The following is a 41,285-nucleotide window of genomic DNA, read 5'->3' on the forward strand; positions in this document are numbered from 1 at the left end:
GGACGACATACTCGGACATATTCCGGCGCTCCGGGCCTATTCGCGCGCCTTGTGCAGATCGACCCCGGATGCCGAGGATCTGGTCCAGGAGACCCTGCTGCGCGCCATCGAGAACGCCCATCGCTACCGGCCCGGCACCAATATGCGGGCCTGGCTGTTCACCATCATGCGCAACCGTTTCTTCACCCATTGCCGGAAGGCCGCGCGCGAGCGCACCGGGGCGGCGGATTGCGCCTCGCTGGTGCCGCAGGTCCGGCCCGCCCAGGAATGGCACATGCAGACCAGCGAGTTGCAGGCCGCGCTGCGCGTGATGCCGCGGCATTACCGCGAGGCGATCGTCCTGGTCGGCGCGCTCGGCGAGAGCTATCTCGACGCGGCCAGGCTCCTCGATTGCGACATCGGCACCGTCAAGAGCCGGGTGAACCGCGCCCGCACCATGCTGCGCCGGGCGCTGGAGCCGGCATTCTGAGCCGCGCGCCGCGCGCCATCCGGGGCAGCGCCTTCAGGATCCGGCGCTCGGCATGGGAGATGTCCTTCAGCGTGTCGTGGAACAGATCGTCAAGAACCTTGTGGGCCATGCGGATGTCTCCTTCCTTGCCAGGCTGGCCTTGAAAACGGCCCGGCGGTTTCGCGGGGGCCTGAACCGGCAACCCCGGAAAATGCTCCCGGGAACATTTGCGCCCGCAGGCAGTTCGCCATCCAGGAGATAAGGAGGAAGCGATGACCCGTCCGATCGCCATGGCGCGGTTCGACCTGGCCTGGCCGCTGGCCGGAGCTCTTGCGGCGCTGCTCTCGGCCCTGGTGCTGGGTGCGACGGCCGCGGCACGCGGCCTGCCGGTCTGGATGCCGCTGAACGCCACCACCCATGCGCTGCACGGCCCCGCCGCCGCCGGCACCACCGCGCTGGACCTCGGCCATACCGGCCTGGGCACCGCGATCCATGTCGCCTCCTGCTTCTTCTGGGCGGCGGTCGCGGTGCTGCTGGTCCGCCGCCTGCCCCAGGATCGCGCCTGGCTGGGCTGGACCGCCGGGCTCGCCACCGCCCTGATGGCCGGGCTGGTCGATTACGGCCTGATGCCCGCGCGCCTGCGGCCGGGATGGGAGCTGGTGGTGCCGCCCTGGGGCGTCGCGGCCGGGCTTGCGGCGCTGGGGGTCGGCCTGTCGCTGGGCCTGATCGCGGCGCAGGCCATTGGGCGCCCCGCAGCGGGAACATCGGTCGGGCAGGATCGTTATCCCCCGGTCCCCGGCGGTGCCAGACCGGCCGAGCCGCCGCTTTCGAGGCTCGAGCGGCTGCGGCAGCCCGCGCCGCATGTGCTCGACCAGCGCCAGCAGCGCGTGGACCCGGCCGGCGCCGTCACCGAGGATCCGAACCGCCATGGCGATGGCGGCACGCATCCCGGCGCCCCCACCCTGACGAAAGGCCCGACCGATGCGTGATTATCCCAAGCCGCCCTTCCCCGAGCAGCAGCAATCCCTGCCCGGCAGCTTTCGCAAGATGGACCCGCGCCCCGACCATGGCGAGGACAGCTGGCAAGGCAGCGGCCGACTGAAGGGCAAGGTGGCGCTGATCACCGGCGGCGACAGTGGTATCGGCCGCGCCGTCGCCATCGCCTATGCCCGCGAGGGCGCCGACATCGCGCTGTCCTGGCTCAACGAGACCGAGGATGCCGCGAGCACGGCCGATCTGGTGCGCGAAGCCGGCCGCGACTGCCTGTCGATCCCCGGCGACATTGCCGATCCCGCCCATTGCCGCCGGATCGTTGCCGAGGTGGTGGAGCGCTTCGGCCGCATCGACATCCTGGTGAACAATGCCGCGCATCAGGCGCTGTTCGACAGCATCGAGGAGATCCCGGAGGAGGAATGGCGCCGAACCTTCGCGGTCAATATCGACGCGATCTTCCACCTGACCAAGGCGGCGGTGCCGCATATGCCCAATGGGTCGGCGATCATCAACACCGCCTCGATCAATGCCGACAAGCCCAATCCCCAGCTCTTGGCCTATGCCACGACCAAGGGCGCGATCCAGAATTTCACCACCGGACTTGCGCAGATGCTGGCCGGGCGCGGCATCCGGGTGAACGCGGTGGCGCCTGGCCCGGTCTGGACGCCGCTGATCCCGGCCAGCATGTCGCCCGAGCAGGTGGCGGGATTCGGCGCCAACTATCCGATGAAGCGCCCGGCGCAGCCGGTCGAGCTGGCCTCGGCCTATGTGATGCTGGCCGAGCCGATGTCGAGCTATGTCTCGGGCGCGACCATCGCCGCCACCGGCGGCATGCCGATGATCTGAAAAAGGAGTCGAGACATGAACAATCGCAATCTCGCGTTTTTCTGCGGCCTTGCGGCCGGCTTCGCGCTCAAAGGGGCCTGCGATGCGCTGGCGCGGCCGGCCCCGGGACGCGGGCCGCGCCAGGACCTCCCACGCCAGAACATCCGCCCGGCCGGCCGGCGCCGGATGGAAAATCCGCCGCGCGACTGGGACATCGTCGACGAACAAAGCGACGAATCCTTCCCGGCAAGCGACCCGCCGGGGAATTACTGAAGAAAACGGGCGCGGGCCGGCAGCCTCCGCCCGCAGGCGCCTTCAGCCCTTGTGCTCGGGCTTGCCCTTGCGCTTGGTGCTGGCGAGCTCCTCGAGCTCCTTCTCGGTCATCGATTCATACATTTGCTTAGAAGGCTCGCGCAGTTCGCTCTTGCTGGTCTCGCCGCGTTTGGCGGCCAGCGCCGCGCCGGCCGCCTTCTGCTGTGCCTTGGACTTGGCTGGCATATCCTGATCCTCCAGAGAAGGGCGGAAGCGAGACCGCCGGAGCCTCATTCCCCGCCATTGGTGGCGCGGTCGTTCTGCCGGGCCTTGCGGTCGCCCGCCTCGCGGTTCTGGCCGCCGGCATTGGGTTCGTTCGACCGCTGCATCTGCTTGGGGTTCAGCACCGGATCGGCATTGCCCATCTTCAGCTGCTGTGCCCGTTTCTGGACGTTGAACTTTTCGTTTTCCGTTTTCGGATCGAATTCCTCGCCCATGGTGAAATCCTCCTAGTCAGCGCAGCCGGCCCTGCGCAGGCCGGCCCGACGGTGTCAGGTGTCAATCGCGATGCTCGGGCATCTGCTTCAGCTCCTCCTTGGTCCAGCGCGAGACGGCATGGATGCTGTTGCTGCCATCGCGCATGAAGTCCAGCTCGCGGGCCGGAACGGCGACCGGCTTCGAGCCGATTCCCAGGAAACCGCCGACATCGATCACCACCACGGCTTCGCTGCCAACGCCATGGACATGCGAGACATGGCCGATCCTCTCATCGCCCGGGCCATAGATGGTGGCGCCGGTCAGCGCGGCCTCGGTCAGTTCGTCCTCGTTCAGGCGGGTATGCGTGGCATGGTCCATTCCAGGTCCTCCTCTGCTTGTCCGGTCGAGGTCCCCCCAACCGTCGAAAGGTCCGGATGTTCCATAACGCCACCGTGAAGGCCGTTTGCGGGAACATTTGCCGCCCCGGACGGTTCAACGGCCCTGAGCAATCCCCGCATCCAGAGGAGGAAACAAGATGAAACATCTGTTTGCCACCACCGCCCTTGCCGCCGCGCTGAGCGTGGCCGCCGCCCAGGCCCAGGAGACCGAGACCCAGCCGCCGGTGCCGATGGGCGAGGAGACCACCCCCGCCATCGAAGCGCCGCCTGACGCCGCCACCCCGCCCGCCATCACCCCGCCCGAAGGCTATGTGGAAGACGACGCGGCGCTGACGACCGAGAGCCTGGAGGGCGCCACGGTCTATGACGCCAACGGCGACGCGATCGGCGAGGTGCATGGGCTGGTCTTTGCCGATGGCACCACCTCGCTGCAAGGCAGCGACACGGACGCCACCGCGCCGGCGACGGGCGCCGCCCCTGAAACCCTTCCGGCTGGCGAACCCGCCACGGCGCCGGCGACAGACCCCGGGACCGGCGCAGGCGATGCGGCCGGCACCACCCCGGACGCAGCCGGCACGGCCGACGGCGAGACGGCCGGCCCCGAGACCGCGGCCCCGGATTCCGGCGCGGATGCCTCCGAGGTGACCGGTGGCACCGACAGCGACCGGATGGAGAATATCGGCTCGGACACCAGCACCGTCACGCCCACCGACGCCACCACCCCGCCGGTGCAAACCGCACCCGACGACGCTCCGCAGCCGATGGACACGGCCGAGATCAGCCAGGCCATCATCGACGTAGGCGGCTTTCTGGGCATAGGAGCGCATCGTGTCGCGGTGCCCATCGAAGACCTGGTGGTCTATCGCAGCGACACCGACCTGCGCATCTATCTGCCCTGGACGCGCGAACAGTTGGAGGCCTTGCCCGAGTTCGATGAGGAGAGCCCCGCCCCAGCCATGCAGTGATCGCCTGGGCTCCCATGCGTGATCCCATCATCCGCGGCCTCTCTCGCCGCCGAGGGAAGATCGCTCGTCATGTCCGATAATCTGCCCGTTCCGCCCCTGCGCGGCGACGGGTTGCAAAGCGAGGCAAATCGCGCCTTCCACCGCCTGTTCAGGTAGTTTGGCGCGATTTGCCGGCACGCATCCGATCCCGGGGATCGCCTCGACTATTCGTCGGTATCTGCGGAGCGCATGCGCGATGGTACTTCCCGGATCGGAGATGTCTTGCCGGGAATGGCGGGCCGATGCGCGGCCTGCGAAGAATGCCCTGCCTACACCGCCTGTATAGCGGTTATTGCGGCTGCGTTGACGATGTCGTTGACGGAGCATGCTCTTGAGAGGTCGTTTGCGGGTTTTGCGAGGCCCTGGAGGATGGGGCCGATGGCGGTGAGGCCGCCCAGGCGCTCGGCGATCTTGTAGCCGATATTGCCCGAAGCAAGGTCGGGGAAGATGAACACGTTCGGGCGGCCGTTCAGGCGGCTGCCGGGCGCCTTGCGCGCCCGGATCGCCTCGTCCAGCGCCGCGTCGAACTGCATCTCGCCATCCACCTCCAGCCCCGGCGCGGCGGCGCGGATCAGGGCCAGCGCCTCGCGCAGGCGCCCGAGGCTCGGGTGATCGGCCGAGCCGGCGGTCGAGAAGGACAAAAGCGCCACCCGCGGCTCCTCGGCCAGCAGCCGCCGGCAGCTCTCGGCCGCCGACAGCGCGATGGCGGCAAGCTCTCCCGCGTCGGGCTGGATCACCAGCCCGCAATCGGCGAAGATCATGCCGCCCTTGATCGGCGCCTCCGGCCCGCAGGACAGCATCAGGAAGAAGCTCGACACGATGCCGGCATCGGGCGCCCGGCCGATGATCTGCAGTGCCGCCCGCACCGTGTCGGCGGTGGTGGCGACCGCACCGCCCACCGTGCCGTCGGCCTGACCCAGCCGCACCCGCATCGCCGCCTGGCGGACCCCATCGCGCATCTCGTCGAGCGCGCGTTCGGCGGTCATGCCCCGGGCCGCGCGCAGCCGGTGCCAGTGATCGGCCAGCTCCGCCAGGTCCGGCGCGCCGGCCGGGTCGATGCGGCCCACGCCCGGGATCTCGGGCCCGCCCATCAGGGTGACGCGCGCCAGGCCCTCGGCCACCAGGCGGCGGGCGGCCTCGGCCACGCGGGGATCCTCGCCCTCGGGCAGGATGATGTGGCGGTTCAGCGCCTTCGCGGTCTCGTGGATGCGGTCGAGCGGTTTCATCTCATCACCCCAGGAAATGCAGGCCGGCGACGACGAAGACGCCCAGGAACACGGTTTCGGCCACGATCAGCGCGATGGCGCCGCCGCCGACCTCGAGCATCTTGCCGAGCGAGGTCTTGATCCCCACCGCGGCGATGGCGATCAGCAGCGCCCAGCGGGACAGCTGCCCGGCGAAGTCCGAAACCGCCTGCGGGATCAGGCCCAGGCTGTTCAGCGCCGCCAGCGCCAGGAAGCCGATGACGAAGCCCGGCAGCAGCGGCGGCGCCTTGCCGCCGTCTCGGCCCGCCAGCCCGCGCGCCCGGATCGCCAGCGAGAAGCACAAGACCACCGGCGCCAGCATCGAGACCCGGATCAGCTTGACCAGCGTCGCGGTCTCGCCGGCCTCGGGGCCGATCGAGAAGCCGGCGCCGACCACCTGCGCCACGTCGTGGATGGTGCCGCCCAGGAAGACGCCGCTGTCGCGCGCCGTGAAGCCGAAGACCGCCGCCAGCATCGGATAAAGCACCATGGCCAGGGTCGAGAGCACGGTGACCGAGAGCACGGTGAAGACCAGGTCGCGCTCGGATTTCTCGTGCCGGGGCAGCACCGCGGCGATGGCCATGGCCGCCGAGGCGCCGCAGATCGCCACCGAGCCGCCGGTCAAGAGCGCAAAGCGCCAGCCGCGGCCGACGAGGCGGGTGGCGAGAAGCGCGAAGAGGATGGTCAGCACCACCCCGGCCACCACCAGCGCGATGGCGCGCGGCCCCAGCGCCGCCAGCATGTCGACCGAGATGCGCGCGCCCAGCAGCGCCACCCCCAGCCGCAGCACGGTGCGGGCGGTGAAGGCGATGCCGGGCGCGGTGCGGGTGCCGTCCTCGGCCAGGAAGTTCAGCGCCAGGCCCAGGAGCAGCGCCAGCAGCATGGCCGGGGCGCCGTAATGGTCCGACAGGAACTGCGCCGTGGCCGCGACCAGCGCCGAGACCGCGAAGCCCGGGAAGGCTTCCTCGATCAGGCCGCGCGAAGGGATCATGGTGGTCATCATCGTCGTCACCGGGATGCGGGAATGGGGCCGGCGCGGAGAGGGCCGCACCGGGCAGTGTCATGGGGCGCCGGGCCGCCGAGGGGGCTCTGCCCCCTCGCGCCTGCGCGGCCCCTCGACGGGGCCGCGCAGGCGCCCCCCGGGGTATTTCGGGCAACGGAGAAAGGCGGGGCGGGGCATTGGGGGCCTGCCCCCCTCCCTGGCTCAGGCCGCGCCCCTTTGCGGGCGCATGTCGGCCGGGTCGATGCCCGCCACCACCACCGGCTTCTTCATCGCGTCGCGGCGGAAGGGCTCGCCCAGCTCCTGGTTCAAGAGCACCTCGATGAAGGTGGTCTCGCCGTCCCGCATCTGCCGCTCGACCGCCTCGTGCAGCGCCGCGGTCAGCTCCTCCTGCGACTTCACCTGCACGCCGTTCAGCCCGCAGGCCCGGGCGATGCCGGCATAGGAGGTGTCGCGGTCGAGCTCGGTGCCGACGAAGTTGTTGTCGTACCACAGCGTCGTGTTGCGCTTTTCCGCGCCCCACTGGTAGTTGCGGAAGATCACCATGGTGATCGCCGGCCAGTCCGCGCGCCCGCAGGCGGTCATCTCGTTCATCGAGATGCCGAAGGCGCCGTCGCCGGCAAAGCCGATCACCGGCACCTCGGGATTGCCGATCTTGGCGCCCAGGATCGCCGGGAAGCCGTAGCCGCAGGGACCGAAGAGCCCCGGCGCCAGGTATTTCCGCCCGGCCTCGAAGCTCGGATAGGCATTGCCGATGGCGCAGTTGTTGCCGATGTCGCTGCTGACGATGGCCTCCTTCGGCACCGCCTGCATGATCGCCCGCCAGGCCTGGCGCGGGCTCATCAGCCCGGCGTCGCGCGCCCGCGCCTCGGCGTTCCATTCGGTGCCGGGATCGTCATCCTCGTGGTCGAGGCTCGAAAGCTCCTGCGCCCAGCGGGACTTGGTCTGCGCCACCAGGTCGCGGCGCTCGGCCCGGCCGGCGTCGCCCGCCGTCGGGGCGAGCTGCGCCAGGATGCCGCGCGCCACCTTGGCCGCGTCGCCCTGGATGCCCACCGTGACCTTCTTGGTCAGGCCGATGCGGTCGGCGTTGATGTCGACCTGGATGATCCTGGCGTCCTTGGGCCAGTAGTCGATGCCGTAGCCCGGCAGGGTCGAGAACGGATTGAGCCGCGTCCCCAGCGCCAGCACCACATCGGCCCGGGCGATCAGCTCCATCGCCGCCTTCGAGCCGTTGTAGCCCAAGGGTCCGACCGCCAGCGGGTGGCTGCCCGGGAAGCTGTCATTGTGCTGGTAGTTCGAGCAGACCGGCGCATCCAGCCGCTCGGCCAGTTTCGCGAGGTCCGGGATCGCGCCCGACAGCACCACGCCGGCGCCCGACAGGATGACCGGGAACGTCGCCTCGCTGAGCAGCCGCGCCGCCTCGGCCACCGCCGCCTCGCCGCCCGCGGGCCGCTCGAAGCTGACCACCTGCGGCAGCTCGACGTCGATGACCTGGGTCCACATGTCGCGCGGGATGTTGATCTGCGCCGGGGCCGAGTTGCGCCAGGCCTGCATGATCACCCGGTTCAGCACCTCGGGGATGCGGCTGGGGTCGCGCACCTCCTCCTGGTAGCAGACGCAATCGGCGAAGAGCCGCATCTGCTCCATCTCCTGGAAGCCGCCCTGGCCGATGGTCCTGTTCGCCGCCTGCGGCGTCACCAGCAGCAAGGGCGTGTGGTTCCAGTAGGCGGTCTTCACCGGCGTCACGAAGCCGGTCACCCCGGGGCCGTTCTGCGCGATCGCCATCGACATCTTGCCGGTCGAGCGCGTGAACCCGTCCGCCATCAGACCGGCATTCGTCTCATGCGCGCAGTCCCAGAACGTGATCCCCGCCTTCGGAAACAGATCGCTCACCGGCATCATCGCAGAACCGATGATCCCGAACGCATGCTCGATCCCGTGAAGCTGCAAAACCTTAACAAAAGACTCCTCAGTGGTCATTCTCATGGCGATGGCTCCTTATTTGCGCTCGTCGCGATAGTGGTAAAACTTGTAGAGGCCCCATTGGCCCAGCCGCCGGAACGGCGTCTTCCAGCCCTCATGCGGCAGTTCGGAGTTGAAGATCGGCAGGTCCGGCACCGCCTCGCCCGCCACCAGCTGCGCCATGCGCCGCCCGGCCATGGCGGAATACATCACGCCGTTGCCGCCATAGCCCAGGGCGTAGAAGGCGCCGGGCAGGTCCGGCAGGCCGGTGATGCGCGGCATCATGTCGTGGCTCACATCCACCCAGCCCCACCAGCTGTAATCCAGCTCGATGCCGCGCAGGGCGGGGAACTTGCGATACATCCCCTCCTTGAGTGCGTTCAGATGCGCCGGGTTCGCCGCGTCGCGGCCGGTGATCGCGGCGCGCGAGCCGATTTGCAGCCGGTTGTCCGGCAGCAGCCGGTAGTAATGTCGCAGCGTCCTTGTGTCGGTCAGCGGCGAGAGTTTCCGGATGCCGACCGCCTCCAGCTCGCCCGGGGTCAGCCCGCGGGTGACGATGCTGTTCGACATGATCGGCATCAGCCGGTCCCGGAGCCGCGGGTGCAGGCCGCGCGGCGCATAGGCCGCCGTCGCCACCGCCACCCGTTTCGCCCGCACCGTGCCGCCCGGGGTGCGCAGGTGATGCAGGCCATTTCGGCAGTCCCAGCCCTGCACCGGGCTGTCGACATGCACTTTTGCGCCCAGTTCCCGGGCAAGGCGCAGATAGCCGAAGGCCAGCTTCGCGGCATGGATGCCGACGCCGTCCGCCTCCCACAGGGCGCCATGCGCCTCGTGATCGCGCACCACCTCGGCATGCAGCTCGTCGCGCGAGATCATGCGGGCGTCATAGCCGAAGGTGTCGCGCAGAAGCGTGGCCTCGCTCTCCAGCGCCGGCATCACGCCGGCCTTGTGGGCGATGTAGTAATGCCCGCCGTCCTGGGGATCGCAGTCGATGGCATGGTCGCGGATCAGCCCGCGGAACAGGTCGAAGGCCTCGCAGACCTCGGCATGCAGGCGCTTCGCGACATCGAGGCCCCAGCGCTCGATCCACTGGCTGCGCTTGAGCCGGCCCGAACTGACCTGCGCCTGCCCGCCATTGCGGGTCGAGCAGCCATAGGCCACGCCGTTCGCCTCCAGCACCGTGGCCTTGATGCCGTGCATCTTGGCCAGGTGGATGGCGCAGGAAAGGCCGGTATAGCCCGAGCCGATCACCACCACGTCGGCATCCAGGTCGCGCGTCAGCGGCCCGTCATCCGGCGGCGGGGTGCCGGCGGTGCCGATCCAGTAGGTCGGCGCGTAATCGCTGCGCGGACCCAGATCCCGCGCGGTGATGGGATCGTAGAACGGGTCGAAGGGGAGCGAGCCCGGACGTGTCTGGCCCGCACGTTTCTCGATCACCTGCATGGCCACCCTCATTTCTCGGCAAGGGCGGGTGCGGGGGCGGGGATGGCCGGGCGCTGCTTGCGGATCGCCTGCTTCTCGACGATCCGGCCGCCCGCGATGCGGAACAGGTCCACGCCCTGCACCTCGATGCGGCTGCCGTCCGGGTTGGTGGCGCGGAAGGTCCATTGCGACACGCCGCGCGTGCCGTCCTCGGACAGGAAATGCGTGTGGTCGGCCCATTCGACGTCCGGCATCGTGGTCCAGACCGCCTCGAAGGCCCTGGCGATGGCCGCCTTGCCCTCGACCTTGTTGCCGTATTCGTGCTCGCCGGCGACGGTGTAGAACACGCAGTCCTCGGCGAAATGGGTCATCACGCCGTCGATGTCGTGGCAGTTGAAGGCGTCGAAGGTGGCCTTCAGGTCGTCGGCGGTCAGCTTGCGGGTCATCGATGGATACTCCTCTCCCGGTCGGTGGCGCGCGGGCGCGCCTCCGGGACGTTTGCGGTGAATTGCGGCGGGTCAGGTTCGGAGCGGGATCAGACCTTGCCCTTCCAGGGGATCAGCGCCCGCTCGATGCGGCGGATCAGCAGGTCGAAGGCAAAGGCCAGTACCCCGATCACGATGATCCCCATGATCACGGCGTCGCTGGCGAGATATTCGGCCGAGTTCAGCACCATGAAGCCCAGGCCCCGGTGGGCGGCGACCATTTCGGCGGCGACCAGCGTCGTCCAGCCCACGCCGATGCCGATGCGCATGCCGGTAAAGATCTCCGGCAGCGCGGCCTTGAGGATGACGTGGAAGATCACCTGCACCTTGCTGGCGCCCATCGCATAGGCGGCATGGATCTGCTCGATCGAGACCGAGCGCACGCCGGCCCGCGCCGCGATGGCCATGGGAGCAAAGATCGCCAGGAAGATCAGGAAGACCTTGGGAAACTCGCCGATGCCCAGCCAGATGATGATCAGCGGCAGATAGGCCAGGGGCGGCAGCGGGCGGTAAAATTCGATGATCGGGTCCAGAAGGCCGCGGATCACCCGGTTCACCCCCATCAGGATGCCGACCGGCACCGCGATGGCCAGCGCCAGGAAGAAGGCGCCCAGCACCCGGCCAAGGCTGGCCAGCGTGTGCTGGGCCAGGGTCGAGTTCGACACGCCCTCGGTCGCGGCCAGCACGAACTTGCCCCAGACCGCGGCCGGCGCGGGCAGGAACAGCGGCCGGACCCAGCCCATGCCGGTGACCAGGAACCACAGCGCGATCAGGGCAAGCGCGGTGACCAGGCTGATGATGGCGCTGGAGCCGTCGCCCGGGGCGCCGTAGGATACGCCGGGGCGGGCCGGGCGCGCTTTCGTCAGCCGATCAAGCATGGATCTTTTCCCGCTCGCCGGCGCGTTCGTCACCATAGATGATGCCAAGGATCTGCTCCCTCATTGCGATGAAGTCGGGACTGGACTTGATGGCGCGGGCATTGCCCTCGGCCAGGAAGCGGCGGTTGAAGTCCAGCTCGTAGGTATGGGTGATGCGGCCCGGCCGCGGCGACATGACGATCAGCCGCGAGCCGAGAAACAGCGCCTCCTCGACGCTGTGGGTGATGAAGAAATACATCTTGTCGGTCTGCTGCCAGATCTGAAGCAGCAGTTCCTGCACCGTCTCGCGGGTCAGCGCGTCCAGCGCCGCCATCGGCTCGTCCATCAAGAGCATGGCCGGGTCGCAGGTCAGGGCGCGGGCGATACCGACGCGCTGCTGCATGCCGCCCGAGAGGTGATAGATCATGTGCTTGTGGAAATCCTGAAGGCCGACCAGAGCCAGGTTCTTCACCGCGCGCTCACGCCGCGTCCTGGCGTCCACGCCCTGCAACTTCAGGCCGAACTCGACATTGTCGATGACGTTCAGCCAGGGCAAGAGCGCGTGTTTCTGGAACACCACGCCGCGCTCGGCGCCGGAGCCGGCAACCGGGCGGCCGCCCAGCGTGATCTGCCCGGAGGAAGGCGCCATGAACCCGGCCATCAGGTTCAGAAGCGTGGTCTTGCCGCAGCCCGAGGCCCCCAGCGCGACGACGAAATCGCCGCTCTTGACCTCCAGGTTCACGCCTTTCAGCGCGGTGACCGGGGCGCCCTTGTGGTGGCCGGGATAGATCAGGCTGACGTCGGAAACTTTCAGTGTCTGCATATCAGCGGTCTTTCAGAGAAAGGGAGTTACAGGCGCGCGGGACGCGGCCCCGATGGGGCCGATCGCCTATTGTGCCGCGGCCTGGGCGAAGCTCGGGTTCACGAAGGGGGCGTAATCGTCCAGCGCGCCGTCGATCTGCTTCTGCTCGACCAGGAACCTGGCGCTTTCGCTGAGCGCGCGGACCGCACCGCCGGTCAGCCAGGTCTCGGATGCCTGCTCGGCCGCGTCGGGAAAGGACAGCATGTTCAGCGCCTCGACCGTGCCGGCGGCATCGCCGCCGATCATCTTGACGATGCCGGCGACCTGCGGGGAATCCTCGGTCCAGGCCGCCCTGTCGGCATTGTAATCGGCATAGGCCCCGGCCAGCGCCTTGGTGAAGGCCGCCATGAATTCCGGGTTCTCGGCCGCAAAGGCCTTGTCCGCCACCAGCCCGTCAAAGGTCGGCACGCTGGCCGCGCCGATCTGCTCGCTGTCGGCGATCACCGCGCCTTCCTTCATCAACTCGGTCAGCACCGGCGGCCAGACATAGGCCGCGTCGATATCGCCGCGCTGCCAGGCGGCCAGGATCTGCGGCGGCTTCATGTTCAGGATGTTGACGCCACGCGGGTCGATCTTCCAGACCTGATCCATGCCGACCAGCAGGTGGAAATGCGCGGTCGAGACGAAGGGCACCGCGACCTTCTTGCCGGTCAGGTCCGCGGGCTTCCCGATGCCCGAGCCGTTGCGGGCGACCAGGGCTTCGGACTTGCCGATATTGTCGAGTATCCAGAACAGCTCGAACTCCACCCCCCGCGTCGCCGCGGCGGCGATCCCGGTCGAGCCGATCACCCCCACCGGCACGTTGCCCGAGGCGAGCGCCGTCGAGATGTCGCCCCCCGAGGAGAACTGCCGCCAGTCGATCTTGTAGCCCGCCTCCTTGGCGGCCGCGTCCAGCCGGCCATCGGCGATGGCGGCGATGAAGGGCCCGACGATCTGCTGGTAGCCGACCACCACCGTGGTCTCGGCATGGGCGGGGGCCAGGCCGAAGCCGGCGCCAAAGGTCATCGCGGCCAGGAAGGCTCCGGCCCGGGTCATGTCGGTCATTTCTGTGACTCCCTGTCTTTCGGTTGTTGGTCTTGCGACGCAGCCAAGCCCTTGGGCTCGGCCTCGTCTGTATTGGCCTTGCAGCTCTGCACGGCTGCTTCTTGCGACAAAATGTTGCAGGTGACGCGGCGTAACGATATGTCCAGTTGAAACCAAAGTTAGGTCCAGATGAGCGACCGGATTCCCGTCGAGATGTTCTTTCTGCGCGATGGCGAGGCAGGCACGCTGCAGGCGCGGCTGGCGGCAGCCATCGTGCGGGCAATCCTGGAAACGCGGGCGCGGCCGGGCACCCGGCTGCCCTCGTCGCGGGGGCTGGCCGAGTCGCTGGGACTCTCGCGGATGACCGTGACGCTGGTCTATCAGGAGCTGATCAGCCAAGGCTACCTGGAGACGCGGCCGCGGTCCGGCATCATGGTCGCCGCCACCGTGCCGCATCGGCGGCTGAAGGTGCAGGAGCCGCTGCCGCGCGAGACCGCGCTCGACTGGGACAGCTGGCTGCCCGAGCGGCCGCCGCGCCAGCGGGTGATCCGCAAGCCGGCGAACTGGCGCGATTTCCGCTATCCCTTCATCTACGGCCAAAGCGATGCGGCGCTGTTCGACCACAATGCCTGGCGCGACTGCGCCCGCCGTGCCTGGGGCACGCGCGATTTCGGCGAGCTGGCCTCGGATCTCTACGGCGCCGACGATCCGATGCTGATCGACTATATCTGCTCGCATTCCCTGCCCCGGCGCGGCATCCAGGCCGAACCGGACGAGGTGCTGGTGACGCTGGGCGCGCAGAACGCGCTGTTCATCACCATCGAGCTGCTGGCGCGCGGCGACCGGCTGGCGGTGACCGAGGACCCCGGCTATCCCGATTTCGCCGAGACCCTGCGCCGCGCGCATAGCCCGACGACCTTCCTCGATGTGGACGAGGGCGGGCTGAACCCCGAGCTGCTGCCGCAGGGTACGCGGCTGGTGATCGTCACCCCCAGCCACAACATTCCCACCGGCGCCACCATGCCGCTGGCCCGGCGCCGCGATCTGCTGGCCCGCGCCGCTGCCCATGACTTCCTGATCGTCGAGGACGATTACGATTTCGAGATGTCCTACCTGGCCCCGCCGGCGCCGGCGCTGAAATCGCTCGATCGCGCCGGGCGGGTGATCTATATCGGCAGCTTCTCCAAATCGCTGTTCCCGGGTCTGCGCATCGGCTACATGGTGGCACCGGCGCCGCTGATCGCCCGGGCGCGGGCGCTGCGCGCCATCATGCTGCGCCACCCGCCGAACCACCTGCAGAGGATCACCGCCTATTTCCTGGCGCTGGGCCATTACGACGCGCATATCGTGCGGCTGCGCGGCGCGCTGAAGCGCCGCCGGGCGCTGATGGAGCAGGCGCTGGCCACCACGGACCTGCGCATCGCCGGGGCGGCGCGTTCGGGGGGATCCAGCCTGTGGATCGAGGGGCCGGAGGGCATCGACAGCAGCGCCCTGGCCATGCGGCTGCAAGAGGACAGCGTGCTGATCGAACCGGGCGAGGTGTTCTTCGAAACCCCGCCCATGCCCTGTTCCTTCTTTCGGCTGGGCTATTCCTCGATCCGCGAGGCCGATATTGCGCCAGGCATCGAACTGATCGCCCTGCATGCGCGCGAACTGGCCGCGGAACAGACAGGCTGATTGCGCATCACATCGCCCGTGCCCTTCCGGGCAAAGCTAGCGCAATATGCGTAGCAGGCATTCGGGGGCTTTGCCCCCGCGCGTTCCGCGCTCCCCCAGGATATTTATCCACGAAAGAAGCCGGGTTCGATCCACCGGCTGGCCCGTTCTTCCGTGGACAAATATCCTGCGGGGGTCCGGGGGCGCAAAGCCCCCGGTCCACGGCGCCGATCGGGGCATGCAAGGCCGCGGCTCCCGGATCCGGCGCCTCGTCCCGCGGATCGGCCGCGGCAAGACAGTCCGCGGCACCTCCCGCCCCGGCAATGGCCGGCAACACCATGCGAAAACCCGTAAAACCTGCGCCCTTGCGCCCTGCCGGGGCGGAATGATAGACCCAAGGGCAAGTTTCGCGCGGGCCTCGCCCGGCGGCAGCCACAGCAGATAACGCAACGTCGGATCGAGGGGAAAACACGCGCATGACGATGACACGGACCAGCTTTGACAAGGAAGATCTGCTGGCCTGCGCCCGTGGCGAACTGTTCGGCCCCGGGAATGCCCAATTGCCCGAGCCGCCGATGCTGATGATGGACCGCATCACCGAGATTTCGGCCGATGCCGGGCCGCATGGCAAGGGCCATGTCGTCGCCGAATTCGACATCCATCCCGACCTTTGGTTCTTCGCCTGCCACTTCCCCGGCAATCCCATCATGCCCGGCTGCCTCGGCCTTGACGGGCTCTGGCAGTTGACCGGCTTCAATCTCGGCTGGCGCGGCTGGCAGGGGCGCGGCTATGCGCTTGGCGTGGGTGAGGTCAAGCTGACCGGCATGGTCCGCCCCGATCGCAAGCTGCTGCGCTATTTCGTGAATTTCACCAAGGCGGTGCAGACCCGCCGTCTGACCATGGGCGTCGCCGATGGCCGCGTCGAGGCCGACGGCGAAACCATCTACGAGGTCAAGGATATGAAGGTGGCCCTGTCGGCCGCCTGACACATGAACAAGGAGCACGCCATGCGCCGTGTCGTCATCACCGGGCTGGGCATCGTCTCTCCCATCGGCAACAATGCCGCAGAAGTCACCGAAAGCCTGCGCGCGGGCCGTTCGGGCATCGTCTTCGCCCCCGAATATGCCGAGCACGGCTTTCGCAGCCAGGTCCATGGCATGCCGCAGATCGTGCTCGAGGACCATATCGACAAGCGCAACCTGCGCTTCATGGGCGCGGGCGCGGCCTATAACTTCATCGCCATGCAGCAGGCGATCGAGGATGCCGGGCTTACCCCCGAGGAGGTTTCGAACGAACGCGCCGGCCTAGTCATGGGCTCGGGCGGGCCATCGACCGCCAACCTGTTCGAGGCGCATCGCACCGTGATCGAGAAAGGTGCGCCCAAGCGCATGGGCCCCTTCATGGTAACGCGCTGCATGTCCTCGACCAATTCCGCCTGCCTGGCCACGCCCTTCAAGATCAAGGGCGTGAACTATTCGATCACCTCGGCCTGCTCGACCTCGGCGCATTGCGTCGGCAACGGCACCGAGTTGATCCAGATGGGCAAGCAGGACATCGTCTTCGCCGGCGGCGGCGAGGAGCTGGACTGGACCCTCTCCTGCCTGTTCGACGCCATGGGCGCCATGTCGTCGAAATACAACGACACGCCGCAGAGTGCCTCGCGCCCCTTCGACGCCAGCCGAGACGGTTTCGTCATCGCCGGCGGCGCCGGCGTGGTGGTGCTGGAGGAGCTGAACCACGCCCTGGCCCGCGGCGCCCGGATCTATGCCGAGGTCACCGGCTACGGCGCGACCAGCGACGGATACGACATGGTGGCCCCGTCCGGCGAGGGCGGCGAACGCTCGATGCGGCTGGCGCTCTCCACCCTGCCCGAGGGCCGCAGGGTCTCCTACGTCAATGCGCATGGCACCTCGACCCCGGTGGGCGATGTGGGCGAGATCAAGGCGCTGCGCCGGGTCTTCGGCGAGGATGCGGTTCCCCCGGTTTCCTCCACCAAATCGCTGACCGGCCATTCGCTGGGCGCGACCGGCGTGCATGAGGCGATCTATTCGCTGCTGATGATGCAGAACGGCTTCATCGCGGCCTCGGCCAATATCACCACGCTCGACCCCGAGATCCGGCCCGAGGAGATCGCGCAGACGCGCGTGGACAATGTCGATTTCGATAGCGTCCTTTCCAACAGTTTCGGTTTCGGCGGCACCAACGCCACGCTGGTGCTGTCGAAATACCGCGAATAAATAAGCAAAAGGTTAAACCATGAGCGAATTGATGAAGGGGAAACGCGGCCTGGTGATGGGGGTCGCGAATGACCGTTCGATCGCTTGGGGAATTGCCCGGGCGCTGTCCGAGCAGGGCGCGGAACTGGCCTTTTCCTATCAAGGCGAGGCTTTCGGCAAGCGGGTCGAGCCCTTGGCGCAGTCGCTGGGCTCGGATTTCCTGATGGATGTCGACGTGCTGGACGACGAATCGCTCGACCGCGCCTTTGCGACGATCGAATCGCGCTGGGGCGGGCTGGATTTCCTGGTCCACGCCGTCGCCTATTCCGACAAGAACGAGCTGACCGGCCGATTCATCGATACGACCCGCGACAACTTTAAGAATTCCTTGACGATTTCCTGCTATTCGCTGATCGACCTGGCCCGGCGGGCACGGCCTCTGATGACGAAGGGCGGCTCGATCATCACGCTGACCTATGCCGGCTCGAACCGGGTCACACCGTTCTACAACGTCATGGGGGTGGCAAAGGCCGCATTGGAATCATCCGTCCGCTATCTGGCCAACGATCTGGGTCCCGAGGGGATTCGCGTCAACGCGATCAGCCCCGGCCCGATGAAGACCCTTGCCGGGGCGGCCATCGGCGGGGCGCGCAAGACCTATCGCCATACCGAGGCGAACGCGCCCCTGCGTGCCAATGCCACGCTGGAGGCGATCGGCGGCACGGCGGTCTGGCTCTGTTCGGATTGGGGCGCCTGCACCACCGGCGAGATCGTGCTGGTCGATGGCGGCTATCACGTGCTGGGCATGCCGCAGTCGGAAAACCTGTGATGCCCGTCCGCTTCTTCCAGGCCGAGGACGGCGCCCGGCTGGCCTATCGCGACGAGGGCGAGGGCTTGCCGGTCCTGGCCCTGGCGGGACTGACCCGGACGGGGCGGGATTTCGACTATCTGGCACCGCATCTGGCCGGTATGCGGCTGATCCGGCCCGACTATCGCGGCCGCGGCGATTCGGCCTGGACCGGTGCGGAGAGCTATGCCGTCCCGCAAGAGGCGCGGGACGCGCTGGCCCTACTGGATCACCTGGGCATCGCACGGGCGGCGATTCTGGGCACCTCGCGCGGGGGGCTTATCGGCATGTTGCTGGCCGCGACGGCGCGTGACCGGTTGCTGGGCCTGTGCCTGAACGATGTCGGGCCGGCATTGCAGCGCAGCGGGCTGGAACGGATCTTCGATTATGTCGGCCGCAACCCGGCCGCGAAAAGCCTGGAGGAACTGGCCCGGCGCCTGCCCGCCGCCATGCCCGGCTTTGCCAATGTGCCGGCAGGCCGATGGCTGGAGGAGGCGCGGCACCATTACGTCGAGACGCCCTCGGGCCTGCGCATCAATTACGACCCCGCGCTGCGCGAAACCTTCCTGGCCGCCTTCGACGCGCCCGAGGTCGATCTCTGGCCGCTGTTCGACACCACGCAGGGACTGCCGCTGGCGCTGATCCGCGGCGCGAATTCGGACCTGCTGTCGCAGGAGACCGCGGCCGAGATGCAGCGCCGACGCCCCGACATGATCCTGGCCGAAATCCCAGATCGGGCGCATGTCCCCTTCCTCGACGAGCCCGAATCCCTGGCCGCGATCCATGCCTGGCTGTCGATGATGCAATGAGATCCCGCTGCATTCTTGGCCGCATATCGGATGCAGCACTACAAAACCCGCCGCAAGGCATCTTACCGGCCGAGTGGGCGCTAGCCGCGGTCTGGGCCGATCCGGCAAATGGCACCCCTTCGCGGGGTCACCTCCGCTTGGATGCGGCATGGCAATCGACCGGGACTTGGAACGGTCTTCATTGCCCGCAACCAGCCACCGACAAGGCCGGGGCACTAGAAGGTGTCGATATCGGTTATCCAGCCGAATAGATCGCGGCCGAGGTCGAGTATCCGCTTCCCGAACATTGGGGAAGCAGGATAAGGCAGATCTGGGACGGGGCCGGTGCTGTCCTCCGCCGAAGGGCTGCAAGCGCACGACCGCGCCGATCTGGTTGCGGTTCACGCAGATATTGCCGACCGGCACGCGCAAGTCGATGTTGGTGTGCAGCATCATGGCCGGGAAAATCTCCGCGCTCCCCATCCGCGCCACGACAAGCGGCGTCTCGATGGAGGTTGGTGCCAGCGAAACCGGGCCGCGCCCTAGTCGAGTGCCGCCAGCCCCTCGCGCTGGAAACGCTCGATCAGCGCCAGTTCCTCGGCGTTCAGCGCGATGCCCTCGGCCTCGGATCGCGCGCGGGCGGCAAGGCGGCGCTGGCCGGGAAGGCGGGCGCCCTGCCCCAGGATGGCATCGAACAGCACCTCGGCCCGGGCCAGCGGATCGCCCGGCCGGCCGGCGGCGAAGCGTGCGGGCGAAAAGGCCAGGATCAGCTCGCCATGTTTCGGCGCCAGGCTGAGCGTGCCCAGCTCCTCAAGCGCGCCCAGGCTGGTCAGGTCGCCGATCATCACCCCGGCCAGCAACTCGACCATGGTCGAGAGGGCCGAGCCCTTGTGCCCGCCAAAGGGCAGCATGGCACCGGACAGCGCCGCCTGGGCATCGGTGGTGGGCGCGCCCGCGGCATCCAGCGCCCAGCCCTCGGGCAGCGGCTCGCCGGCCCGGGCCAGCAGCTCGATCTCGCCCCGCGCGACGCAGGAGGTGGCGAAGTCGAAGACATAGGGCGCGGCGGCCGGCCGCGGCCAGCCGAAGGCGATGGGATTGGTGCCGAGCAGCGGCCTGGTGCCGCCCGCCGGAGCGACGGTGGCATAGCTGGGGCACATGGCCAGACCGGCGAGGCCGCGCGCCGCCAAGGCCTCGACCTCGGGCCAGAGCGCCGCGTAATGCACGCAGTCGTTGATGACCAGCGCCGCGAGCCCCAGCTTTTCGGCACGGCCGGCCAGCGCCGGCAGGCCCAGCTCGAAGGCGGCGGGCGAAAAGCCGCCATCCGCCGCCACGCGGATCACGGCATTGCCCTCGTCGATCAGTTCGGGCCGCGCATCGGGCGAGACCTTGCCGGCCGCCAGCGTGCGCAGGCAGCCCTCGATGCGATAGATGCCGTGCGATTTCGCGCCGTCGCGCTCGGCGGCGGTGATGATGCGGGCGATGGCATCGGCCTGCTGCGCGGTAAAGCCCGCGCGCATGAAGATCGACTCGACCATCCGGCCAAGCTCGGCCACCGACACCATCGTCACTTCGCCCATGCGCCCATCCCTTGCTTGATGCCGGGCAGGAAACCGGATTTTCCAGCGCGGGGCAAGCGTTCAGGACCGGGTTGCGCCCCAGAGGCCGGCATCGCGGGCCAGCAGCCGCGCCTCGGCCGCATCCAGCCGGGCGCGGGCGGCCAGCGCGTCGCCGCCGGTCTCGCGCAGCGCCTTTTGCCAGAGCCGCAGCGCCGAATCGGCGCTCCAGGGCAGCGCGGCCTGCGCCAGCCAGCGCCGCAATTCCGTCGGCAGCCGGTCATAGCGCGCCATGGGCTGGCCGCGCCGGCGGCAGGGCAGCGTGGTCGCCAGGTTGCGCCCCCTCATGCGACCTGCCGCTCGCCCCAGGCCGGGAACGGGTCGGGCAGGCCGGCCCAATCCTGCGGCGCGAAGCCCGGCGCCATCACCAGCGCCTCGTCCAGCGCCGTGCGGATCGCCTCGGCCTCCATGCCGGCGCCGATGAAGACCAGTTCCTGCCGGCGATCGCCCCAGGGCTCCACCCAGCGGCTGCGCAGTTCTGCCAGCATCTCGGGGTGATCGGGCCAGCGATTGCGCGGCACGCCCGCCCACCAGCGGCCCAGCGGCGTCACGGTCGAGATCGCCCCGGCCAGGCTGAACTCGGCCACCCAGTCCGGGCGCGAGGCGATCCAGAAATGCCCCTTGGCGCGGATCACGCCGGGCAGAGCGCCATTCAGCACGGCATGGATGCGCTGCGGATGGAACGGCCGCCGGGCGCGATAGACGAAGGAGGAGATGCCGTATTCCTCGGTCTCGGGCACATGGTCGTCGAAGCCGTAAAGCTCCTTGGCCCACATCGGATGCATATGCGCGCGGTCGAAGTCGAACAGGCCGGTGTCGAAGATCGCCTCGGCCGGGACGCGGGCGAAATCCGTCTCGATCAGCCGGGCATCGGGATTGAGCGCCCGGACGATCTTACGCGCCCGATCCAGGCGCCCTGGCCCGGCATCCGTGGCCTTGTTCAGCACGATCACATCGGCAAACTCCATCTGGTCGGTCAGCAGGTCGACCAAGGTGCGCGCATCGCCCTCGCCCAGCGACTCGCCGCGGTCGGCGAGGAAGTCGTGGCTGGAAAAATCGCGCGTCAGATTCAGCGCATCGACCACGGTGACCATGCAATCCAGCCGGGCCACGTCGGACAGGCTTTGGCCGCCCTCGTCGCGAAAGGCGAAGCTGGCGGCGACCGGCAAGGGCTCGGCGATGCCGGTGGATTCGATCAGCAGATGGTCGAAGCGCCCCGCCTCGGCCAGCCGGCGCACCTCGACCAGCAGGTCGTCGCGCAAGGTGCAGCAGATGCAGCCATTGGTCATCTCGACCAGCCTTTCCTCGGCCTGCGACAGCTCGGCGCCCTGGCGCACCAGATCGGCGTCGATATTCACCTCGGACATGTCGTTGACGATGACGGCGACGCGGCGGCCCTCGCGGTTGTTCAGGACGTGGTTCAGCAGGGTGGTCTTTCCGGCGCCCAGAAAGCCCGACAGGACGGTGACGGGCAGGCGCTTCCCTTGGGTGCTGGCGGTCATGGCATTTCCTGTATGTAATGTTATTACATTTCTTATCTAGCCCCTCACCCGGCCGGCCGCAATCGTCTTTCTGTGGCGCGGCCGCAGCGCCTCGGCTAAAGCGACGGAAAAGGGGGGCGCATGGATTTCAAATGGCTCGAGGATTTCCTGGTGCTGGCCGAGACGCACAGCTTCTCGCGCTCGGCCGAGCTGCGCGGCGTCACGCAAAGCGCCTTCAGCCGCCGCATCCGCGCGCTGGAGGAATGGCTGGGCACCGACCTTCTGTCGCGCGACAGCTATCCGGTGACGCTGACCCCGGAAGGCGTGCTGTTCCGCGAGACGGCCGAGGAAGCCGTGCGCATGATCCACGCCCGCCGCGCCGAGTTCCGCGACCATGCCCGAAGCCGCGGCGGCGAGATCTCCTTCCTGGCCCTGCACAGCCTGACCGTGACCTTCCTGCCCGGCTGGCTGATGCGGCTGAAGGCGGCGGCGGGCCAGATGACCAGTCGCGTCAAGCCCGAGAATTTCGACCGCTGCATCGAGGCGCTGACCGAAGGCGGCTATGACTTCTTCCTGACCTATGCCCATCCGCAGGTGAACATCCCGCTGGACCCCTCGGGCTATCCGCATCTGGTGGTGGGCCAGGACAGCCTGGTCGCCGTCGCCCGCCCCGGCTGGCCCGAGGAATGGCTGACCGACGGCATGCCGATGCTGAAATATTCGCGCGGCTCGTTCCTGAACGCCATGGCGCGCATCGCCCTGGCCCAGCCCGGCGCGCCCAAGGTCTATGTCGCCCATACCGACGAGGCATCCATGGCCGAGGCGATGAAAAGCATGGCGGTTGCCGGTCACGGCATGGTCTGGTTGCCCCGCCTGCTGGTCGAGGCCGAGATCGAGACCGGCCGGCTGGAAATCGTCGCACCGGAACTGCCGATGGAGATCCGGCTTTACCGCAATGCCGCCCGCGGGCGCGGGATCACCGGCCGGGTCTGGCAAGCGGCGCGCGAATTGGGCGAAGGTTATGCAAAATCGGAATAACCTAGCGCGACTTGGCATTGGAAAAATCGCGCAAGCCTGCCTAAATCTTTGACACTCGGGGCAGAAACTGCCCCATCATCGCAACAGATCCGACAGAATGCGCATCGCGCGCCAGCTCTGCCCTGCCGGCGGGGCCTGCGTGCCTGCGCCCGAGGTAAACATGATCACAACCCGCATCGAACACGACCTGCTTGGCGACCGCGAGGTGCCCGCCGACGCCTATTGGGGCGTCCACACCCTGCGCGCCGTCGAGAATTTCCCGATCTCGGGCCGGCCGATCGGCGAAATTCCCGAACTGATCCGCGCCCTGGCCGCGATCAAGCAGGCCGCGGCGCTGGCCAATGCCGATCTGGGGCTGCTCTCGGTCGAGCGCCGCGACGCCATCGTCGCCGCCTGCGAGGAAATCCGGGCGGGCAAGCTGCACGACCAGTTCGTCGTCGATCAGATCCAGGGCGGTGCCGGCACCTCGACCAACATGAACGCCAACGAGGTGATCGCCAACCGGGCGCTGGAGATCATGGGCCATGCCAAGGGCGAATACCGCTATCTGCACCCCAACGAGCATGTGAACCTGAGCCAATCGACCAACGACGTCTATCCGACGGCGCTGCGCCTGGCCTCGTGGCGGGGATTGCAGAACGTGATCGCGGCACTGGCCTCGCTGCGCGGCGCCTTTGCCGAGAAGGGCGGCGAGTTCGCCGAAATCCTGAAGATGGGCCGCACCCAGCTGCAAGAGGCGGTGCCGATGACCCTGGGCCAGGAATTCAACGCCTTCGCCATCACCATCGGCGAGGACGAGATGCGGCTGGCCGAAGCCGCCGGCCTGATCTGCGAGATCAATCTGGGCGCCACCGCCATCGGCACCGGCATCACCACCCATCCCGAATATGCCGAACGGGTGCGGGCGCGGCTGGCCGAGATCACCGTGATCCCGGTCGTCACCGCCCCCGACCTGGTCGAGGCGACGCAGGATTGCGGCGCTTTCGTGCAGGTCTCGGGCGTGCTGAAGCGGGTGGCGGTGAAGCTGTCGAAGATCTGCAACGACCTGCGGCTTTTGTCCTCGGGTCCGCGCGCCGGCTTCAACGAGATCAACCTGCCCGCGAAACAGGCCGGTTCCTCGATCATGCCGGGCAAGGTGAACCCGGTCATCCCCGAGGTGGTCAACCAGGTCTGCTTCGAGGTGATCGGCAACGACATGACCATCACCATGGCCGCCGAGGGCGGGCAGTTGCAGCTGAACGCCTTCGAGCCGGTGATCGCCTACAGCATGTTCCGCTCGGTCAGCCACCTGATCGCGGCCTGCAACACGCTGGAGCATAACTGCGTGCGCGGCATCACCGCCAATCGCGACGTGCTCAAGGAATCCGTGCGCCGCTCGATCGGCATCGTCACGGCGCTGAACCCCTATATCGGCTATGCCGCCGCGACCGAGGTCGCGACCGAGGCGCATCTGACCGGCCGCGGCGTCTATGAGCTGGTGCTGGAAAAGGGCCTGTTGCCGAAAGAGCGGCTGGACGCGATCCTGCGCCCCGAAAGCCTGACCAAGCCGCAGCTTTTCGTCGCATGACATGAGGGCGGCGGGGTCTCGGCCCCGCCGCCGGGCATTTCAGCGCAGCCCTTCGCAGAAGCGTTTGATCCGGGCGCAGGCATCCGCCAGCACCGCATCCGAGGTGGCGTAAGAGATGCGGAAATGCGGCGACAGCCCGAAAGCCGCGCCAAAGACCACCGCGACCCCGGTCTCGTTCAGAAGCGCGGTGGCGAAGGCTTCATCGTCGGTGATCGCCGTCCCGCCGGCCGAGGTCTTGCCGATCAGCGCCGAAATCGAGGGATAGACATAGAAGGCGCCCTGCGGCACCGGGCAGTCGATGCCGGGACAGGCGTTCAGCCCCTCGACCACCAGGTCGCGGCGGCGCTGGAACACGGCGCGGCTTTCGACGATGTAATCCTGCGGCCCCTGCAGCGCCGCCAGCGCAGCATATTGGCTGATCGAGCAGGGATTCGAGGTCGATTGCGATTGCAGCTTGGCCATGGCGCGGATCAGCGCCTCGGGCCCGGCGCCATAGCCGATGCGCCAGCCGGTCATGGCATAGGCCTTGCTGACGCCGTTCATGGTCAGTGTGCGCGATTTCAGCCCCGGTTCGACCTGCGCCGGCGTGGCGAAGCGGAAATCGTCAAAGACCAGATGTTCATAGATATCGTCCGACAGCACCCAGACATGGGGATGGCGCATGAGCACCTCGGTCAGGCCGCGCATATGCTCGGATGCGTAGCCCGCGCCCGTCGGGTTCGAGGGCGAATTCAGGATCACCCATTTCGTCCGCGGCGTGATCGCCGATTCGAGCTGCTCGGGGGTGACGCGATAGCCGTTGGCCATGGCGCCCTCGATCATCACCGGTGTGCCGCCGGCCAGCAGCACCATATCCGGATAGCTGACCCAATAGGGCGCCGGGATGATGACCTCGTCGCCCGGGTTCAGCGTCGCCATCAGCGCGTTGTAGAGGATCTGCTTGCCGCCGGTGCCGACCGTCACCTGCGCCGGGCCGTAGTCCAGCCCGTTCTCGCGCGCGAACTTGTCGCAGATGGCGCGCTTGAGCTCGGGGATGCCGTCCACCGCGGTATAGCGGGTATGGCCGGCGTCGATGGCGGCCTTGGCGGCTTCGCGGATATGGACGGGCGTGTCGAAATCCGGCTCGCCGGCGGACAGGCTGATGATGTCCCGGCCCTCGGCGGCAAGCTCGCGGGCGCGGCCGGTGATGGCGATGGTTGGCGAGGGTTTGACGCGGGCGAGCGTCTGCGACAAAAAGCTCATCGAATTCATCCTGCGGCTGGCCGTCCCCTCATAGGGGCGGCGCCGCGGACAGGCAAGCCGGGGGCAAGCGTGGACGAGAAAGAGGCAAGGCTGAAGCGGCTGCGGATGCGCAGCTGGCGGCGGGGCACCAAGGAGATGGACCTGATCCTGGGTCCCTTCTCGGACAGCGAGCTGGAACGGCTGACCGCAGCGGAACTGGACCTTTACGAGGCGCTGCTGGCCGAGAACGACCAGGATCTCTACCCCTGGATCACCGCCCGGCTGGGCGATGCCCGCCCGGGGCCCGAAGCGCTGCTGCCCATCCTGGACCGCGTGGCATCCTTTGCCCATGCCCGGCTGATGCGAAAATAGGCGCAATTTTAGCAAACTGCGCGGGGATTAACCGAAGATTGGGAAATCTGCGGCATGGTGGCGGAAACGAGGCCACGAACGGAACCCGCACATGCAACAGCGCAGCTCTGCCAAAACGGTGCCCGCCCTGCGGCCCCTGCCGCCGCGGACCAGCCGGACCGAGGCCTATCTGGAAAGCCTGCAAGTGCTTGAACGCCTGCACCGGCTTTTGCTGGATGTGGTCAAGGACGAGTTCGAGCGGCTGGGCCGGTCCGAGCTGACGCCGGTGCAGGCCTTGCTGATCTACAATCTCGGCACATCCGAAGTGACGGCGGGCGAGTTGCGGTCGCGCGGCATGTATCAGGGCTCGAACGTCTCCTATAACCTCAAGAAACTGGTCGAACTGGGCCATGTCCATCACGAACGCTGCGAGATGGACCGCCGTGCGGTCCGGGTGCGGCTGACCCCGAAGGGGCAAGAGGTGCGCGATTGCGTGGCGCGGCTGTTTGCCCGCCATGCCGAGGGGCTGGAGCTGTCGGGCGTGCTGGACGACCCGCCGATCGAGGCGGTGAACCTGCAATGGCGCCGCGTCGAACGCTTCTGGGCCGAGCAGATCCGCTACATCTATTGAATCGCCGCCGGAAACCGGCATGGGACGGGGCTCGACCATGCCGACGCATATCAGCCATCGCCCCTCACCACCGCCACCGGTCCAGGATGCGGCCGGTTCCGGCAGGCCGGCCAGTTTCATAGGCGATCTGCCGGATCCGAGGCGCGGCCGGACCGCCATGGCCCGGCCTTTCCCGGCTCACCAATGGCCGGTATTTTCCATGCTGGCCCAAGGCTCTTGCGGCGGCAGATGCTCGCCCTCTTGCAGAAGCTCGATCGAGATATTGTCCGGGCTGCGGACAAAGGCCATATGCCCGTCGCGCGGCGGCCGGTTGATGGTCACGCCGGCATCCATCAGCTTCTGGCACATCTCGTAGATATTCTCGACCCGATAGGCGAGATGGCCGAAATGCCGGCTGTCCGAGGGCAGGCCGTCGTCGCCGTCCCAGTTCCAGGTCAGCTCGACCGGACATTCATGCTGGCCGGGCGGCGCCATGAAGACCAGGGTGAAGCGCCCCTTCTCATTGTCGATTCGCCGCATCTCCTCAAGCCCGAGCAGGCGGAAGAAGGCCATCGTCTTCTCGAGATCGAGCACGCGCACCATGGTATGCAGATAGCGGATCTTCATCATTCCCCTTTCCTGTTTCCCGGCCCGTCCAGGCCTGTTTGCGGTTTCAGACTGGCATCTCACCGGATCAACCGCAACGCGCGGCAAACGGTTGCACCCGGAAGGGCCACACCGCCGGTTGATTGAAACCCGCGCAGGTGCCACAAGATATGGCCATACCAGTCGAGGATTCCGCCATGCCCATCACCCCCGAACAACAGGCCCAGATCGACGAGCAGCGCGCCGACCCGCGCCCCACCCTGCGCGCCGTCTCCGAGGGGATGGAGCGGCACCTCTACCAGGCGCATGAAGTGCTGGACCACGGGCTGGTCCGGGTCATCGACTACATGGGCGACGATGCCGCCATCACCCAGGCCGCGCGGGTCAGCTATGGCCGCGGCACGAAATCGGTCAGCAATGACGAGGGGCTGATCCGCTATCTGATGCGGCACTGGCACTCGACCCCGTTCGAGATGTGCGAGGTCAAGTTCCACGTCAAGCTGCCGGTCTTCGTCGCCCGGCAATGGATCCGCCACCGCACTGCCAATGTGAACGAATACTCGGCGCGTTACTCGATCCTGGACCGCGAATTCTACATCCCGGCGCCCGAACACCTCGCCGCACAATCGACGGTGAACAACCAGGGCCGCGGGCAGGTGCTGGAGGGCGACGAGGCCGCCCGCGTCCTGGACCTGCTGCGCGAGGACGCGATGCGCAGCTATGACCATTACGAGCAGATGCTGAGCCAGGACGGCCAGCAGGGTCTGGCCCGTGAACTGGCGCGTATGAACCTGCCGGCCAATATCTACACGCAATGGTATTGGAAGGTGGACCTGCACAACCTGTTCCACTTCCTGCGCCTGCGCGCCGATGCCCATGCGCAATACGAGATCCGCGCCTATGCCGAGACCATGTGCGGCATCGTCCGCGACTGGGTGCCCTTCGCCTATGCCGCCTTCGAGGATTACCGGCTGGGTGGGGTGCAGCTTTCCGCCAAGGGCGTCGAGGCGCTGAAGCGCCGGCTGGCGGGCGAAACCGTCACGCAGGAAAACAGCGGCATGAGCAAGGGCGAATGGCGCGAGTTCGAGGCGGTCTGGGGCTGAACCGAAGATTTTCAATATTTTCTTGCGACACCCTTAACAGCTTGCGCGTTGACGCAACGTCATCCTGCGCTTCCCCTGTCGGAACCCACAATCCCGACAAAGGACAGTGAACAGGATGCATACCACAGTTCGGCTGGCCCTGGCCGCCTCGCTGCTGGCGGCCGGCGCAGGCCATGCGCAGGACGGCGAGCTTTCGATCGCCATGCTCATTCCGGGCAGGATCGACGACAATGGTTTCATGGAGGCCGGCTATAACGGCCTTCTGAAGATCGAGAAACAGTTCGGCGCGAAGATCGCCTATACCGATCAGGTGCAGCCGGAACCGGACAAGCTGGAAGAGGCGCTGCGCGCCCTCGCCCGGCAAACCCCGGACATGGTGATCGCCCATGGCGGCCAGAACAACGAGGCCGCCAAGACCGTCGCGGCCGAATTCCCCGACATCCCCTTCGTCGTGGTGCAAGGCGGCGTGACCGGGCCAAACCTGTCCAGCTATGAGTTGCTGCAAGAGCACAGCGCCTGGCTTGGCGGCGCGGCCGCGGGGCTGCTGACGCAATCCGGCGTGGTCGGCCATATCTCGGGCATCCGGGTGACGCCGGGCCTCAAGGGGCGCGGCGGGTTCTACCACGGGCTGATGCACACCAGGCCCGACGCAAAGTTCCTGACGATCTTTGCCGGCAACCAGGACGACACCGAACTGGCCGCACGGGTGGCGAAGACCGAAACGGACCAGGGCGCCGACATCATCTTCACCATGCTGAACGCCGGGCGCCAGGGCGCCACCGACGCCATGCGCGAGGCCGGCGCGAAACAGATCGGCAATGTCATCGACTGGACCAAGGTCGAGCCGGACGTCTTCATCGCCTCGGCCATCGCCGATGTCAGCATTCCCAGCGTACAGGCGGTGCAGGACCTGGTGGACGGCACATGGAAGCCGGAGACCGTCAAGCATATCGGGCTGGAAAACCCCGAAGCCGTCTCGCTGACCCTGTCCGACAGCGTCCCGGCCGAGATCCGCGACCGCATCGACGCCCTGCGCGAGCAGATCGTGACGGGAGAGATCGAGGTCGCGACCGAATATTCCGGCCCGGAGTTGGAGATGTGACCGGGAATCGCGCAGGAAGCGGCGGCGCCTAAAGCGCCGTCCACCCCCCGTCCACCGAGATCGTCGTGCCGGTGATCTGCTCTGCCGCCGACGAGCACAGGAAGACCGCCGTGCCGCCCATCTGCTCGACCGTGGCGAATTGCCCCGAGGGCTGGCGTTGCAGCATGACCTTGGCGATCACCTCGTCGCGGCTCATGTTGTGGGTCTTCATCTGGTCGGGGATCTGCTTTTCCACGATCGGGGTCAGCACATAGCCGGGGCAGATGGCGTTGCAGGTGATCGGCTCCTTCGCGGTCTCCAGCGCCGTCACCTTGGTCAGGCCGACGATGCCGTGCTTGGCCGCGACATAGGCCGACTTGTATTCGCTGGCCGTCAGCCCATGCGCCGAGGCGATGTTGATGACCCTGCCCCAGCCGGCCTTGCGCATCAGGGGCAGTGCCGCCGCCGTGGTGTGAAAGGCGGAGCTCAGGTTGATGGCGATGATCGCATCCCATTTCTCGGCCGGGAAATCCGGGATCGGCGCGACATGCTGGATGCCGGCATTGTTCACCAGGATGTCGCAGGCGCCGGCCTTCCCGATCAGGGCGCGGCAGTCGGCGCCCTTGGACATATCGGCCTGGATATAGCGCACCGCGACGCCATGCTCGGCGGCAAGGCTTTCGGCCAGCGCGTGATCCTCGGCCGCGTCGGTGAAGCTGTTCAGCACGAGATCCGCGCCCGCCCGCGCCAGTTCCTGCGCGATCCCGAGCCCGATCCCCGAGTTGGAGCCCGTCACCACCGCCGTCTTGCCGCTGAGGAATTTCTCGAACATCGCTGCCTCCACGCCTGCGTTGCTGTTGCAGCGGCAGCATGGGGAAAAAGCCAGGACCGCACAAGATCGGGCACCGACCCCGCCGCGGGGTGCGCGAGCCCGACGAAGCCGCGCGTTCCGTTCACATTTTCGCGTGATCGATTCCCCCGTGGGGGCTGGCATGCCCGGCGTCCCGAGCCGCCGCGGAAAGCCGCAAAACCCCCAAGAAAAAAGCGCCCGCACGAGGCGGGCGCAAGTCATGAGGCAGGTTTCATACAGGCAAGAAACCTATCGAGCAGTGCCTTATCTATACGCTTTTCCCCCCATGAGTCCAAGGCGTAAGTTTGCTTCAAGGTGAACGGGCGGTTAATCTGGGCGCAGGCAGAACCAACGACCCGGAAAACAGGGCCATCGAGCATGCGATTCTTCAAGTTTGCTAACGAATCCGCGATCTGGCGGCGAATCGCGCTGTGCCTGTGTGTTGCATCCATGCCGCTGGCAAGCCCCGCAGAACCCATGCATGCCATTGCAATGTATGGAGAACCTGCGCTGCCACCCGGCTTCTCCCACCTGCCCTACGCCAATCCCGAGGCGCCCAAGGGCGGCACGATTCGCCTGGCCGAGACGGGCAGCTTCGATTCGCTCAATCCGTGGATCCTGATGGGCAACCCGGTCTGGCCGATCTTTACCCAGCCGGGCCTGCTGACCGAGTCGCTGATGATGCGCTCGATCGATGAGCCCTTCACGCTTTACGGCCTCCTCGCCGAAAGCGTCGAGACCGATCCCGACCGGACATGGGTCGAGTTCACCCTGCGCCCCGAGGCGCGGTTCTCGGACGGCACGCCCGTCACCGTCGAGGACGTGATGTGGTCCTATGAGGTGCTGGGGACCAAGGGGCACCCGCGCTATACCGCCGTCTGGTCCAAGGTCGAGGAGATGGAACAGACCGGCCCGCGCTCGGTCCGTTTCACCTTCAACACCGCCGACCGCGAGCTGTCGATGCTGATGGGCATGCGGCCGATCCTGAAGAAGGCGCAATGGCAAGGGCGCGATTTCGGCCAGTCCAGCCTGATGGTGCCCATTGGCTCGGGCCCCTATGTGATCGACAAGGTCGATCCGGGCCGCGCGATCACCTTTCGCCGCAACCCGGATTATTGGGGCCGCGACCTGGCAGTGACGCGCGGCATGCATAATTTCGACGTGATCCGCTACGACTATTTCGGCGATGCCTCGGCCATGTTCGAGGCCTTCAAGGCCGGCGAGATCGACGTCTGGCGCGAGCTGGTCGCGGCGCGCTGGGACCGCGACTTCGATTTCCCCGCCATGCGCGACGGCCGGATGGTGAAATCCGAGATCCCGCACAGCCGCCCCTCGGGAATCATGGGGCTGGTGATGAACACCCGCAATCCGCTCTTCGCGGACTGGCGGGTGCGGCAGGCGATGATCGAGGCCTTCAACCACCGCTTCATCAACATGACGCTGACCGGCGGCAAGGACCCGCGCATCACCAGCTATTTCGCCAATTCCGAACTGGCGATGCAGCCCGGCCCGGCCAGCGGACGCGAGGCCGAGCTGCTCGCCCCCTTCGCGGACCAGCTGCCGCCCGGCACCGTTGACGGCTACGCCCTGCCCGAGGGCGGCGAGCGCGCCATCGACCGCAAGGGCATCCGCGCCGCGCTGGACCTGCTCGGCGAGGCGGGCTGGACCGTCCAGCAGGGCGAGCTGCGCGACGCCCAGGGCCGCCCCTTCAGCTTCGAGATCCTGCTGAACCAGTCCGGCAGCGCCATGCGCACCAGCGCCGAGATGCGGCAGATCGTCGACATCTTCGTGCAGTCGCTGCGCAACCTGGGCATCCGCCCCAAGGTGACGCTGCTCGATTCGGCGCAATATGTGGAACGCACCAACAACTACCAGTTCGACATGACCTGGTACGAGCGCGGGCTGTCGCTCTCGCCCGGCAACGAGCAGCGGCTCTATTGGGGTCGCGAGGGCGTGACTAAGCCGGGCAGCCGCAACTGGATGGGCATGGACAGCCCCGCCGCCGAGGCGATGATCGCCGAGATGGGCCAGGCCCGCACCCATGAAGGTTTTGTCGCAGCGGTCAGGGCTCTTGATCGGATCTTAACCGCCGGACGCTATGTCATTCCCGTCAGCTATTCACGGATTTCCCGCTTGGCCCATCGCGCCGACCTGGATTATCCTGAAAACACGCCGCTTTACGGTGACTGGCCCGGCTTCATGCCAGAAACCTGGTGGCAGGAGGAAAGAGAATGAAATTCAGTCGGATCGCAACCGTCCTGGCCCTCCTTGCGCTCGCCGCGTGCAATACCGTGGCCGGCGTGGGCGAGGACATCACCGGCGTCTCGCGCATGGTGCAGGGCGGCATTGGCGGAGGAGGCTACTGATGAAATGGGTTCACGTCCGCGACAATTGGCCCGCCTTCTTCGAGGCCATCGTCGAGAAATGGCCTTCGGCCGATGAAAGCGACCTGGAGGAGATCGATGGCGACCAGCGCGCCTTCATCGCCTATATCGCCGAGGTCACCGGGCAGGAGATCGACGAGACCAAGGATGAGATCCGCGAATGGCTGGCGGGCGAGATCCCCTCGGACATCGTCATGGATCCGATCCACGACAATCACTCGATCGCGCTGTCCGCGAAATATGTCGGCGAGGGCGAGGACGAATATGACGACGACGCCCGTTTCGGCGATGACGACGAGGTGCGGGACGACGGCGACTGAGGCGGGGGATCGAGGCGCCGGCGGCCGGGGGCTCCGCCCCGCTCGTCGCTGCGCTCCTCGCCCCCCCGGAGTATTTTTCAAACGGTGAAAGACATCAGGCGTCGAGATCGATCCAGACCGGGACATGGTCGCTGGGCTTGTCCTTGGCGCGTTCGTCGCGGTCGATGCCAAGGTCGATCAGCAGGTCGGCGGCTTGCGGCGACAGCAGCACATGGTCGATGCGGATGCCGTTGTCCCTTTGCCAGGCGCCCGCCTGATAGTCCCAGAAGGTGAAGGGGCCGCGCGTGCTGTCCGGCTGACGCAGCCGCACCGCATCAGCCCAGCCGTCGAAGATGATGCGGCGCAGCGCGGCGCGGCTTTCCGGTTGGAACAGCGCGTCGCCCAGCCATTTTTCCGGGAAGGCGGCGTCGCGGGGTTCGGGGATGACATTGTAGTCGCCCAGCATGGCCACCGGCATCTCTGTCGCCAGAAGTGCCTTGGCCCGCGCGCGCAGCCGCTCCATCCAGGCCAGCTTGTAGTCGAATTTCGGCCCCGGCTGCGGGTTGCCGTTCGGCAGGTAGAGCCCGGCGATACGCACCGCCCGATGGCCGACCACCGTCGCCTCGATGTAGCGGGCCTGCTCGTCCGTCTCGTCGCCCGGCAGGCCGCGGCTGACATCCTCCAGCGGCAGCTTCGACAGGATGGCGACGCCGTTGAAGCCCTTCTGCCCGTGGGTTTCGATATTGTAGCCCAGGTCGGCGATCGGCTCGCGCGGGAAGCCCTCGTCCTGGGTCTTGATCTCTTGCAGGACCGCGACGTCGGGCTGCGCTTCGGAAAGCCAGCCGGTCAGGGTCTCGATGCGGGCGCGGACGCCGTTGATGTTGAATGTCGCGATCTTCATGCGCGCGAGACTAGCCGTCTGCGCGCGCCGAGGCCAGATCAGATCGAGAAGGACGTGCCGCAGCCACAGGACGAACTGGCATTCGGGTTGTCGATGGTGAAGCGGGCGCCGATCAGCTCGTCGGCGAAGTCGATGGTCGCGCCGGCCAGGAAGGGCAGCGAGACCGGATCGACCACCACGCTCTGGCCGGCACCGCTGAGCACGAGGTCGTCCTCGGCCGCCTCGTCCAGGCGGATGTCATACTGGAACCCCGAGCAGCCACCGCCCGCGACCGCGACCCGCAAGGGCCGCATGGGGCCGTCGCCATTGATCTCGGCCAGGCGCGCAAAGGCGCGTTCGGTGACCCTGGGGGGCAGGTTCAGACCAGTGTTCATGGGGCGTTCCTGTTTCCGTCTTCCGGTCTGGAATATAGGCTCTGGCCCGATACCCCGCAAGGAACGCAGGAACAGATGACCGCAGCCTATGCCTGCCAGCCCGATGACAGCCGCGGCCGCCGCTGGCCCGAGCGCATGTCCACCTTTCGCAGCCCCTGGCAGCGCGACCGCGACCGCATCATCCATTCCAGCGCCTTTCGCCGGCTCAAGCACAAGACCCAGGTCTTCGTCGAGCATGAGGGGGATTATTACCGCACCCGCCTGACCCATACCATCGAGGTGGCGCAGGTCGCCCGCACCATCGCCGGGGCGCTGGGGCTGAACACCGACCTGGCCGAAACGGTGGCGCTGGCGCATGACCTGGGCCATCCGCCCTTCGGCCATACCGGCGAGGATGCGCTGGCGGCGCTGATGGCGCCCTATGGCGGCTTCGACCACAATGCCCAGGCCCTGCGCATCGTGACCCGGCTGGAGCGGCATTACGCCGATTTCGACGGGCTGAACCTGACCTGGGAGAGCCTGGAGGGGATCGCCAAGCATAACGGGCCGGTGACCGGCGAATTGTCCTATGCGCTGGCCGAGGTGAATGCGGAATGGGACCTCGAGCTGCATACCAATGCCAGCGCCGAGGCCCAGGTCGCGGCGGTGGCCGACGACGTGGCCTATAACCACCACGACCTGCATGACGGGCTGCGTGCCGGGCTGTTCACCGAGGAGGATCTGGCGCAGCTGCCGGTGGTGGGCGAGGCCTTTGCCGAGGTCGATGCGCTGCATCCGGGGCTGGAGCCGATGCGGCGGCGGCACGAGGCGCTGCGCCGGGTCTTCGGCGTCATGGTCGAGGACGTGATCGCCGTGGCGCAGAACCGCCTGGCCAGCCTCCAGCCGCAAAGCGTGCAGGAGATTCGCGCCATGGAGGGGCCGATCATCCGGTTTTCGAAGCCGCTTTATCAGAATCTCAAGGCGATCAAGCTGTTCCTGTTCCAGCGCATGTATCGCGCCCCCTCGGTGGTGGTCGAGAGGCAGCGGGTGACCGAGATGCTGAACGGGCTGTTCCCGCTGTTCCTGAACGATCCATCGAAGATGCCCGAGCATTGGTTCGAGGCCGCCGAAGCCGCCGGGGACGAGACCGGCCGGGCACGGGTGGTGCTGGATTACGTCGCCGGCATGACCGACCGCTTCGCCATCCAGGAAGCACTGCGCCTGCTGGGCTGAGCGCAAGGGGGGCTTTGCCCCCCGCCGATCCGGCCCCCTCGACGGGGGCCGGATCGGCTCCCCCAGGATATTTGACCACGGAAGAACGCAGGGGCTATTCGGCCTTGCCGTGCTCTTGCAGCCATTGCCGCATCATCTCGATCTCGGCCTCCTGGGCCTTGATGACCTCTTCGGCCAGCTTGCGGACCTCTGGATCCTTGCCATGTTCCAGCGCGACCCTGGCCATGTCGATGGCACCCTGGTGATGCGGGATCATGCCGCGCATGAAGTCGACATCGGCGTCGCCGCTGTAATCGATCATCATCTCCTCATGCATCCGCTCCATCGCCTGCTGGTAGCCGGCGGTCGAGGGGCTGTCGCCATGTCCCGCATGATCCATGGCCGCATGATCCTGGGCCGCGGCCGGCAAAGCGATCAGCGCGGCAAGGGCGAATGTGGCAAGACGCATGGCTTTCTCCTGTCGTAACGATGGATGCACTGAGAGAAGCGCGGCCGGGCACCGGCTAGCAAGTGACAAACCCGTCAGCGCAGGAAGATCAGCGCCATGCCCGCGACCGCGATCAGCGCCCCCGCCCATGAGGTCGCCGAGGGCCGCGCCCGGGTCATCGCCCAAAGCACCGGCAGGATCAGCACCGGCGACAGCGCCGAGAGCGTCGAGACGATGCCAACCTTGCCGCCTTGCAGCGCGAACATCAGCAGCGTCATGCCGGTGACCATGGCGATCAGGCCGGAAAGCGCCGTCAGGACCAGCACGCGCGGCGTGGGCCGGCCCAGCGGCTGGACCGCGCGGATCGGCAGCGCCATCAGCAGGATCAGGCAGACCACCGCCACGCCCACCCGCACCAGCGAGGCGACATAGGGATCGAAGCCCGTCGCCATCACCGGCCGCGCGATCAACGACCCCAGCGCCTGCCCCGCCGCCGCCATCAGCCCGAAGCCCGAGGCGATCCAGACCGAGCCCTGCACCGCCTCGAAACGGTGCCCGCCCGAGCGGCCGGGACGCCCCAGCACCGCCATGGCGACGCCGGCGGTCGAAAGCGCGACACCCAGCACGGCGGGCAGCGAAAGCTCCTCGCCCAAGGCCAGCCAGCCCATCAGCGCCGCCATCGGCGCGTTCAGCGCGAACAGCGCCCCCGAGCGCCTGGGCCCCAGCCGGATCAGCGCCACGTAAAGCAGCGTATCGCCCAGGAAGATGCCGATCACGCCCGAGAGCGACAGCCGCCACAGGTCCTCGACCGAGATGCCGTGCCAGCGCCCGGTGGCGATGACGATCGCCGCCAGCATGGCCGCGACCATGGCCTGGCGCAGCCGGTTGAAGCCGAAGGGCCCCAGCGCCTGCGCCGCCGATTGCGACAGGATGCCGGTGATCGCCCAGCAGGCCGCCGCGCCCAATGCGGCGAGTTCATGCACCGGCATCCGCGCCCTCTCCCCCTCGTTCCCCATGCGGGATAGGCCGGCGATTGAACCCGTGCAAGGGATCGCGCGTTCAGCCGGCAGGTCACGGCAGAAAAGGAGAACGGCGATGATCGTGAATTCCGGTTCGGCGAAATGGGAAGGCGGGCTCAAGGACGGCAAGGGGGCGCTTTCCACCAAGTCCGGGGCGCTGAGCAGCCAGCCCTATGGCTTCAACACCCGCTTCGAGGGTCTGCCCGGCACCAACCCCGAGGAGTTGATCGGCGCGGCCCATGCCGCCTGTTTCAGCATGGCGCTGTCGGCGATTCTGCAAGAGGCGGGGATCGGCAATGTCCGCATCGAGACCACGTCCGAGATCGGGCTGGCCAAGGAGGGCGACGGCTTCGCCATCAAGACGGCGCATCTGAACACCAGGATCTGGGGCGACGGCGACAAGGCGGTGATCGAGGAATGCGCCCGCAAGGCCGAAAAGGGCTGCCCGGTCAGCAGGGTGCTGAATGCCGAGGTGACGATGGACGTGACGGTGGGGTAAGAGCGGCCATGCGGCGCGGCCTTGCGCCGTGCCGCATGCGGTCCGAGGTGGCGGTCATGCGGGACAAAGCTGACCTTCGCATCTTAACGTGAAGTGCCGCTCTGCAGACCAAAGCTTCCATTGTGAGGACGGCAAGCAGCTCCGAAGACCGCACTGAGATGAACGAGGCGAGTGACCGCTTGGCTCAAATGTCCTTCACCTGTTGCTCCTGCACCACCACCCCCCACATCCAAATACAGCTGTCGCTTAACGCTTATTTTCGGCAGATAATGGGTGAGCAGCACCTGATTCGTCATTCAAGGTAGATCGATGTTCAGTTTTTTCAGAGATTTTCGTTCGAGCGATAAGTTCATGAACCGGTTGGCCTTGGAAATAGGAGTTGATCGCCGTCTCTTCAAAACAGCACTGACTGAGCTAGGGATTAACTTCGCAACTCTAGAGAAAGAATTTAAACAGCGAGCGGTGCGTGAGCGTGAGTCAGGTTTCAGCGATGAGTAGATAATCCAGCGGGCATGCATGGGGATTATCTCCTACGCCCGAATCGGAGCATCAAATCTCATTGTAAGATTTGGGGAGCAGCCTGAAATTGAAGCTTTTATGTTCGCAATGATTGATTATCAAGAGACACATATAGATGTCGTTGATGATCCAGAGGCATATCGCCGAGACAGAATGCATCAGTAAAGCGGAAATACATACCGAAATTCTCAATTTGGATAGGGCGAAGGCTACGAACGCCGCGCATAGCTGCCGTCCATAACGAGCGCAGCATCTGTCAAACTGGGCTCATCGCCGCCGTTCAGGAACCGGGGGCGACACGCGCGCCCCGCGGCCTGCCGGACAAGCCGGGCTTGTGCCGGGACCGGCGCCTATACCATCATTTCCTTCGTCGCCGTCAGCTTCAACTCGGGATGGTCGCGCTGCACGCGGTCGATGTCCCATTGCAGGCGGGTCAGGTAAACCAGATCGCCGTCATGGTCCTGCGCCATATGGCCCTTGTTTCCTTGCGCGAAGGCTTCGACCTTATCCTTCGGCCCCGAAACCCAGCGCGCCGAGGTGAATTGCGAGGACTCGAAACGCACCGGTAGGCCGTATTCCAGCTCGATGCGGCTGGCCAGCACCTCGAATTGCAGCGCGCCGACCACGCCGACGATGAAGCCCGAGCCGATCATCGGCTTGAAGACCTTGGCGGCGCCCTCCTCGGCGAATTGCATCAGCGCCTTTTCCAGGTGCTTGGCCTTCATCGGGTCGCCCGCGCGCACGGTCTGCAAAAGCTCGGGCGCAAAGCTCGGGATGCCGGTGAAGCGCAGCGCCTCGCCCTCGGTCAGCGCATCGCCGATGCGCAGTTGGCCGTGGTTCGGGATGCCGATGATATCGCCCGCCCAGGCCTCCTCGGCCAGTTCGCGGTCGGCGGCCAGGAACAGCACCGGGTTCGACACCGCCATCGGCTTTTTCGACCGCACATGCAGCAGTTTCATCCCCCGCTCGAAATGCCCCGAGGCCAGGCGGACGAAGGCCACCCGGTCGCGATGCTTGGGGTCCATGTTCGCCTGCACTTTGAAGACGAAGCCGGTCACCGGCTTTTCCTCGGGCGCGATCTGGCGCTCGGCGGCATTCTGCGGCTGCGGCTGGGGGCCGAACTCGCCGATGCCGGTCATCAGCTCCTTGACGCCGAAGCTGTTGATGGCGCTACCGAACCAGATCGGCGTCATGTGCCCTTCCAGGAAGGACTTGCGGTCGAAGGCAGGCAGCAGTTCGCGCGCCATCTCCAGCTCTTCGCGCAGCTTTTCCAGCAGATCGGCGGGGACGTGATCGGCCAGCTTCGGATCGTCCAGGCCGGAAATCTGGATCGACTCGGCCACTTTGTTGCGGTCGGCGCGGTCCATGATCTCCAGCCGGTCGTTGAGCAGGTCATAGGCACCGACGAAATCGCGGCCCATGCCGATCGGCCAGGAGGCGGGGGTCACGTCGATGGCCAGGTTTTCCTGGATCTCGTCGATGATCTCGAAGGTGTCGCGGCTTTCGCGGTCCATCTTGTTGCAGAAGGTCAGGATCGGCAGGTCGCGCAGCCGGCAGACCTCGAACAGCTTGCGGGTCTGGCTCTCGACCCCCTTGGCGCCGTCGATGACCATGATCGCCGCGTCCACGGCGGTCAGCGTGCGATAGGTGTCCTCGGAGAAATCGCTGTGGCCGGGCGTGTCGACCAGGTTGAAGCGATAGGGCCCGAAATCGAAGCTCATGGCCGAGGCGGAAACCGAGATGCCGCGGTCCTGCTCCATCTTCATGAAGTCCGAGCGCGTGCGCCGCGCCTCGCCCTTGGCGCGGACCTGGCCGGCCATCTGGATCGCGCCGCCGAACAGCAGGAATTTCTCGGTCAGCGTGGTCTTGCCCGCGTCCGGGTGCGAGATGATCGCAAAGGTGCGGCGGCGGGCGATTTCGGGCGGAAGATCGGGACGGTTCATCATGCCCGGCCCTTTAGCGCGCGCCGCGTCCGGCCTCAAATGGAATCGGGCCTCAGACGAATTGTTCGCGGATCAGTCGCTCCTCGAGCCCGTGGCCTGGGTCGAAGAGCAGGTGGTGGCGGATGGTGTTTTCCGAGCGGATCTCGACCCAGAGCACCGAATCGACGCCCCGCGAATCGGCATCGGCCATCACCGGGCGCTTGTCGGGCTCCAGGACGTCGATGCGTACCGTCGCCGACTTGGGCAGGATCGCGCCCCGCCAGCGCCGCGGCCGGAAGGGCGCGATGGCGGTCAGCGCCAGCACGTCGGAACCCAGCGGCAGGATCGGCCCGTTCGCCGAATAGTTATAGGCGGTCGATCCGGCGGGGGTCGAAACCAGCATACCGTCGCAGATCAGCTCCTCCATCCGCACCCTTCCATTCACGCTGATGCGCAGCCGCGCCGCCTGCGGACCGGCGCGCAGCATGCTGACCTCGTTGATCGCCAGCGCGCAATGCTCGTGCCCGTCGGTGGTGCCGGCGGTCATGGCCAGCGGATTGACCACGGTTTCCTCGGCCGCCAGGATGCGGCCGGGCAGGTCGTCCTCGCTATAGGCGTTCATCAGGAAGCCCACGGTGCCCCGGTTCATGCCATAGACAGGCAGGCCGCGATTCTGATGCATGACCGACAGCATCAGCCCGTCGCCCCCCAGCGCCACGATCACCTCGGCTTCGCGGATCGGCACATGGCCGTAGCGCGCGGACAGCGTCTCGGCGGCGGTCACGGCGGTTTCGGTGCTGGAGGCGATGAAATGCAGCTTCATGCGGCCATCATGGCGCGCGGCGGGGCGGGCGCAAGTCCCTTTGGCGCATGGGACAATCTACCACCAAGGCGTCGCATCCGTCCTAGCGGGGCGCGAGGAAAGGCGCTAGAAGGCCGGCAAGCCGCTTTTTGCATGAGGACCAGATGACCGACACCGGATTCTTCACCGAGACGCTGGACAGCCGCGACCCTGCCATTTTCGGCGCCATCCGTCAGGAGCTTGGGCGCCAGCGCGAGGAGATCGAGCTGATCGCCTCGGAAAACATCGTCAGCCGCGCGGTGCTGGAGGCGCAGGGCTCGGTGCTGACCAACAAATATGCCGAGGGCTACCCGGGCAAGCGCTATTACGGCGGCTGCCAATATGTCGATATCGTCGAGGACCTGGCCATCGAACGCGCCAAGGCACTCTTCGGCTGCGGATACGCCAACGTGCAGCCGAATTCGGGCTCGCAGATGAACCAGGCGGTGTTCCTGGCGCTGCTCAGCCCGGGCGACACCTTCATGGGGCTCGACCTGAACTCGGGCGGCCACCTGACGCATGGCTCGCCGGTCAACATGTCGGGCAAGTGGTTCAACGTCGTCTCCTACGGCGTGCGCCAGCAGGACCAGCTGCTGGACATGGAGGAG

The 41,285-nt window shown here is 67.0% G+C and carries 46 protein-coding genes and 1 pseudogene; 23 read left to right on the plus strand and 24 right to left on the minus strand.

From position 1 onward, the window contains the following. Positions 1 to 469: sigma-70 family RNA polymerase sigma factor (locus AQY21_RS21915; RefSeq protein WP_238986874.1), on the plus strand; the 469-nt coding region annotated here is incomplete at its 5' end. Here the strand turns inward: AQY21_RS21915 and AQY21_RS30285 are convergent. After that, positions 408 to 740, minus strand: coding sequence for a DUF892 family protein (locus AQY21_RS30285; RefSeq protein WP_369807825.1), 333 nt, complete (start codon positions 738 to 740; stop codon positions 408 to 410). The genes AQY21_RS21915 and AQY21_RS30285 overlap by 62 nt on opposite strands. Here AQY21_RS30285 and AQY21_RS21920 point away from each other — a divergent pair. From AQY21_RS21920 to AQY21_RS29100, 3 genes are read left to right on the plus strand one after another with little or no spacing between them, the layout of a single operon-like run. Next, positions 721 to 1,437, plus strand: a complete 717-nt coding sequence (locus tag AQY21_RS21920; protein ID WP_238986875.1) for a hypothetical protein — start codon at positions 721 to 723, stop codon at positions 1,435 to 1,437. The genes AQY21_RS30285 and AQY21_RS21920 overlap by 20 nt on opposite strands. Then, positions 1,430 to 2,287: a glucose 1-dehydrogenase gene (locus tag AQY21_RS21925; RefSeq protein ID WP_058099716.1), complete on the plus strand. Its 858-nt coding sequence runs from the start codon at positions 1,430 to 1,432 to the stop codon at positions 2,285 to 2,287. The genes AQY21_RS21920 and AQY21_RS21925 overlap by 8 nt, the downstream gene beginning before the upstream one ends. 15 nt (positions 2,288 to 2,302) lie before the next feature. Beyond that, entirely contained in the window at positions 2,303 to 2,539 is a 237-nt protein-coding gene (locus AQY21_RS29100; RefSeq protein ID WP_058099717.1) for a hypothetical protein, read from the plus strand. Between the two features lie 42 nt (positions 2,540 to 2,581). Here the strand turns inward: AQY21_RS29100 and AQY21_RS21935 are convergent, their stop codons facing one another. The 3 genes from AQY21_RS21935 to AQY21_RS21945 form a co-directional block, all read right to left on the minus strand. Continuing rightward, positions 2,582 to 2,764 (minus strand): DUF3008 family protein, encoded by a 183-nt coding sequence (locus AQY21_RS21935; protein WP_058099718.1) that lies wholly within the window; start codon positions 2,762 to 2,764, stop codon positions 2,582 to 2,584. Between the two features lie 44 nt (positions 2,765 to 2,808). Continuing rightward, a complete protein-coding gene (locus AQY21_RS21940; RefSeq protein ID WP_058099719.1) occupies positions 2,809 to 3,015 on the minus strand; it encodes a hypothetical protein in 207 nt (68 codons plus the stop codon). 61 nt (positions 3,016 to 3,076) lie between these two features. After that, entirely contained in the window at positions 3,077 to 3,373 is a 297-nt protein-coding gene (locus tag AQY21_RS21945; RefSeq protein WP_058099720.1) for a PRC-barrel domain-containing protein, read from the minus strand. A 157-nt stretch (positions 3,374 to 3,530) separates the two neighbouring features. Between AQY21_RS21945 and AQY21_RS21950 the strand changes: the two genes are divergently transcribed. Beyond that, positions 3,531 to 4,358: a hypothetical protein gene (locus AQY21_RS21950; protein WP_058099721.1), complete on the plus strand. Its 828-nt coding sequence runs from the start codon at positions 3,531 to 3,533 to the stop codon at positions 4,356 to 4,358. Positions 4,359 to 4,666: 308 nt separating this feature from the next. On the opposite strand, the gene AQY21_RS21955 is transcribed toward AQY21_RS21950, so the two are convergent. The 8 genes from AQY21_RS21955 to tauA form a co-directional block, all read right to left on the minus strand. Then, positions 4,667 to 5,623: a phosphate acetyltransferase gene (locus tag AQY21_RS21955; RefSeq protein ID WP_058099722.1), complete on the minus strand. Its 957-nt coding sequence runs from the start codon at positions 5,621 to 5,623 to the stop codon at positions 4,667 to 4,669. A 4-nt stretch (positions 5,624 to 5,627) separates the two neighbouring features. Then, positions 5,628 to 6,644, minus strand: coding sequence for a YeiH family protein (locus tag AQY21_RS21960; protein WP_058099723.1), 1,017 nt, complete (start codon positions 6,642 to 6,644; stop codon positions 5,628 to 5,630). A gap of 201 nt (positions 6,645 to 6,845) precedes the next feature. Further along, positions 6,846 to 8,627, minus strand: a complete 1,782-nt coding sequence (xsc, locus tag AQY21_RS21965) for a sulfoacetaldehyde acetyltransferase (protein ID WP_058099724.1) — start codon at positions 8,625 to 8,627, stop codon at positions 6,846 to 6,848. A 12-nt stretch (positions 8,628 to 8,639) separates the two neighbouring features. Continuing rightward, positions 8,640 to 10,046: an FAD-binding oxidoreductase gene (locus tag AQY21_RS21970; protein WP_058099725.1), complete on the minus strand. Its 1,407-nt coding sequence runs from the start codon at positions 10,044 to 10,046 to the stop codon at positions 8,640 to 8,642. Positions 10,047 to 10,054: 8 nt separating this feature from the next. Next, positions 10,055 to 10,471, minus strand: a complete 417-nt coding sequence (locus AQY21_RS21975) for a nuclear transport factor 2 family protein (protein ID WP_058099726.1) — start codon at positions 10,469 to 10,471, stop codon at positions 10,055 to 10,057. 89 nt (positions 10,472 to 10,560) lie between these two features. Then, on the minus strand, positions 10,561 to 11,388 hold the full coding sequence (locus AQY21_RS21980) for an ABC transporter permease subunit (RefSeq protein ID WP_058099727.1): 828 nt from the start codon (positions 11,386 to 11,388) through the stop codon (positions 10,561 to 10,563). Further along, the gene (locus AQY21_RS21985; protein WP_058099728.1) at positions 11,381 to 12,190 is read right to left on the minus strand and encodes a taurine ABC transporter ATP-binding protein; all 810 of its coding nucleotides are present in this window, start codon (positions 12,188 to 12,190) and stop codon (positions 11,381 to 11,383) included. The genes AQY21_RS21980 and AQY21_RS21985 overlap by 8 nt, the downstream gene beginning before the upstream one ends. A 66-nt stretch (positions 12,191 to 12,256) precedes the next feature. Continuing rightward, positions 12,257 to 13,273, minus strand: a complete 1,017-nt coding sequence (tauA, locus tag AQY21_RS21990; RefSeq protein WP_082658235.1) for a taurine ABC transporter substrate-binding protein — start codon at positions 13,271 to 13,273, stop codon at positions 12,257 to 12,259. Between the two features lie 168 nt (positions 13,274 to 13,441). Here tauA and AQY21_RS21995 point away from each other — a divergent pair, with 168 nt between their 5' ends. The 5 genes from AQY21_RS21995 (at position 13,442) to AQY21_RS22015 (ending at position 18,780) form a co-directional block, all read left to right on the plus strand. Continuing rightward, the gene (locus tag AQY21_RS21995) at positions 13,442 to 14,929 is read left to right on the plus strand and encodes a PLP-dependent aminotransferase family protein (RefSeq protein WP_058099729.1); all 1,488 of its coding nucleotides are present in this window, start codon (positions 13,442 to 13,444) and stop codon (positions 14,927 to 14,929) included. A 455-nt stretch (positions 14,930 to 15,384) separates the two neighbouring features. Beyond that, entirely contained in the window at positions 15,385 to 15,894 is a 510-nt protein-coding gene (gene fabA / locus AQY21_RS22000) for a bifunctional 3-hydroxydecanoyl-ACP dehydratase/trans-2-decenoyl-ACP isomerase (RefSeq protein ID WP_058099730.1), read from the plus strand. A 21-nt stretch (positions 15,895 to 15,915) separates the two neighbouring features. Then, positions 15,916 to 17,145: a beta-ketoacyl-ACP synthase I gene (gene fabB / locus AQY21_RS22005; RefSeq protein ID WP_058099755.1), complete on the plus strand. Its 1,230-nt coding sequence runs from the start codon at positions 15,916 to 15,918 to the stop codon at positions 17,143 to 17,145. A 19-nt stretch (positions 17,146 to 17,164) separates the two neighbouring features. After that, entirely contained in the window at positions 17,165 to 17,953 is a 789-nt protein-coding gene (locus AQY21_RS22010; RefSeq protein ID WP_058099731.1) for an enoyl-ACP reductase, read from the plus strand. Next, positions 17,953 to 18,780: an alpha/beta fold hydrolase gene (locus AQY21_RS22015; RefSeq protein ID WP_058099732.1), complete on the plus strand. Its 828-nt coding sequence runs from the start codon at positions 17,953 to 17,955 to the stop codon at positions 18,778 to 18,780. The genes AQY21_RS22010 and AQY21_RS22015 overlap by 1 nt, the downstream gene beginning before the upstream one ends. Positions 18,781 to 19,301: 521 nt before the next feature. Here the strand turns inward: AQY21_RS22015 and AQY21_RS22020 are convergent. From AQY21_RS22020 to AQY21_RS22030, 3 genes are read right to left on the minus strand one after another with little or no spacing between them, the layout of a single operon-like run. Continuing rightward, the gene (locus tag AQY21_RS22020; RefSeq protein WP_058099733.1) at positions 19,302 to 20,336 is read right to left on the minus strand and encodes an Ldh family oxidoreductase; all 1,035 of its coding nucleotides are present in this window, start codon (positions 20,334 to 20,336) and stop codon (positions 19,302 to 19,304) included. 60 nt (positions 20,337 to 20,396) lie between these two features. After that, on the minus strand, positions 20,397 to 20,660 hold the full coding sequence (locus tag AQY21_RS22025; RefSeq protein WP_058099734.1) for a DUF6525 family protein: 264 nt from the start codon (positions 20,658 to 20,660) through the stop codon (positions 20,397 to 20,399). Then, positions 20,657 to 21,874 carry a GTP-binding protein gene (locus tag AQY21_RS22030; RefSeq protein ID WP_058099735.1) on the minus strand — a complete coding sequence of 406 codons (1,218 nt, stop codon included), beginning with the start codon at positions 21,872 to 21,874 and terminating at the stop codon, positions 20,657 to 20,659. Before AQY21_RS22030 ends, AQY21_RS22025 begins: the two co-directional genes overlap by 4 nt. 120 nt (positions 21,875 to 21,994) lie before the next feature. Between AQY21_RS22030 and AQY21_RS22035 the strand changes: the two genes are divergently transcribed. Together AQY21_RS22035 and aspA are read left to right on the plus strand one after the other, a co-directional pair. Next, positions 21,995 to 22,891, plus strand: coding sequence for a LysR family transcriptional regulator (locus AQY21_RS22035; protein ID WP_058099736.1), 897 nt, complete (start codon positions 21,995 to 21,997; stop codon positions 22,889 to 22,891). Positions 22,892 to 23,051: 160 nt separating this feature from the next. Continuing rightward, on the plus strand, positions 23,052 to 24,458 hold the full coding sequence (gene aspA, locus AQY21_RS22040; protein ID WP_058099756.1) for an aspartate ammonia-lyase: 1,407 nt from the start codon (positions 23,052 to 23,054) through the stop codon (positions 24,456 to 24,458). A gap of 39 nt (positions 24,459 to 24,497) precedes the next feature. On the opposite strand, the gene AQY21_RS22045 is transcribed toward aspA, so the two are convergent. Further along, complete coding sequence (locus AQY21_RS22045; protein ID WP_058099737.1) at positions 24,498 to 25,700, minus strand: pyridoxal phosphate-dependent aminotransferase; 1,203 nt, start codon at positions 25,698 to 25,700, stop codon at positions 24,498 to 24,500. A gap of 105 nt (positions 25,701 to 25,805) precedes the next feature. On the opposite strand from AQY21_RS22045, the gene AQY21_RS22050 reads away from it, so the two are divergent. Beyond that, positions 25,806 to 26,051 (plus strand): succinate dehydrogenase assembly factor 2, encoded by a 246-nt coding sequence (locus AQY21_RS22050; RefSeq protein ID WP_058099757.1) that lies wholly within the window; start codon positions 25,806 to 25,808, stop codon positions 26,049 to 26,051. Between the two features lie 91 nt (positions 26,052 to 26,142). Further along, a complete protein-coding gene (locus AQY21_RS22055) occupies positions 26,143 to 26,661 on the plus strand; it encodes a MarR family winged helix-turn-helix transcriptional regulator (protein WP_058099738.1) in 519 nt (172 codons plus the stop codon). Between the two features lie 177 nt (positions 26,662 to 26,838). On the opposite strand, the gene AQY21_RS22060 is transcribed toward AQY21_RS22055, so the two are convergent. Further along, positions 26,839 to 27,267, minus strand: coding sequence for a VOC family protein (locus AQY21_RS22060; protein WP_058099758.1), 429 nt, complete (start codon positions 27,265 to 27,267; stop codon positions 26,839 to 26,841). Positions 27,268 to 27,443: 176 nt separating this feature from the next. Between AQY21_RS22060 and thyX the strand changes: the two genes are divergently transcribed. Together thyX and AQY21_RS22070 are read left to right on the plus strand one after the other, a co-directional pair. Beyond that, positions 27,444 to 28,349 (plus strand): FAD-dependent thymidylate synthase, encoded by a 906-nt coding sequence (gene thyX / locus AQY21_RS22065; protein WP_058099739.1) that lies wholly within the window; start codon positions 27,444 to 27,446, stop codon positions 28,347 to 28,349. 115 nt (positions 28,350 to 28,464) lie between these two features. Continuing rightward, a complete protein-coding gene (locus AQY21_RS22070; protein ID WP_058099740.1) occupies positions 28,465 to 29,451 on the plus strand; it encodes a BMP family protein in 987 nt (328 codons plus the stop codon). A 28-nt stretch (positions 29,452 to 29,479) separates the two neighbouring features. On the opposite strand, the gene AQY21_RS22075 is transcribed toward AQY21_RS22070, so the two are convergent. Next, complete coding sequence (locus tag AQY21_RS22075; protein WP_058099741.1) at positions 29,480 to 30,262, minus strand: 3-hydroxybutyrate dehydrogenase; 783 nt, start codon at positions 30,260 to 30,262, stop codon at positions 29,480 to 29,482. Positions 30,263 to 30,658: 396 nt separating this feature from the next. Between AQY21_RS22075 and AQY21_RS22080 the strand changes: the two genes are divergently transcribed. Genes AQY21_RS22080 through AQY21_RS22085 form a run of 3 tightly spaced genes read left to right on the plus strand, consistent with a single transcriptional unit; the run spans position 30,659 to position 32,984 of the window. Next, entirely contained in the window at positions 30,659 to 32,515 is a 1,857-nt protein-coding gene (locus tag AQY21_RS22080) for an extracellular solute-binding protein (RefSeq protein ID WP_058099742.1), read from the plus strand. Next, on the plus strand, positions 32,512 to 32,646 hold the full coding sequence (locus tag AQY21_RS30050) for a hypothetical protein (protein WP_255374816.1): 135 nt from the start codon (positions 32,512 to 32,514) through the stop codon (positions 32,644 to 32,646). The genes AQY21_RS22080 and AQY21_RS30050 overlap by 4 nt, the downstream gene beginning before the upstream one ends. Beyond that, positions 32,646 to 32,984, plus strand: a complete 339-nt coding sequence (locus AQY21_RS22085) for a hypothetical protein (RefSeq protein ID WP_058099743.1) — start codon at positions 32,646 to 32,648, stop codon at positions 32,982 to 32,984. The genes AQY21_RS30050 and AQY21_RS22085 overlap by 1 nt, the downstream gene beginning before the upstream one ends. Positions 32,985 to 33,078: 94 nt before the next feature. On the opposite strand, the gene xth is transcribed toward AQY21_RS22085, so the two are convergent. After that, positions 33,079 to 33,864 carry an exodeoxyribonuclease III gene (xth, locus tag AQY21_RS22090; protein ID WP_058099744.1) on the minus strand — a complete coding sequence of 262 codons (786 nt, stop codon included), beginning with the start codon at positions 33,862 to 33,864 and terminating at the stop codon, positions 33,079 to 33,081. A gap of 38 nt (positions 33,865 to 33,902) precedes the next feature. Further along, positions 33,903 to 34,238, minus strand: coding sequence for an iron-sulfur cluster assembly accessory protein (locus AQY21_RS22095; protein WP_058099745.1), 336 nt, complete (start codon positions 34,236 to 34,238; stop codon positions 33,903 to 33,905). 75 nt (positions 34,239 to 34,313) lie between these two features. Between AQY21_RS22095 and AQY21_RS22100 the strand changes: the two genes are divergently transcribed. Then, positions 34,314 to 35,450: a deoxyguanosinetriphosphate triphosphohydrolase gene (locus AQY21_RS22100; protein ID WP_058099746.1), complete on the plus strand. Its 1,137-nt coding sequence runs from the start codon at positions 34,314 to 34,316 to the stop codon at positions 35,448 to 35,450. Positions 35,451 to 35,544: 94 nt separating this feature from the next. Here the strand turns inward: AQY21_RS22100 and AQY21_RS22105 are convergent, their stop codons facing one another. Beyond that, positions 35,545 to 35,898 carry a DUF305 domain-containing protein gene (locus tag AQY21_RS22105; protein ID WP_058099747.1) on the minus strand — a complete coding sequence of 118 codons (354 nt, stop codon included), beginning with the start codon at positions 35,896 to 35,898 and terminating at the stop codon, positions 35,545 to 35,547. 74 nt (positions 35,899 to 35,972) lie between these two features. After that, complete coding sequence (locus AQY21_RS30075) at positions 35,973 to 36,866, minus strand: DMT family transporter (protein ID WP_058099748.1); 894 nt, start codon at positions 36,864 to 36,866, stop codon at positions 35,973 to 35,975. A gap of 106 nt (positions 36,867 to 36,972) precedes the next feature. Here AQY21_RS30075 and AQY21_RS22115 point away from each other — a divergent pair, with 106 nt between their 5' ends. Both AQY21_RS22115 and AQY21_RS28840 read left to right on the plus strand, forming a co-directional pair. Further along, a complete protein-coding gene (locus AQY21_RS22115) occupies positions 36,973 to 37,395 on the plus strand; it encodes an OsmC family protein (protein WP_058099749.1) in 423 nt (140 codons plus the stop codon). A 309-nt stretch (positions 37,396 to 37,704) separates the two neighbouring features. Beyond that, complete coding sequence (locus AQY21_RS28840; protein ID WP_152988322.1) at positions 37,705 to 37,893, plus strand: hypothetical protein; 189 nt, start codon at positions 37,705 to 37,707, stop codon at positions 37,891 to 37,893. Positions 37,894 to 38,264: 371 nt separating this feature from the next. On the opposite strand, the gene AQY21_RS22120 is transcribed toward AQY21_RS28840, so the two are convergent. Both AQY21_RS22120 and AQY21_RS22125 read right to left on the minus strand, forming a co-directional pair. Further along, a complete protein-coding gene (locus AQY21_RS22120) occupies positions 38,265 to 39,860 on the minus strand; it encodes a peptide chain release factor 3 (RefSeq protein WP_058099750.1) in 1,596 nt (531 codons plus the stop codon). Positions 39,861 to 39,909: 49 nt separating this feature from the next. Further along, positions 39,910 to 40,659, minus strand: coding sequence for an NAD kinase (locus AQY21_RS22125; protein WP_058099751.1), 750 nt, complete (start codon positions 40,657 to 40,659; stop codon positions 39,910 to 39,912). A 143-nt stretch (positions 40,660 to 40,802) separates the two neighbouring features. Between AQY21_RS22125 and glyA the strand changes: the two are divergent. Then, a pseudogene (gene glyA / locus AQY21_RS22130) lies at positions 40,803 to 41,285 on the plus strand (serine hydroxymethyltransferase); the annotation flags it as partial.

It is taken from the genome of Paracoccus sp. MKU1 (assembly GCF_001447385.1).
GTDB lineage: Bacteria > Pseudomonadota > Alphaproteobacteria > Rhodobacterales > Rhodobacteraceae > Paracoccus.

Excerpts from the sequence above, each read along its gene's own strand:
- AQY21_RS21980 (WP_058099727.1), bottom strand. The coding sequence starts at position 11,388 with ATGCTTGATCGGCTGACGAAAGCGCGCCCGGCCCGCCCCGGCGTATCC.
- AQY21_RS21950 (WP_058099721.1), top strand. The coding sequence starts at position 3,531 with ATGAAACATCTGTTTGCCACCACCGCCCTTGCCGCCGCGCTGAGCGTG.
- AQY21_RS22015 (WP_058099732.1), top strand. The coding sequence starts at position 17,953 with ATGCCCGTCCGCTTCTTCCAGGCCGAGGACGGCGCCCGGCTGGCCTAT.
- fabA (WP_058099730.1), top strand. The coding sequence starts at position 15,385 with ATGACGATGACACGGACCAGCTTTGACAAGGAAGATCTGCTGGCCTGC.
- aspA (WP_058099756.1), top strand. The coding sequence starts at position 23,052 with ATGATCACAACCCGCATCGAACACGACCTGCTTGGCGACCGCGAGGTG.
- AQY21_RS21945 (WP_058099720.1), bottom strand. The coding sequence starts at position 3,373 with ATGGACCATGCCACGCATACCCGCCTGAACGAGGACGAACTGACCGAG.
- AQY21_RS21995 (WP_058099729.1), top strand. The coding sequence starts at position 13,442 with ATGAGCGACCGGATTCCCGTCGAGATGTTCTTTCTGCGCGATGGCGAG.
- AQY21_RS21920 (WP_238986875.1), top strand. The coding sequence starts at position 721 with ATGACCCGTCCGATCGCCATGGCGCGGTTCGACCTGGCCTGGCCGCTG.
- xsc (WP_058099724.1), bottom strand. The coding sequence starts at position 8,627 with ATGAGAATGACCACTGAGGAGTCTTTTGTTAAGGTTTTGCAGCTTCAC.
- AQY21_RS30285 (WP_369807825.1), bottom strand. The coding sequence starts at position 740 with ATGGCGATCGGACGGGTCATCGCTTCCTCCTTATCTCCTGGATGGCGA.
- AQY21_RS22070 (WP_058099740.1), top strand. The coding sequence starts at position 28,465 with ATGCATACCACAGTTCGGCTGGCCCTGGCCGCCTCGCTGCTGGCGGCC.
- AQY21_RS21955 (WP_058099722.1), bottom strand. The coding sequence starts at position 5,623 with ATGAAACCGCTCGACCGCATCCACGAGACCGCGAAGGCGCTGAACCGC.
- AQY21_RS22030 (WP_058099735.1), bottom strand. The coding sequence starts at position 21,874 with ATGACCGCCAGCACCCAAGGGAAGCGCCTGCCCGTCACCGTCCTGTCG.
- AQY21_RS21935 (WP_058099718.1), bottom strand. The coding sequence starts at position 2,764 with ATGCCAGCCAAGTCCAAGGCACAGCAGAAGGCGGCCGGCGCGGCGCTG.
- xth (WP_058099744.1), bottom strand. The coding sequence starts at position 33,864 with ATGAAGATCGCGACATTCAACATCAACGGCGTCCGCGCCCGCATCGAG.
- AQY21_RS22055 (WP_058099738.1), top strand. The coding sequence starts at position 26,143 with ATGCAACAGCGCAGCTCTGCCAAAACGGTGCCCGCCCTGCGGCCCCTG.
- AQY21_RS22020 (WP_058099733.1), bottom strand. The coding sequence starts at position 20,336 with ATGGGCGAAGTGACGATGGTGTCGGTGGCCGAGCTTGGCCGGATGGTC.
- AQY21_RS22100 (WP_058099746.1), top strand. The coding sequence starts at position 34,314 with ATGACCGCAGCCTATGCCTGCCAGCCCGATGACAGCCGCGGCCGCCGC.
- AQY21_RS22085 (WP_058099743.1), top strand. The coding sequence starts at position 32,646 with ATGAAATGGGTTCACGTCCGCGACAATTGGCCCGCCTTCTTCGAGGCC.
- tauA (WP_082658235.1), bottom strand. The coding sequence starts at position 13,273 with ATGACCGACATGACCCGGGCCGGAGCCTTCCTGGCCGCGATGACCTTT.
- AQY21_RS22105 (WP_058099747.1), bottom strand. The coding sequence starts at position 35,898 with ATGCGTCTTGCCACATTCGCCCTTGCCGCGCTGATCGCTTTGCCGGCC.
- fabB (WP_058099755.1), top strand. The coding sequence starts at position 15,916 with ATGCGCCGTGTCGTCATCACCGGGCTGGGCATCGTCTCTCCCATCGGC.
- AQY21_RS22010 (WP_058099731.1), top strand. The coding sequence starts at position 17,165 with ATGAGCGAATTGATGAAGGGGAAACGCGGCCTGGTGATGGGGGTCGCG.
- AQY21_RS21975 (WP_058099726.1), bottom strand. The coding sequence starts at position 10,471 with ATGACCCGCAAGCTGACCGCCGACGACCTGAAGGCCACCTTCGACGCC.
- AQY21_RS22045 (WP_058099737.1), bottom strand. The coding sequence starts at position 25,700 with ATGAGCTTTTTGTCGCAGACGCTCGCCCGCGTCAAACCCTCGCCAACC.
- AQY21_RS22120 (WP_058099750.1), bottom strand. The coding sequence starts at position 39,860 with ATGATGAACCGTCCCGATCTTCCGCCCGAAATCGCCCGCCGCCGCACC.
- AQY21_RS22025 (WP_058099734.1), bottom strand. The coding sequence starts at position 20,660 with ATGAGGGGGCGCAACCTGGCGACCACGCTGCCCTGCCGCCGGCGCGGC.
- AQY21_RS21925 (WP_058099716.1), top strand. The coding sequence starts at position 1,430 with ATGCGTGATTATCCCAAGCCGCCCTTCCCCGAGCAGCAGCAATCCCTG.
- AQY21_RS30075 (WP_058099748.1), bottom strand. The coding sequence starts at position 36,866 with ATGCCGGTGCATGAACTCGCCGCATTGGGCGCGGCGGCCTGCTGGGCG.
- AQY21_RS22075 (WP_058099741.1), bottom strand. The coding sequence starts at position 30,262 with ATGTTCGAGAAATTCCTCAGCGGCAAGACGGCGGTGGTGACGGGCTCC.
- AQY21_RS21940 (WP_058099719.1), bottom strand. The coding sequence starts at position 3,015 with ATGGGCGAGGAATTCGATCCGAAAACGGAAAACGAAAAGTTCAACGTC.
- AQY21_RS22095 (WP_058099745.1), bottom strand. The coding sequence starts at position 34,238 with ATGAACACTGGTCTGAACCTGCCCCCCAGGGTCACCGAACGCGCCTTT.
- AQY21_RS21970 (WP_058099725.1), bottom strand. The coding sequence starts at position 10,046 with ATGCAGGTGATCGAGAAACGTGCGGGCCAGACACGTCCGGGCTCGCTC.
- AQY21_RS22115 (WP_058099749.1), top strand. The coding sequence starts at position 36,973 with ATGATCGTGAATTCCGGTTCGGCGAAATGGGAAGGCGGGCTCAAGGAC.
- AQY21_RS29100 (WP_058099717.1), top strand. The coding sequence starts at position 2,303 with ATGAACAATCGCAATCTCGCGTTTTTCTGCGGCCTTGCGGCCGGCTTC.
- AQY21_RS22080 (WP_058099742.1), top strand. The coding sequence starts at position 30,659 with ATGCGATTCTTCAAGTTTGCTAACGAATCCGCGATCTGGCGGCGAATC.
- thyX (WP_058099739.1), top strand. The coding sequence starts at position 27,444 with ATGCCCATCACCCCCGAACAACAGGCCCAGATCGACGAGCAGCGCGCC.
- AQY21_RS30050 (WP_255374816.1), top strand. The coding sequence starts at position 32,512 with ATGAAATTCAGTCGGATCGCAACCGTCCTGGCCCTCCTTGCGCTCGCC.
- AQY21_RS22035 (WP_058099736.1), top strand. The coding sequence starts at position 21,995 with ATGGATTTCAAATGGCTCGAGGATTTCCTGGTGCTGGCCGAGACGCAC.
- AQY21_RS21985 (WP_058099728.1), bottom strand. The coding sequence starts at position 12,190 with ATGCAGACACTGAAAGTTTCCGACGTCAGCCTGATCTATCCCGGCCAC.
- AQY21_RS22050 (WP_058099757.1), top strand. The coding sequence starts at position 25,806 with ATGCGCAGCTGGCGGCGGGGCACCAAGGAGATGGACCTGATCCTGGGT.
- AQY21_RS28840 (WP_152988322.1), top strand. The coding sequence starts at position 37,705 with ATGTTCAGTTTTTTCAGAGATTTTCGTTCGAGCGATAAGTTCATGAAC.
- AQY21_RS22060 (WP_058099758.1), bottom strand. The coding sequence starts at position 27,267 with ATGAAGATCCGCTATCTGCATACCATGGTGCGCGTGCTCGATCTCGAG.
- AQY21_RS21960 (WP_058099723.1), bottom strand. The coding sequence starts at position 6,644 with ATGATGACCACCATGATCCCTTCGCGCGGCCTGATCGAGGAAGCCTTC.
- AQY21_RS22125 (WP_058099751.1), bottom strand. The coding sequence starts at position 40,659 with ATGAAGCTGCATTTCATCGCCTCCAGCACCGAAACCGCCGTGACCGCC.